At 43.7% G+C, this 56,411-nt stretch carries 65 protein-coding genes (1 of these 65 running past the window's edge); 18 read left to right on the forward strand and 47 right to left on the reverse strand.

Annotated features, from left to right (window positions below; translation table 11 throughout):
* Positions 1–355: 355 nt before the first annotated feature.
* The 14 genes from ACI35L_RS02315 to ACI35L_RS02380 all read right to left on the reverse strand — a co-directional run bounded on the left by ACI35L_RS02315 (position 356) and on the right by ACI35L_RS02380 (position 14,097).
* Positions 356–562: a hypothetical protein gene (locus ACI35L_RS02315; RefSeq protein ID WP_439802156.1), complete on the reverse strand. Its 207-nt coding sequence runs from the start codon at positions 560–562 to the stop codon at positions 356–358.
* A 154-nt stretch (positions 563–716) separates the two neighbouring features.
* The gene (locus ACI35L_RS02320; RefSeq protein ID WP_049669694.1) at positions 717–1,886 is read right to left on the reverse strand and encodes an ABC transporter substrate-binding protein; all 1,170 of its coding nucleotides are present in this window, start codon (positions 1,884–1,886) and stop codon (positions 717–719) included.
* A 29-nt stretch (positions 1,887–1,915) separates the two neighbouring features.
* Complete coding sequence (locus tag ACI35L_RS02325) at positions 1,916–2,623, reverse strand: ABC transporter ATP-binding protein (RefSeq protein WP_439802157.1); 708 nt, start codon at positions 2,621–2,623, stop codon at positions 1,916–1,918.
* Positions 2,616–3,380 (reverse strand): ABC transporter ATP-binding protein, encoded by a 765-nt coding sequence (locus ACI35L_RS02330; RefSeq protein ID WP_049669692.1) that lies wholly within the window; start codon positions 3,378–3,380, stop codon positions 2,616–2,618. The genes ACI35L_RS02325 and ACI35L_RS02330 overlap by 8 nt, the downstream gene beginning before the upstream one ends.
* Positions 3,381–3,393: 13 nt before the next feature.
* Positions 3,394–4,398, reverse strand: a complete 1,005-nt coding sequence (locus ACI35L_RS02335; protein WP_049669691.1) for a branched-chain amino acid ABC transporter permease — start codon at positions 4,396–4,398, stop codon at positions 3,394–3,396.
* Positions 4,398–5,264: a branched-chain amino acid ABC transporter permease gene (locus ACI35L_RS02340; protein WP_049669690.1), complete on the reverse strand. Its 867-nt coding sequence runs from the start codon at positions 5,262–5,264 to the stop codon at positions 4,398–4,400. The genes ACI35L_RS02335 and ACI35L_RS02340 overlap by 1 nt, the downstream gene beginning before the upstream one ends.
* A 64-nt stretch (positions 5,265–5,328) precedes the next feature.
* Positions 5,329–5,730: an acyl-CoA thioesterase gene (locus tag ACI35L_RS02345; RefSeq protein ID WP_197089897.1), complete on the reverse strand. Its 402-nt coding sequence runs from the start codon at positions 5,728–5,730 to the stop codon at positions 5,329–5,331.
* Positions 5,731–5,761: 31 nt separating this feature from the next.
* A complete protein-coding gene (locus tag ACI35L_RS02350) occupies positions 5,762–6,934 on the reverse strand; it encodes a thiolase family protein (protein ID WP_439802158.1) in 1,173 nt (390 codons plus the stop codon).
* Between the two features lie 35 nt (positions 6,935–6,969).
* Positions 6,970–7,734 carry a 3-oxoacyl-ACP reductase FabG gene (gene fabG, locus ACI35L_RS02355; protein ID WP_049669688.1) on the reverse strand — a complete coding sequence of 255 codons (765 nt, stop codon included), beginning with the start codon at positions 7,732–7,734 and terminating at the stop codon, positions 6,970–6,972.
* Positions 7,735–7,747: 13 nt separating this feature from the next.
* The gene (locus tag ACI35L_RS02360; protein ID WP_049669687.1) at positions 7,748–8,923 is read right to left on the reverse strand and encodes an acyl-CoA dehydrogenase family protein; all 1,176 of its coding nucleotides are present in this window, start codon (positions 8,921–8,923) and stop codon (positions 7,748–7,750) included.
* Between the two features lie 166 nt (positions 8,924–9,089).
* The gene (locus ACI35L_RS02365; RefSeq protein WP_049669686.1) at positions 9,090–9,860 is read right to left on the reverse strand and encodes an SDR family oxidoreductase; all 771 of its coding nucleotides are present in this window, start codon (positions 9,858–9,860) and stop codon (positions 9,090–9,092) included.
* Positions 9,857–11,476, reverse strand: coding sequence for a long-chain-fatty-acid--CoA ligase (locus ACI35L_RS02370; protein ID WP_049669685.1), 1,620 nt, complete (start codon positions 11,474–11,476; stop codon positions 9,857–9,859). The genes ACI35L_RS02365 and ACI35L_RS02370 overlap by 4 nt, the downstream gene beginning before the upstream one ends.
* Before the next feature lie 160 nt (positions 11,477–11,636).
* On the reverse strand, positions 11,637–13,277 hold the full coding sequence (locus ACI35L_RS02375) for a sigma-54 interaction domain-containing protein (protein WP_439802159.1): 1,641 nt from the start codon (positions 13,275–13,277) through the stop codon (positions 11,637–11,639).
* A 229-nt stretch (positions 13,278–13,506) separates the two neighbouring features.
* Positions 13,507–14,097 (reverse strand): peptidylprolyl isomerase, encoded by a 591-nt coding sequence (locus ACI35L_RS02380; protein WP_049672754.1) that lies wholly within the window; start codon positions 14,095–14,097, stop codon positions 13,507–13,509.
* A 280-nt stretch (positions 14,098–14,377) separates the two neighbouring features.
* Between ACI35L_RS02380 and ACI35L_RS02385 the strand changes: the two genes are divergently transcribed.
* Complete coding sequence (locus ACI35L_RS02385; RefSeq protein WP_049669683.1) at positions 14,378–14,761, forward strand: kinase-associated lipoprotein B; 384 nt, start codon at positions 14,378–14,380, stop codon at positions 14,759–14,761.
* A gap of 38 nt (positions 14,762–14,799) precedes the next feature.
* On the opposite strand, the gene kapD is transcribed toward ACI35L_RS02385, so the two are convergent.
* The gene (gene kapD, locus ACI35L_RS02390) at positions 14,800–15,417 is read right to left on the reverse strand and encodes a 3'-5' exonuclease KapD (protein WP_049669682.1); all 618 of its coding nucleotides are present in this window, start codon (positions 15,415–15,417) and stop codon (positions 14,800–14,802) included.
* Between the two features lie 871 nt (positions 15,418–16,288).
* Here kapD and ACI35L_RS02395 point away from each other — a divergent pair.
* From ACI35L_RS02395 to mnhG, 7 genes are read left to right on the forward strand one after another with little or no spacing between them, the layout of a single operon-like run.
* Entirely contained in the window at positions 16,289–18,694 is a 2,406-nt protein-coding gene (locus ACI35L_RS02395) for a Na+/H+ antiporter subunit A (RefSeq protein ID WP_049669681.1), read from the forward strand.
* A complete protein-coding gene (locus ACI35L_RS02400; protein WP_049669680.1) occupies positions 18,691–19,113 on the forward strand; it encodes a Na(+)/H(+) antiporter subunit B in 423 nt (140 codons plus the stop codon). Before ACI35L_RS02395 ends, ACI35L_RS02400 begins: the two co-directional genes overlap by 4 nt.
* Positions 19,113–19,454, forward strand: a complete 342-nt coding sequence (locus tag ACI35L_RS02405; RefSeq protein ID WP_049669679.1) for a Na(+)/H(+) antiporter subunit C — start codon at positions 19,113–19,115, stop codon at positions 19,452–19,454. The genes ACI35L_RS02400 and ACI35L_RS02405 overlap by 1 nt, the downstream gene beginning before the upstream one ends.
* The gene (locus ACI35L_RS02410; RefSeq protein WP_049669678.1) at positions 19,447–20,934 is read left to right on the forward strand and encodes a Na+/H+ antiporter subunit D; all 1,488 of its coding nucleotides are present in this window, start codon (positions 19,447–19,449) and stop codon (positions 20,932–20,934) included. The genes ACI35L_RS02405 and ACI35L_RS02410 overlap by 8 nt, the downstream gene beginning before the upstream one ends.
* A 7-nt stretch (positions 20,935–20,941) precedes the next feature.
* Positions 20,942–21,418: a Na+/H+ antiporter subunit E gene (locus tag ACI35L_RS02415; RefSeq protein ID WP_049669677.1), complete on the forward strand. Its 477-nt coding sequence runs from the start codon at positions 20,942–20,944 to the stop codon at positions 21,416–21,418.
* Complete coding sequence (locus ACI35L_RS02420; RefSeq protein WP_049669676.1) at positions 21,418–21,702, forward strand: Na(+)/H(+) antiporter subunit F1; 285 nt, start codon at positions 21,418–21,420, stop codon at positions 21,700–21,702. Before ACI35L_RS02415 ends, ACI35L_RS02420 begins: the two co-directional genes overlap by 1 nt.
* Complete coding sequence (mnhG, locus tag ACI35L_RS02425; RefSeq protein WP_049669675.1) at positions 21,686–22,045, forward strand: monovalent cation/H(+) antiporter subunit G; 360 nt, start codon at positions 21,686–21,688, stop codon at positions 22,043–22,045. The genes ACI35L_RS02420 and mnhG overlap by 17 nt, the downstream gene beginning before the upstream one ends.
* 97 nt (positions 22,046–22,142) lie before the next feature.
* Here mnhG and ACI35L_RS02430 read toward each other — a convergent pair whose 3' ends face one another.
* The 8 genes from ACI35L_RS02430 to ACI35L_RS02465 form a co-directional block, all read right to left on the reverse strand.
* Positions 22,143–22,532, reverse strand: a complete 390-nt coding sequence (locus tag ACI35L_RS02430; protein ID WP_049669674.1) for a hotdog fold thioesterase — start codon at positions 22,530–22,532, stop codon at positions 22,143–22,145.
* 125 nt (positions 22,533–22,657) lie between these two features.
* Entirely contained in the window at positions 22,658–22,852 is a 195-nt protein-coding gene (locus ACI35L_RS02435; protein ID WP_049669673.1) for a hypothetical protein, read from the reverse strand.
* 158 nt (positions 22,853–23,010) lie between these two features.
* The gene (locus ACI35L_RS02440; RefSeq protein WP_049669672.1) at positions 23,011–24,519 is read right to left on the reverse strand and encodes a leucyl aminopeptidase; all 1,509 of its coding nucleotides are present in this window, start codon (positions 24,517–24,519) and stop codon (positions 23,011–23,013) included.
* 131 nt (positions 24,520–24,650) lie between these two features.
* Complete coding sequence (locus tag ACI35L_RS02445; RefSeq protein ID WP_049669671.1) at positions 24,651–25,268, reverse strand: 3D domain-containing protein; 618 nt, start codon at positions 25,266–25,268, stop codon at positions 24,651–24,653.
* Between the two features lie 122 nt (positions 25,269–25,390).
* Entirely contained in the window at positions 25,391–25,714 is a 324-nt protein-coding gene (locus tag ACI35L_RS02450) for a YuiB family protein (protein ID WP_439802160.1), read from the reverse strand.
* A gap of 91 nt (positions 25,715–25,805) precedes the next feature.
* Positions 25,806–25,928, reverse strand: a complete 123-nt coding sequence (locus tag ACI35L_RS02455) for a YuiA family protein (protein ID WP_197089896.1) — start codon at positions 25,926–25,928, stop codon at positions 25,806–25,808.
* A 143-nt stretch (positions 25,929–26,071) separates the two neighbouring features.
* A complete protein-coding gene (locus ACI35L_RS02460) occupies positions 26,072–26,554 on the reverse strand; it encodes an NUDIX hydrolase (RefSeq protein ID WP_049669669.1) in 483 nt (160 codons plus the stop codon).
* A gap of 83 nt (positions 26,555–26,637) precedes the next feature.
* Entirely contained in the window at positions 26,638–27,864 is a 1,227-nt protein-coding gene (locus tag ACI35L_RS02465; protein ID WP_439802161.1) for an NAD(P)/FAD-dependent oxidoreductase, read from the reverse strand.
* Between the two features lie 304 nt (positions 27,865–28,168).
* On the opposite strand from ACI35L_RS02465, the gene ACI35L_RS02470 reads away from it, so the two are divergent.
* Positions 28,169–29,167: an NAD(P)/FAD-dependent oxidoreductase gene (locus ACI35L_RS02470; RefSeq protein WP_439802162.1), complete on the forward strand. Its 999-nt coding sequence runs from the start codon at positions 28,169–28,171 to the stop codon at positions 29,165–29,167.
* A gap of 266 nt (positions 29,168–29,433) precedes the next feature.
* Here ACI35L_RS02470 and ACI35L_RS02475 read toward each other — a convergent pair whose 3' ends face one another.
* Positions 29,434–29,799, reverse strand: coding sequence for a HesB/IscA family protein (locus tag ACI35L_RS02475; RefSeq protein WP_439802163.1), 366 nt, complete (start codon positions 29,797–29,799; stop codon positions 29,434–29,436).
* 186 nt (positions 29,800–29,985) lie between these two features.
* On the opposite strand from ACI35L_RS02475, the gene ACI35L_RS02480 reads away from it, so the two are divergent.
* Positions 29,986–30,771, forward strand: a complete 786-nt coding sequence (locus ACI35L_RS02480; protein ID WP_049669665.1) for a TraR/DksA C4-type zinc finger protein — start codon at positions 29,986–29,988, stop codon at positions 30,769–30,771.
* A 48-nt stretch (positions 30,772–30,819) separates the two neighbouring features.
* Here ACI35L_RS02480 and ACI35L_RS02485 read toward each other — a convergent pair whose 3' ends face one another.
* Entirely contained in the window at positions 30,820–31,056 is a 237-nt protein-coding gene (locus tag ACI35L_RS02485; RefSeq protein ID WP_049669664.1) for a YuzB family protein, read from the reverse strand.
* A gap of 341 nt (positions 31,057–31,397) precedes the next feature.
* Here ACI35L_RS02485 and ACI35L_RS02490 point away from each other — a divergent pair, with 341 nt between their 5' ends.
* Positions 31,398–32,465 carry an NAD(P)/FAD-dependent oxidoreductase gene (locus tag ACI35L_RS02490; RefSeq protein WP_049669663.1) on the forward strand — a complete coding sequence of 356 codons (1,068 nt, stop codon included), beginning with the start codon at positions 31,398–31,400 and terminating at the stop codon, positions 32,463–32,465.
* Positions 32,466–32,504: 39 nt separating this feature from the next.
* Here ACI35L_RS02490 and ACI35L_RS02495 read toward each other — a convergent pair whose 3' ends face one another.
* A complete protein-coding gene (locus ACI35L_RS02495) occupies positions 32,505–33,416 on the reverse strand; it encodes a class I SAM-dependent methyltransferase (protein WP_439802164.1) in 912 nt (303 codons plus the stop codon).
* Positions 33,417–33,556: 140 nt separating this feature from the next.
* On the opposite strand from ACI35L_RS02495, the gene ACI35L_RS02500 reads away from it, so the two are divergent.
* Positions 33,557–33,721, forward strand: coding sequence for a hypothetical protein (locus tag ACI35L_RS02500; RefSeq protein WP_156185541.1), 165 nt, complete (start codon positions 33,557–33,559; stop codon positions 33,719–33,721).
* A 27-nt stretch (positions 33,722–33,748) separates the two neighbouring features.
* On the opposite strand, the gene ACI35L_RS02505 is transcribed toward ACI35L_RS02500, so the two are convergent.
* The 5 genes from ACI35L_RS02505 to ACI35L_RS02525 form a co-directional block, all read right to left on the reverse strand.
* Positions 33,749–34,426, reverse strand: a complete 678-nt coding sequence (locus tag ACI35L_RS02505) for an ABC transporter permease (protein WP_049669661.1) — start codon at positions 34,424–34,426, stop codon at positions 33,749–33,751.
* Complete coding sequence (locus ACI35L_RS02510) at positions 34,419–35,342, reverse strand: ATP-binding cassette domain-containing protein (protein ID WP_049669660.1); 924 nt, start codon at positions 35,340–35,342, stop codon at positions 34,419–34,421. Before ACI35L_RS02510 ends, ACI35L_RS02505 begins: the two co-directional genes overlap by 8 nt.
* A gap of 133 nt (positions 35,343–35,475) precedes the next feature.
* Positions 35,476–36,414 (reverse strand): sensor histidine kinase, encoded by a 939-nt coding sequence (locus ACI35L_RS02515; protein ID WP_053103707.1) that lies wholly within the window; start codon positions 36,412–36,414, stop codon positions 35,476–35,478.
* Entirely contained in the window at positions 36,415–37,110 is a 696-nt protein-coding gene (locus tag ACI35L_RS02520; RefSeq protein WP_049669659.1) for a response regulator transcription factor, read from the reverse strand.
* A gap of 248 nt (positions 37,111–37,358) precedes the next feature.
* The gene (locus tag ACI35L_RS02525; protein WP_049669658.1) at positions 37,359–37,679 is read right to left on the reverse strand and encodes a YuzD family protein; all 321 of its coding nucleotides are present in this window, start codon (positions 37,677–37,679) and stop codon (positions 37,359–37,361) included.
* Between the two features lie 137 nt (positions 37,680–37,816).
* Between ACI35L_RS02525 and ACI35L_RS02530 the strand changes: the two genes are divergently transcribed.
* Positions 37,817–38,059: a NifU family protein gene (locus ACI35L_RS02530; protein ID WP_231589579.1), complete on the forward strand. Its 243-nt coding sequence runs from the start codon at positions 37,817–37,819 to the stop codon at positions 38,057–38,059.
* Positions 38,060–38,106: 47 nt separating this feature from the next.
* Here ACI35L_RS02530 and thrB read toward each other — a convergent pair whose 3' ends face one another.
* The 4 genes from thrB to yutH form a co-directional block, all read right to left on the reverse strand.
* The gene (gene thrB / locus ACI35L_RS02535) at positions 38,107–39,012 is read right to left on the reverse strand and encodes a homoserine kinase (RefSeq protein WP_049669656.1); all 906 of its coding nucleotides are present in this window, start codon (positions 39,010–39,012) and stop codon (positions 38,107–38,109) included.
* A complete protein-coding gene (gene thrC / locus ACI35L_RS02540) occupies positions 39,009–40,070 on the reverse strand; it encodes a threonine synthase (RefSeq protein ID WP_049669655.1) in 1,062 nt (353 codons plus the stop codon). The genes thrB and thrC overlap by 4 nt, the downstream gene beginning before the upstream one ends.
* Entirely contained in the window at positions 40,070–41,368 is a 1,299-nt protein-coding gene (locus ACI35L_RS02545; protein ID WP_049669654.1) for a homoserine dehydrogenase, read from the reverse strand. Before ACI35L_RS02545 ends, thrC begins: the two co-directional genes overlap by 1 nt.
* Positions 41,369–41,520: 152 nt before the next feature.
* Complete coding sequence (gene yutH, locus ACI35L_RS02550) at positions 41,521–42,534, reverse strand: spore coat putative kinase YutH (RefSeq protein ID WP_049669653.1); 1,014 nt, start codon at positions 42,532–42,534, stop codon at positions 41,521–41,523.
* Positions 42,535–42,705: 171 nt separating this feature from the next.
* On the opposite strand from yutH, the gene ACI35L_RS02555 reads away from it, so the two are divergent.
* The gene (locus ACI35L_RS02555; RefSeq protein ID WP_049672752.1) at positions 42,706–43,203 is read left to right on the forward strand and encodes a phosphatidylglycerophosphatase A family protein; all 498 of its coding nucleotides are present in this window, start codon (positions 42,706–42,708) and stop codon (positions 43,201–43,203) included.
* Positions 43,204–43,258: 55 nt separating this feature from the next.
* Here the strand turns inward: ACI35L_RS02555 and ACI35L_RS02560 are convergent, their stop codons facing one another.
* Together ACI35L_RS02560 and ACI35L_RS02565 are read right to left on the reverse strand one after the other, a co-directional pair.
* Complete coding sequence (locus ACI35L_RS02560) at positions 43,259–44,023, reverse strand: TIGR01457 family HAD-type hydrolase (protein ID WP_049672751.1); 765 nt, start codon at positions 44,021–44,023, stop codon at positions 43,259–43,261.
* A 151-nt stretch (positions 44,024–44,174) separates the two neighbouring features.
* Entirely contained in the window at positions 44,175–44,624 is a 450-nt protein-coding gene (locus ACI35L_RS02565; protein ID WP_049669652.1) for a DUF86 domain-containing protein, read from the reverse strand.
* Positions 44,625–44,877: 253 nt separating this feature from the next.
* Here ACI35L_RS02565 and ACI35L_RS02570 point away from each other — a divergent pair, with 253 nt between their 5' ends.
* Positions 44,878–45,144: a DUF3055 domain-containing protein gene (locus ACI35L_RS02570; protein WP_439802165.1), complete on the forward strand. Its 267-nt coding sequence runs from the start codon at positions 44,878–44,880 to the stop codon at positions 45,142–45,144.
* Positions 45,145–45,248: 104 nt separating this feature from the next.
* Here ACI35L_RS02570 and ACI35L_RS02575 read toward each other — a convergent pair whose 3' ends face one another.
* Positions 45,249–45,524, reverse strand: a complete 276-nt coding sequence (locus ACI35L_RS02575) for a YutD family protein (RefSeq protein ID WP_049669649.1) — start codon at positions 45,522–45,524, stop codon at positions 45,249–45,251.
* A 116-nt stretch (positions 45,525–45,640) separates the two neighbouring features.
* On the opposite strand from ACI35L_RS02575, the gene ACI35L_RS02580 reads away from it, so the two are divergent.
* Positions 45,641–46,210 (forward strand): YhcN/YlaJ family sporulation lipoprotein, encoded by a 570-nt coding sequence (locus ACI35L_RS02580; protein WP_439802166.1) that lies wholly within the window; start codon positions 45,641–45,643, stop codon positions 46,208–46,210.
* Between the two features lie 109 nt (positions 46,211–46,319).
* On the forward strand, positions 46,320–47,258 hold the full coding sequence (locus ACI35L_RS02585) for a M23 family metallopeptidase (RefSeq protein WP_439802175.1): 939 nt from the start codon (positions 46,320–46,322) through the stop codon (positions 47,256–47,258).
* A gap of 37 nt (positions 47,259–47,295) precedes the next feature.
* Here ACI35L_RS02585 and ACI35L_RS02590 read toward each other — a convergent pair whose 3' ends face one another.
* The 7 genes from ACI35L_RS02590 to ACI35L_RS02620 form a co-directional block, all read right to left on the reverse strand.
* Positions 47,296–47,403 carry a methionine/alanine import family NSS transporter small subunit gene (locus ACI35L_RS02590; RefSeq protein ID WP_082196995.1) on the reverse strand — a complete coding sequence of 36 codons (108 nt, stop codon included), beginning with the start codon at positions 47,401–47,403 and terminating at the stop codon, positions 47,296–47,298.
* A complete protein-coding gene (locus ACI35L_RS02595) occupies positions 47,400–48,929 on the reverse strand; it encodes a sodium-dependent transporter (protein WP_439802167.1) in 1,530 nt (509 codons plus the stop codon). Before ACI35L_RS02595 ends, ACI35L_RS02590 begins: the two co-directional genes overlap by 4 nt.
* A gap of 114 nt (positions 48,930–49,043) precedes the next feature.
* Positions 49,044–49,811, reverse strand: a complete 768-nt coding sequence (gene yunB / locus ACI35L_RS02600) for a sporulation protein YunB (protein ID WP_439802168.1) — start codon at positions 49,809–49,811, stop codon at positions 49,044–49,046.
* A gap of 65 nt (positions 49,812–49,876) precedes the next feature.
* Positions 49,877–50,182, reverse strand: coding sequence for a YunC family protein (locus tag ACI35L_RS02605; protein WP_439802169.1), 306 nt, complete (start codon positions 50,180–50,182; stop codon positions 49,877–49,879).
* Positions 50,183–50,252: 70 nt separating this feature from the next.
* The gene (locus ACI35L_RS02610) at positions 50,253–51,608 is read right to left on the reverse strand and encodes a bifunctional metallophosphatase/5'-nucleotidase (protein WP_439802170.1); all 1,356 of its coding nucleotides are present in this window, start codon (positions 51,606–51,608) and stop codon (positions 50,253–50,255) included.
* Positions 51,609–51,619: 11 nt separating this feature from the next.
* Complete coding sequence (locus tag ACI35L_RS02615) at positions 51,620–52,441, reverse strand: sulfite exporter TauE/SafE family protein (protein WP_049669643.1); 822 nt, start codon at positions 52,439–52,441, stop codon at positions 51,620–51,622.
* A gap of 43 nt (positions 52,442–52,484) precedes the next feature.
* Positions 52,485–53,330 (reverse strand): DUF72 domain-containing protein, encoded by an 846-nt coding sequence (locus tag ACI35L_RS02620; protein WP_049669642.1) that lies wholly within the window; start codon positions 53,328–53,330, stop codon positions 52,485–52,487.
* Between the two features lie 189 nt (positions 53,331–53,519).
* Between ACI35L_RS02620 and ACI35L_RS02625 the strand changes: the two genes are divergently transcribed.
* Entirely contained in the window at positions 53,520–54,020 is a 501-nt protein-coding gene (locus tag ACI35L_RS02625; protein ID WP_049669641.1) for an NAD(P)H-dependent oxidoreductase, read from the forward strand.
* 472 nt (positions 54,021–54,492) lie between these two features.
* On the opposite strand, the gene ACI35L_RS02630 is transcribed toward ACI35L_RS02625, so the two are convergent.
* Both ACI35L_RS02630 and ACI35L_RS02635 read right to left on the reverse strand, forming a co-directional pair.
* Entirely contained in the window at positions 54,493–55,386 is an 894-nt protein-coding gene (locus ACI35L_RS02630; RefSeq protein WP_049669640.1) for a hypothetical protein, read from the reverse strand.
* Positions 55,383–56,411 carry the 3' portion of a multicopper oxidase domain-containing protein gene (locus ACI35L_RS02635; protein ID WP_439802176.1) on the reverse strand. It continues 2,643 nt past the right edge of the window, so 1,029 of the gene's 3,672 nt are visible here — the last part of the coding sequence; its start codon lies off the right edge, out of view; it ends in the stop codon at positions 55,383–55,385. Before ACI35L_RS02635 ends, ACI35L_RS02630 begins: the two co-directional genes overlap by 4 nt.

Genomic DNA, 56,411 nt, shown 5'->3' on the forward strand with positions numbered 1-56,411 from the left:
AATCTCTTCAGCTTGTCATTTTTTCATGATGAGGCCATGGATAGGCCTTCCTTTTGAAGAGATTTATTTGAATTTCATGATTTATGGGCGAATTCTATCTGTTTAAGGGCGAAAACAATAGGTTTATGGGCGCTATTCTTCCGTTTAAGGGCGAACGCATGAAGTTAAGGGCGAAAAGTAAGCTATATGGGCGAACCTTTATGAGTATGAGCGCTTTAGCGAGTGTATGGGAGAAGAAATGTCCTAAGGGCGAATTCACAGGCTCCTTCCTTTTTCCATATCAAAAAGGCTGACCCAAAACTAGGCCAGCCTCCTTCTATCAAAAAAACTGCACAACTCTGTGCAGCTCATATTCTTAATCTATAATCTTTTTCTTTCTCAATTGTTCTTCCAATTCCTTCGCCTTCTGCACTTCCTTACGGTTATACAAAATGATGAACCTCATTGCCAAAATAGCAAATATAAAAAAGATTGCCATCGTTAAGCCGGCCGGAATATATTCACGCTTATCTTCAGGAAAATACAAAAACAAGCCCATAATAAATAAAACGGATTGCGGCATATTAGTTAATACCTCCTTATCCAAGGAAACATTTGTATAGTACACCACATTATAACATTTATTCTTATTGTTTTAACCATTTTCCTAAAGAAAAGGAGCCTGAAGGGGCAGGCTCCTTGTTATGCTCAACTGATGACGGTTTAAACCTATATTACTAGTTTTCTTCATATTCTTTGACTTCGCCGTCTTCTATAATAGTCAGCCTCCGATCGATTTCAAAAGAGCCTTCTTTCGTAATGCTTGGGATATTGTATACCTTCTCTTCATCTGTAACACTTTCTAATCCCTCCTGCATGGAGCTCCTGATTTTTTCTACATCATCCACTGTTCCCGCCGACTCCATCGCTCCGACAAAGGCATGTAAGGCGATATAATCAAGACCAGATTCCGAGCTTGGATCTACACCATCATATTTGTCATGGTATTTTTCCACAAATCCATCAGTCCCCGGGAAGTCTGAATAGATTAATGGCGTAACTCCAATAGAGTTGTTAAACGTATCATAGCTTCCCGTAATAGCCTTCATTTGATCAAATTTCGCTTGGTCCATAACAATGAACCCGCCTTTGAATCCTAGTTCTCTTGCCTGTTTAGCCACTTTAGCGGTTGCTTCAGATGCTCCCCCTATAAATAGGACATCCGGCTTTTTCTTAAGAGCATTTGTGATAATAGTGAAGAAATCTGTATCCTTCGCAAAGTCAATAGCCGATTCATAAACAATCTTACCGCCTTGTTTTTCCCATTCAGGCTGAAGGCTTTTCGCCCAATCCTTCCCATATTCAGTCGCTGGCGGAAGCATAGCCAGCTTCTTGCCCGATGTCTTCATCGCATAGGTTGTGAACGGCTCAATATAACCACTGTATTGCGGAGCAACCTGGACAGTCAGCTCGTTTCCTGATTCAACGACCCCCGGCTCACTTGTATAGGCGCCAATAATGAATTTATCCCGTTCATTAAATACTTGCAGTGCCTGAACTCCGCCGCTGTGAGGAGTGAAGATAATCGGTGCTTTATCCTCCTGCACAAGCCTCTTTGCATTGGCTGCTGCCTCATTTGGTAAATACTTATCATCTAGTGCCTTAATTTCGAGTTTATAGGTTTTTCCATCCACCTCAAAGCCGCCGGCATCATTGATTTCCTCTGCTGCCATCTCAAGCCCCTGCAGAGTACGTTCCCCGTAATAGGCTGCCGCACCGCTCAATGGACCCGTGAATCCGATTGTCACCGTATCCCCTTTACTCCCTCCAGCCGTATTATTAGATGAACAGCCGATTAATCCGAATAGCATCGCTCCCATTAAAGCAACCAACCCGACTTTTCTCATACACTTACCCCTCTCAATTTAGGATTCACTCAAGCACCTATATAGGCTTTCTTAACCTTCTCATTGGTGAACAGCTCTTCTGAAGTGCCGGATAATACAATCGATCCGCTCTCAAATACATAGCCTTTATCGGCAATTTTCAAGGCGGCATTTGCATTTTGTTCAGCAAGGAGAATGGTTGTTCCTTCCTTGTTAATCGTTTGGATAATATCAAACATCTGCTCCACAATGAGGGGAGCCAAACCGACAGATGGCTCATCAAGCATCATTAGTTTCGGTTTCGCCATAAGTGCTCGGCCAATGGCGAGCATTTGCTGTTGACCGCCGCTCAGGCTGCCTGCAGAATGCCCCTCTTTTTCCTTAAGGATGGGGAATAATTCAAATACATGTGCTAAAGTTTCTTTGATTTGCTCTTTCTTTCGTTTATGGACAAAGGCGCCAAGAATGAGGTTCTCGTGTACAGTCATTTGCGGAAACAGCTTGCGCCCTTCTGCGCATTGGACAATTCCCTTTCTGACAATTCGGTCTGCACTTAATGAATGGATAGGCTCATCAACGAAGTTGATAGAGCCCGAGGCAACCTTTTGAAGACCGCTGATTGCTCTAAACAGGGTGCTTTTCCCGGCGCCATTTGCTCCAAGCAACACGATGATTTCACCGCTTCCAACCTCAATTGTTGCCTCCTTGACAGCTGTATAATGACCATACTTCACATGTACCTGATTTAGTTTAAGCAATAGCCTCGCCTCCTAGATACGCCCTGATCACTTCCTCATTATTTTGAATTTGCTCAGGTGTTCCTTCCGCAATTTTCTCTCCATGATTCAGTACCATAATCTTATCCGCAAGCTTCATAATCATTTGCATTTTATGTTCAATCAAGCATACCGTAATGCCAGTTGAAGAGATCCGTTTAATCAAATCGGTCAAGCCCTCTGTCTCATCTGGATTAATTCCCGCAGCCGGCTCATCAAGAAAGAGAATGTCTGGGTCAGTAGCCAAGGAAAGCGCGAAGGCTGTTCGTTTTTTCTCTTCTTGAGAGATATTAGCTGTAATTCGGTCCGCTAAATGGGAAAGCCCCGTGAATTCCAATACCTCTAATGCCTTCTCCTTGCACTTCTCCTCCTCCCGCTTCAACCGGCGTGTTCGAAATATGGCATCTACAAGTGTAGATTTCGTCCGAAGACGATGGCCGACCATGACATTGTCAAAAACCGTCGATTGTTCAAATAAATGTGTCGTTTGGAAGGTTCTAGCGAAGCCTAAATTCGCAATCCTATGAGACGGCATACCTGTAATGTCTTCCCCCTTATACAGAATCTGTCCTTCAGACGGCGGATGAAAACCGCTGATTAAGTTGAAAAACGTTGATTTTCCCGCGCCGTTTGGCCCGATAATGGCATTAATCTTATTCTCTTCGACAGAGAAGTCTACCTGATTCACAGCAGTCAAGCCGCCAAACCGCTTCGTTAATCCTTCGATTTCCAAGAACATCTCCTCATCCCTCCTATACTTTGTTTTCCGCTTCCTGTCCTTGAACCCGTGCATGTTCCTTCTGGAGGGCTTTCTCTTTCTGCTTCTGTCTCCACTGAATGAAGGAGCCCGCAATTCCTTTCGGATAAAAAATAATCAAGAAGGTCAGGAGAGGCCCAAAGATCAGCATCCGGTAATCCTGCAGAAACTGCAGATTCTGAGATACCCAAACAACAAGAATCGTCCCGATAACTGGACCTGATAGCGTACCAATGCCACCGACGAGCAGGTAGATCAACATATCAAAAATAATATTTGTATAGCCAATGTCTGGTCCGATAAACCGAATCAACGAAGCGTATAAAGCGCCAGCCACCCCGGCATAAGCTGTGGATAAAACGAAAGCAGCAAGCTTATTCCTCATCGTTGAAATACCAATAGAAGCAGCTAATTCTTCACTGTTCCTGATGGCCTTATAGGTCCGTCCTGACAAGGAATGGACAATTCTGTACATGGCAATCATCCCAAGAATCAGAAAAACCAGGACTAAATAATACATGGGAATTGCCTCATCGAAATAGATAGAACCGATTGGGGGCGGCGAAGGAATACCAATGAATCCGCGTACACCTCCTGTCAGTTCCTCCCATTTGTAAATCACCAGGTAAATAATGTAGCCGACACATAAGGTATAGATGGCGAAATAATGTTCCTTTGTACGCAAGGCAATCAAGCCGATAAAGAAACCAATGATTGAGGTGATTAAGACCGAAAGAAGAAAAGCAAGCCAATAGTTCATTTCTGCCTTAACGGTCAAGAGGCTGATCGCATATGCGCCTATGGCAAAAAATCCAGCATGCGCAAGCGATAAATATCCAGTATAGCCAGCGATTAGATTTAGACCGTACACAGCAATAATCCAAATAAAGGCAAGCGTCATAATATGCAGATAGTATTCATTTTGTATAACGAGAGGAAAGAGCAGGGAAAGCAACAGTATGGCCGGCAGGAGGAATTTCTTTAAATAGGCTCCCTTCACTAGCTATGTCCCTCCTTCACAAATAATCCTTGGGGCTTAATGGATAAAATCAACACAAGCAGGACGAAGGCAATCAAATCTTTATAATCGTTAGAAATATAGGCAGCCCCAAGACTTTCACTGAAACCGAGGATGTATCCTCCGAGAATGGCTCCTGGAATGCTGCCCATCCCGCCTAAAATAATAATGACAAATGCTTTTAGAATAACGAGATGTCCCATGCCTGGAGAGACGAGATTGATAGGTGCCGCTAAGGATGCCGCAATCGCTGCAAGGGCTCCGGAAATTAAGAATGTGAGCATTGCCACCTTATTGGCATTAATTCCAACCAGAAATGCTCCGTCCCGATTTTGGGCCATTGCGATAATTGATGAGCCCGTCATTGTTTTGCGCAGGAAGAAATGCAGGCCAATCATGATGACGATGGCTGCCCCAACAATCAAAATTCGTTGGAGCGTGATGGTCAGACCACCTATTTCTACCACCTGTCCATAAGGAGTCGGCATCATCCGATATTCTGCTCCCCATATGAACTGAGCTAGAGCCTCCAAAAACAAGAGTATTCCAATGGCGGCAATCTTATCTTGCAATGGCGGGGCATCCTTAAGCGGGTGGAAAATCAGCCGCTCCATCAAAACAGCTATCAAACCTACCGCTAACATAGATAGAAGAATGGCTAGCCAATAGTGCAGGCCCAAGCTTGTCATCATCGTCAACGTTACATATCCCCCTAGCATATAAAGGGCTCCGTGTGCGAAATTAGGGATATGCAGGATTCCAAATACAAGGGTAAGTCCCAGTGCCACAAGACTGTAAACACTCCCGACTGTTAATCCATTAAAAAGCTGCTGCAAAAGAGTCTCCATTTAATCCCTCCTTATCTACGGAGGAAAGAGGCTTCAGAGAATGAATCTCTCGCACTCTTCTCTCCTAATCTTGCAGTCTCTCCAGATGATTCCTTAGACCGCCTGGAATCAAGACCGTTATCTGTTCGTCAAAATTAAAGCAGACAATCACTGCATTCCCTCTTGCTATGACAATGCCTGATTGGCTATTTGATATAACATGGGACAGATGAAAGCTTTTCTTCCCAACATGAGTAACCATGGTGGATACGGACAGATATTCTTTGACGCGCTCGTACCCTTCGTACTGACATTGGGCTGACGCTACGATGAAATTCACCTTCTCATCCTCGATATATCTTTGAAGGCTGTCAAAAAACTTTGTGCGCGCCTCCTCCATATAAGAGAAATAACTGATACTGCTTATATAGCCTGATGCATCTGAATCATTGAAGCGCGCATAGACGATTGTCTCTAGTAATTCCATGGCCATGTGCTTCACCTATCTTTCTATAGAATCATGATGGCCGTTCAATAATGACAGCAATTCCTTGGCCTCCGCCAATACAGGCCGTGACTAACGCATACTTGGCCTTGATTCTCCTTAATTCATACACAGCCTTTGTCAGTAAGATGGCCCCGGTGGCGCCGAGCGGATGTCCATGAGCAATTGCTCCGCCATTCACGTTGACCTTATCCGGATTCAGCTCAAGCTCCCGCTCACATGCGATAACCTGAGCGGCAAAGGCTTCATTGATTTCAACCAAGTCCATGTCATCCAACGTCAAACCAGCCTTCTGTAAGACCTTTTTCACAGCCGGGACTGGTCCAATTCCCATTAAATTAGGATCCACACCGGCAATGGCTTGTTCTCTGATGATGGCCAATGGTTCAAGATTCAGCTCGGATGCCTTGCTGCCGGACATGATCACAAGTGCTGCGGCGGCATCATTTAACCCAGAGCTGTTTCCTGCTGTTACTGACCCGTCTTCCTTGAAGGCTGGGGAAAGATTGCCCAATGCTTCCATAGTCGTTTGGGGCCGGGGATGCTCATCTGCTTTAAAAATGACTGGATTCCCTTTTCTCACCGGAATGGAGATTGGGACAATCTGCTCATCAAACCGTCCCTCTTCCATCGCAAATCTCATCTTTCTTTGACTGTTTGCTGCGAATTCATCCTGTTCCTCTCGACTGATGCGATACTTCTCAGCCAAATTCTCAGCAGTGATTCCCATTGGCGGGTCCCCTATTTCTTCCGGTGACAGCCTGGATTTTCTGAACCTTGGAAGTGCTGGGCTATACGGTTTATCAGCACGGTCGAGTAAATATGGCGCACGGCTCATGCTCTCTACCCCACCGGCAATATAAACATCCCCCTCCCCTGCTTTAATGGCTTGTGCAGCTAATGTGACTGCATTAATCCCAGACCCGCACTGCCGGTCTACCGTTAAACCCGGTAGCTCCAAGGCTAGATGGGTCTGCAAAGCTGTTAATCTAGCAATATTTCCACCGCCGCTTAATACATTGCCCATTAGGCAATCCTCAAGCACATCCGGTGTAATACCAGCCCTCTTCACGGCTTCCTTTATCACTTCTGCACCAAATACATGAGGAGGAACAGATGCTAATGCTCCTCCCTGCCTGCCGATTGCTGTTCTGACAGCAGACACAATGACCGCTTCCTTCCCCATAGCTTCATGCTCCTTTCCCATAAGAGGGATATTCATTAATTCCTAGGTCCCCCAGCCACATACAGCACCTGTCCGCTCACAAAGGAGGATTTCTCATCCGCAAAGAAAGCAACGGCATTGGCAATATCCTCTGGCTTTCCCGAACGGCCAACAGGGATTTTGCTGACGCTCGCTACAATCAGTTCATCAAAGGAAATGCCAATCCGTTCAGCTGTCGCCTTCGTCATATCTGTCTCAATAAAGCCTGGGGCAACAGAATTTGCCGTAATGCCATATTTCCCAAGCTCAATGGCAAGGGTTTTCGTAAATCCTTGCAGCCCTGCCTTGGCGGCTGAGTAATTCACCTGTCCTCGATTCCCTAAGGCAGATGTGGATGAAATGTTGATAATACGGCCATATTGGTTTTGCACCATATATTTCTGAGCTGCTCTTGTCACGAAGAATGTTCCCTTCAAATGGACATCCATGACCATTTGCCAATCCTCGTCCGTCATCTTAAAGAGCAGATTATCACGGATTACTCCGGCATTATTGACCAGAATATCAATGCTCCCGAATTGTTCAACCACCTCCGCCATCGCGCCCTCAACCTGCTCACGGTCAGTCACGCTTGCCACCTTTGCATAGACAGAGCATCCAGCCTCCTCAAAGGCTTGCTTTGTCTCCTCAATGGCTTCCTCATTTAAATCGATAATCGCGATATTAGCCCCTTCTTCTCCAAACCTCTCAGCTATCTTTCGGCCAATTCCGCGTGATCCGCCTGTAATGAAGGCTGTTCTGTTTTGAAAATGTTTTGCCATCACCTATTCCTCCTTAAATGAAATCCCCAACTTTGACATGGCCTTTTAATAGATTACGAGAAATAATCATGCGCTGAATCTCATCTGTCCCATCATAAATCCTCCATAATCTCGCCTCACGGTACCAGCGTTCAATCGGCAGCTCACGTGTATAGCCCATTCCGCCATGAATCTGGAGGACACGGTCCACGACTTTGTTCCCCATATTGGCCCCGTAGAGTTTGGCCATGGCAGCCAGGTGACGGTTATCCTCTCCTTGATCGAGGGTAAAGGCTGCATTGAGTGTCAGCCAGCGTGCCGCCTCAATTTCAACCGCTGAATCAGCGATTTGCCATTGAATCGCCTGACGGTCAGCGATCGGTTTCCCGAATGTAAAACGCTCCTTAGAATAATCAATCGCCATTTGAAGGAGACGCTCTGCTGTTCCGACCGCTCTTGCCCCGACGACCCAGCGCGCAAAGCCAATCCACTCAAGCCCCAGCTTATAACCTCCATGAAGCTCGCCTAATATATTTTCCTCTGGAACACGCACATTATCGAAGACCAAACCGGCCGGTCCCCACTCACCCATCGTGTGGATATATTCTGATTTCCAGCCCATATCGCGGTCCACGATAAAGCAGGTGACACCCTCTCTGCCCGTTCTGGTATGGGCTTCTTTATCCGTTATGGCTATGACCATGACAAAGTCGGCTTCATTTCCACCGGTGATGAAAGTTTTCTCTCCATTAATGACCCAGTCATTTCCATCCTTTACGGCGGTTGTTTTAATATTGCGTGTATCCGACCCGGCATCCGGTTCTGTCATCGCGAAGCAGGATTTCTTCTCTCCATTGATGGTTGGAATTAAATATTTCTCTTTCTGCTCCTCATTGCCGTAGTAGAGGATATTATCGGCTGAACCGCCAAATTTAAAGGGGACGAATGTTTTGGATACTTCCATCAGGACAATTGCCATCATCATCTGACCTAAATCTGCCCCTCCGTATTCCTCCGGAGTGTTAATTCCCCAGAAACCGAACTCCTTCGCTTTCAGTTGGAGTTCCTCAAGCTTTTCATCTGAGAGGCTTGGCCTGCCCTCCCGTTCATTTTTGAGCACTTCATTCTCTAGGGGAATCAATTCATTCTCCACAAACTTCCTGATTGTATTGCGCACCATTTTTTGTTCATCTGTTAACCGTAAATACATCTTTCTCCCACCCATTCCTTCTATTTTTTTGAAATCGCTTACAATTGTTTTTTGTTCAAACTTATTTAATGCAAGTATCATGCCAACCTAAAAGACGGATAAATACGCAAAAATCACAATTGAATCGATTCATCTTTGACGACTCATTCAAGAATGAATCATCCCCTTATAAGGAGCTTCCTCCATCAACCGCAATGATTTGCCCAGTAATATGATCACTAGCCCGGCTCGCCAGAAGCATGACCGCTCCCTTCAAGGAATCCGGGTCCCCAAGCCGTTTCATCGGATTCTTATGAATGATTTTCTCTTGGTTTTCACTCAGGACATGTCTTGTCATTTTTGACTCAAAGAATCCTGGGGCAATAGCGTTAACGTTGATACCGTATTCGCCCCACTTCCTTGCCAGATCCTTCGTGAAATGGTGGATACCTGCCTTGCTTGCGCTGTATCCAATGGCATTCAGCACATCAGGCGCTTCTGCTTTAATGCCGGCAACCGATCCAATATTAATGATTTTACCCTGTCGATTCTGAATCATCTGTCTCCCAACATATTTAGACATGAGGAACGTCCCGCCAAGATTGACATCCATGACCTTTTTCCAGGCTTCATAAGGCATTTCCTCCACTTTTTCTCCCCATGTCGTGCCGCTGTTGTTAATCAAGATATGAATGGGACCGAAATCCTCCGTAACACGCTGGACCACCTCAATGACCTCTTCTTCTACAGCCACATTGCATGAATAAGCCTTTGCCTTTCTGCCATATCGGGCAGTGATTAATTCGGCCGTTTCAAGTCCATGCGCGATATTTCGTGAGCAAACTGCCACCTCTGCCCCATACTCAGCCAACGTCTCTGCCATGATGCGCCCTAGTCCTGTTCCCCCTCCTGTTATTAATGCCGTACATCCGCTTAAATCAAATAGGGAAGACTTCATCCATCATTCCTCCTGCTCTTTTCAACTTGTTTATCCAATTCTTCCTTGATTAAGGTCCTCTTCAACAGCTTGCCGACAGTATTGCGCGGAAGCTCGCTTCGAATCTCAAATAAGGTTGGCACTTTATACGGTGTCAGCCTTGCATAGCAATAGCCTTTCACTTCCTCTAAATCAATGGTCGTCCCCTCCTTCGGAACAATGAAGGCTTTCACAATTTCCTCTGCCTCAGCCGTAGGAATACCCGCGACTGCAGCTTCCTTAATATCTGGATGTCCATAAAGTACATCCTCCACCTCCTGGGGGTAAATATTGAACCCCCCCACAATCACCATCTCTTTCTTCCGGCCGACAATATAGAAGTAGCCATCGCGGTCCTGCATAGCTAAGTCCCCTGTATAAAGCCACCCGCCTTTTAATGCGCGTGCGGTTTCTTGCTCATTATTCCAATATCCCTTCATAACCTGCGGTCCGCGGATAAGCAATTCGCCCACTTGGTTCTCTGACAGCGGCTGGTTATTCTCATCAATAATCAAGCAGTCGGTACCTGGAAGTGGAATACCGACACTGCCGACCTTCCGGATGCCGTTCGGCGGATTCCGATGTGTGGTAGGGGAAGCTTCCGATAATCCGAACCCCTCTCCAATAGAAGCACCCGTCAAACGCTCAAACTGGTTAAGAATCTCGATTGGAATTGGTGCTGAACCGGATGTGCACATTTTCAAGGAAGTCAGATCATAGCGGTCAATCTCCGAATATTGCGTGAGGGCCATATACATCTTTGGCACTCCCGGAAAGAAAGTTGGCTTGTGTCGTTCAATGCCCTCTAGGATAGCTTTGGTGTCAAAGCGTTTATACAGCAAGATTGCTGCTCCGAGATAAATGCTTAAATTCATGCCGCTTGTCATCGCATACACATGATACAAAGGAGTTGCCGTCAAGACGATTTCCCGTCCTTCTGTCATGATTTCCCCATACATCGCACGGCTTTGGACCACATTAGCCACTACATTGCAGTGTGTGAGCATCGCTCCCTTCATCTTGCCTGTCGTCCCGCCAGTATATTGAATAACAGCAATATCCTCCAGCGGATTGATCTTCTCAACTTTCTCCAGCAGGTCGTTATTCATCAGCTCTTGAACTGTTTTTTCTCGATTTTGTTTTGGACCTGCATAAATGGTCTGCTCAAATGGATAGATTAGTTGTGCTTCTTTCACTGCTCGTTCAGCTGTTCCGTCATAAATGATTGCCCGACAGCCACTGTCTGAGGCAATCTGCAGCAACTCTCTCGTTGTGTAGCGAGGATTAATCTGGACGACAATTAGTCCTAAACGGTGTGCAGCATAATAGCTGATTACATAAATGGGATCATTCTCAAGCATAAGCCCAATACGGTCACCTTTCTTTAATCCAAGCGTCTTCAAACCACCCGCAAGTTGATCTGTCTGCCGCTTTACAGATTCATAGCTCCATACTTCCCCTTCAAAAATGATGCACGGTTGCTCAGAATATTGTTTTGCCGACCGCTCCAGCAAATCATATAAACCCAGATTCGGAATATCCTGAAATGCGTCCTTTACGTACCATTGCTGCCAGGCCCGCCCAGTTATGTTTTCCATCTTGCACCTCCGAAACGTTTATCTCCTTATGTAGAAAGGACTCACCTTTTGTGATGCAAGATTTATGCCAATATGCCAGCACCAAAAAAATTCGGCAGTGGTAATCTGCTAGATTCCACTGCCGAATTCTCTACATCTATCCAGGTACGATGTGATAATGCTAACCTAATTCAATTTTATATTTCTTTAGCTTTCTGACGATTGTCGGCTGGCTTGTCTGCAAGGCTTCGGCCATTTCATAGGTGGAATGGTATTTCTCTGCCGCTAGGCTTAAAGCCTTCCTTTCAGCGAGCTCTGCTGCTTCCTTTAAGGAATGAACAGCTGTTTCCTTATGCAGCTCAATCGGTGCAGCAGGCTGATATTCAGCAGGCAGATGCTCTAGGCCAAGAACATCATCCATATGCAGAAGTGTTATCCGTTCAATTAGATTAGCCAGCTCACGAATATTGCCCGGCCATGAATATTGGTACAAAAAGGCCTTTAAATCTTTATTCAGCTGCTTATAGGTACCGTATTTCTCATTGCATTGCCGTAGACTCAGGTCTGCAAGCGGCAGAATCTCTTCTCTTCTTTCCCGAAGCGGAGGAATCGTAATTGGAACAACATTCAGCCTGTAGAATAAATCCTCCCGGAATTCCCCCTTGTCGACCATTTTCCGTAAATCCCGATTGGTCGCAGCGATTATACGAACATCTACCTTCTTCGCTACCGTCCCGCCTACCCGCTGAATTTCTTTATCTTGAAGGACACGGAGCAGTTTTACTTGAAGGGCCATTGACATTTCCCCTACCTCATCGAGGAACAGCACCCCTTTATCCGCCATCTCAAACAGGCCCTGCTTCCCGCTTTTGTTAGCTCCTGTGAAGGCACCGCCCGCATAGCCAAACAGCTCGGATTCAAGTAATTCTGAAGGAAGGGCACCACAATTGATTTTAATATATTTTCCTGATTTGCTTCGTTCACTCCGCTGGTATAAATATTTAGCGAGGACATCCTTTCCGACTCCTGTTTCCCCATAAAGAATGACAGTTGCATCTGCATTCGCAATTCTCGCAGCCATCTCATAGATCTTTATCATTCTATCTGCTTTGATAATTGTCCAATCTCCTAGCTGAGCCAAATGATCCCTTAAACGCTCAATCTCTTTACGATAATCCTGATTTAACTCATTGGCTTCCTGCAGTGCTTTATGCAATTGATTTAAATCAGATAAATCGCGGATATTTGTGACAACGCTTTCAATTTCACCTTCATCATTAAAGACGGGGTTCCCTGTCAGCAAGGTTTCACGGCCGAGGTAGTTCAGCTGCATCACCGAAACTGTCCGCTTTTTCTCCAGCACTTTTTTCGTGACTGAATCCTCCAAAATGCCCCTTTTCACTAAATCTTCCGTCCTCTTATTTATGTAATATTCCTTCGGGATATTGGTAATACGTTCAATCGCTGAATTTGTCCTCAAGGTAATTCCATTCTTATCTGTTATATAAATTCCGTCATACGAATTCTCAATAACAGCATCAAGATGGCGATTAAGCCGTTCCATCTCCCTCACCTTCATGGTGAGGCTATCCAGTTCCCCAGAGACAATTCCAGCGTAAGCATGGGTTCCATCTGTTTTCTTGGCCATCAAGAAAATCATTTCTATTCCATCGACAGCGGCAGAAATCATTGATTCTTCACAGACATTCCAGTGATCAAAGTAATCTTGAATCTTCAAGGACTTCTTCTTATCCCCCAACATTCTTCTCGCTTCCTCATTCATCGTGAGAATCTGCTGATTATCGAAAGTTTCTATATACATAAATGAACCTTCCTTCAATTCATCTCACCCCTTCGTCTATATGTTAAACTTTACCATAAAAATCTATTAGGGGATATTAGCCTGAAAGGATTTGGGTGAAATCACCCGCCCCCTCAGCATAAGGGCTCTAAGTTGTTTTCTACTAGATCATTTTGGAACGAACTCCCCGCTGCTCTAAATAAAAAATGGAGCTGAATGGGATTTACTCCACTCAGCTCCAGCTCAATTATTAGTTTAAGATATTAATTTTCTCAATAACAACATCATATACCGGCTTGTCGTTCGGGCCAACCTTTGTTCCGGCAATGTCATCGACAACATTCATGCCTTCGACAACTTGACCGAATACAGTGTGTCTGTGGTCAAGCCAAGGTGTTCCGCCGACTTCCATATATTTTTCGACTGCTTCAGCAGGATAGCCTGCTTGTTCCATTTGACCGCGCAAGTTGGATTCCACTTCATTCTTTTGAACGATGAAGAATTGGCTTCCGTTTGTGCCAGGACCAGCATTAGCCATGGACAATGCACCGCGGAAGTTGAAGAGATCCATTGTGAACTCATCTTCGAACGGCTGTCCCCAGATACTTTCTCCACCAGTTCCTGTTCCATTCGGGTCTCCGCCTTGGATCATGAAATCATTGATAACACGGTGGAAAATGAGGCCGTCATAATAGCCGTTCTCCGCATGTGTCAGGAAGTTTTCTACCGCTTTTGGCGCTTGTTCCGGGAATAATTTAATTTTGATATTCCCTTTATTCGTTACCATTTCCACGAGTCTTTCATTGCCTTGTACGTCTGTGAATTGAGGTAATACTGTCATTGTATCGTCGCCTTCTTTCTCTAAAATAGTCTGGTCAAGCTCCATCATGCTTTCCGCATGCTGTTGGTTTTCCACATTTTTGCTGAAATAATACCAAGCAGCTCCACCAAGGAGGATCATTGCAAGCATTATTAGTCGTATTTTCATCTTTACCTGCCTCCAAGTTCTCACTTTACACGATTTTCTATGAAAAAGCACCTCTCACGTTGAGACTTTTTCATGTATGTGAACCAGGTAAAAAGGTATGATGAGGAGAGTACATAATTTTGGAGGGATGGATATGAGTGAATTACAAATCGGGGATTATGTAACAGCCTTTTATAAGACAGGGAAATATGCCGGGGAGATTACCCAAATACGCCCTAATGGCTATATCGTCGTCAAGACACTCGCTGTTCTAAAGCACCCAATGCAGGGTGACCTTCATAATCCTAAGCAGGCGGATGTGGATTTCTTTCATGAAAGAAAGGCACTCGCTCATCTGGAGCAGACAAATGTGCCGGCAAATATGGTAAAGCCATTTGAAGGTGAGCTTCCGCCCTATAAGGACTCCTTAGCTGAAGCCCTTTCCGTCTTAAGGAGGGATTTGCGTGAAGATCCTTCTGATTGGGCAGCACGCAGTCTCGAATGCCTTGAAAGGCTTGAATCAGAATACAATCTATAAAACAAAAAACCAAATCTTCATAAAAGGAGATTTGGTTTTTATTTCAGTTCATTAAGCAGTGTGGAAAAATCAATGATATCCCCAATTGTCGTTGATTCATGGTTATCCAGATAACGCTTATCTTGTTCAACAAGCCGGAAAATATGATAAGTATTAATGGCATCATCCAAGGCGCGGTGCTGCTTGCCATTTCCCGAATTTCCATATTGCTGCACAGCCTTCCATAAGCCTGTCTGATTTTTGTCGCCAAAGAAGCGTTTGTACTCATTGGATAGGTCAATCTGCTTACCCGTTAACGGCATCTTAAAACCGCGGTTTCGGCAATTTTGCGAGAGCACCTTCATATCATTATTTCCCCATGTGACAATGGCAGGCTTCTCGCTGTTCACTTTCTTCAATAAGACAACCAGCTCCTCAAATGAGATTCCCCGGCTTACATGTTCATCCGTAATATTAAGGAATTTCTTACATCTTGAAGTTAACCTCGGAAATGCTTCTGGCTTCACATAGGACGTGTATTGATCAATGATTTCATCCTCCTTAACGAGGATCCAGCCGACTTCGATAATTTCCGGATAGAAGCCAAAGGGATTATTCTTTCCTTCAGGCATCGTAAACTCAAAGTCTATGAATAAATGAGCACCTCTCTCATACATGTGCATCCCCCTCTCCCTTCACATTTCTGCCCCTCCCGCTCATGTTCCCTCTTTATCCAAAGGGAGCTGAGCTAATGAGGATCAAGAAATAACTGATTGGCTTTTTAACTATTTTACTATTCATCCCAATAATATACATCCCATTTTCCTTAACTTTCGAAGAATTCCTTCCTACAAATGAACCCGCCTATTGGTAATTCGGCACTGGGCTGGTAAGAAGAAAGCCATGAATCCTCAGGACCAGTGCTGTTATTAATCATACTACTCATGAGCTTGTCTTTTGATTGGGGTAAAATCATATACGGATTCATCATTTCCATCTATGAGACAAAAATAAGATAGCCTCACTCATATGCTGCCGGGAGGATGCTCTTTTCCACGAAGAGTTGAAAACATAAAAATAAGGAGAAAGACTAATAATAATCACACTAATCATTTTCTCCTGAATTGAGATGGTGGATGACAAATTGTCGTGTAAAATCCGCTTAAATGTATGGGTGTTTTCGAACCTCAGGAAAATATTTTTTCATTTTCCCTACATATATTAACCACTTTACAAACGAGGTATGGCAGTCTTTTCAAGTACAGGATAATATAATTTTACGGTATAATTTGCTATGCTAAGATTAGCTAAAAGTACATTTTGATGTATTTTTTCATTAACCGGCCATTCCGCTCTCCATCAAAATCTGAGAAGCGGTGCGGGAGATTGCCTACAGGCGCCCGATTGGTTTAACGTACAATCAGTGGATAAAGACACACCGCTGATTGAAGTTTCACCTTATGTTGGAACTTTGCAGTCCTTTGCATAATAGGTGCAGTAAGGATGTTTAACAGAGTTATATAAAAATACTTGATTGGGAGGTATCCTATGTCTATGCTTCATTGGAGTATATTACTGCCCTTTATAGCGGCATTTTGTATTCCGCTTACAGGCAAGATTACTCGAAAAATACATACAGGCTGGTTTGTGCTGATAATTCCGGTTATCATTTTCACCTATCTTTGCACATTGCTGCCGACAATCAAGGAGCACGCAACCATCATGGAGAGCGTATCCTGGATTCCATCGCTTGATATATCCTTTGATGCGTATGTCGATGGATTGGGCCTGCTCTTTGCTATGCTCATCACAGGGATTGGTGCCCTGGTCATTCTTTATTCCGTCTTCTATATGAATAAAGAGAAAGAGAATCTTGTTAATTTCTATGTGTTTTTGCTCCTGTTCATGGGTGCAATGCTTGGGGTTGTCCTATCTGACAACTTGATTGTTCTTTATACCTTCTGGGAGTTCACGAGCCTTTCCTCCTTCTTGCTGATCGGCTACTGGAATGACCGAAAAGCATCAAGGTATGGAGCACAGAAATCGTTATTGATCACCTTCTTAGGCGGTCTGTCCATGCTTGGAGGTTTCATCGCTTTATATGTGATGGGAGATACCTTCAGTATACGTGAGTTGATTTCAATGGCTCCGGAGTTAATCCAACATCCGCTGTTTTATTTCTCCATGGTTCTAGTCCTTCTTGGTGCATTTACAAAATCTGCCCAATTCCCATTCCATATTTGGTTACCAGATGCCATGGAAGCGCCGACACCTGTAAGTGCTTATCTACACTCGGCTACAATGGTCAAAGCCGGCATTTATTTGGTTGCTCGATTAAGCCCAATCTTTGCCCTGTCTGCTGAATGGGTTTGGATTGTTGGGCTCATTGGTATTATCACCTTATTTTGGGGCTCCTTCAATGCTATCCGACAGCATGACCTGAAAGGAATTCTCGCCTTCTCCACTGTCAGCCAGCTCGGGATGATTATGTCCATGCTGGGGATGGGTGCTGCGGCACTCCATTACACTGGGAATGGCTCCAATGTATACATGGCCGCAACAGCAGCTGCCATCTTCCATTTAATTAACCATGCGACCTTCAAGGGATCGCTCTTCATGGTTGTCGGAATCATTGACCATGAAACAGGGACAAGAGACATTCGTAAGCTTGGCGGTCTGATGACATTCATGCCAATTACGTTTACCATTGCCGCGATTGGGTCATTCTCTATGGCTGGCCTGCCGCCGTTCAATGGATTCCTGAGTAAGGAAATGTTCTTCAAAAGCACCCTGACGATTGCGAATGCTGATTTCCTTTCATTAGAAACATGGGGAATTCTCTTCCCGGTTATTGCCTGGGTTGCAAGTGTCTTTACATTCGTATACTGTATGATTTTGTTCTTTAAGACCTTTACTGGTAAAGCGAAGCTTGACCAGCTGCCGAAGAAGCCTCATGAGGCACCGATTGGTATGCTTATCTCGCCGATTGTTTTAGTATCATTGGTCATTATTTGGGGACTTTTCCCGAATATGCTTGCTGAAACCATCATTGAACCTGCTGTAGCGGCGATTCAGCCAGTCCTCTATGCAGCGGACCCGTACCATGTGCATATTTCCATGTGGCACGGCTTAAGCGGTGAGCTATGGATGACCATCGGTGTTATAGCCCTTGGTATCATTCTTTATAAAACCTATCCTGCCTGGACAGGCATTTACAAATGGATGCCAAAACGCTACACCTTAAACTCTGCCTATAATAAAGGCTTATCTTGGGCTGACTTCGGCTCCAACCGATTAACACGAGGGTACATGAATGGCAATATCCATGATTATTTAGTCTATATCTTTGGATTTACCTTTATCATCCTGCTTTACATGATGTGGAGACTTGATGCTTTCACTATTAATACGACCTCCGTTACACCAATCGGGGTCTATGAGGTAATTCTCGCTTTCATTCTTGTAACAGCATCCATCATGATTCTGTTTGCCAAGTCAAGACTTACATCAATCATCTTGCTTGGTACAGTTGGCTATACCGTTTCCTTGCTCTTTGTGTTATTCAGAGCACCAGACCTTGCGTTAACGCAATTTGTCATCGAAACAGTATCCACTTCATTATTCTTGCTCTGCTTCTATCATTTGCCGAAATATAAACCAAAAGAGAAAAGAATGAGATTCAAGGTAACCAATATGGTAATTGCTCTTGGTGTCGGTCTGACGATGACTCTTCTGGCACTTACTTCACATAGTACAAAATTATTTGAATCCATCTCTGAGTATTATAAGAAAGTTACGTATACAGAAGCAGGCGGGGAAAACATGGTCAACGTCATCCTCGTCGATTTCCGCGGCTTGGATACGATGTTTGAGATTACCGTATTGGCGATTGCAGCCATTGGTATCTATACGATGATCAAGCTTCGTCTTGAAAGAAGAGGAGGGACAGAATGAAGACGAATGATTTAATCCTGCAAACCGTCACAAAGGTAGCCACATTTGTGATTGTCCTATTCTCGATTCATATCTTCTTTGCCGGTCACTATACTCCTGGCGGAGGGTTTATCGGGGGATTGATGACATCATCGGCCATCATTTTGCTGCTCTTGGCCTTTGATTTAAAAACCGTTAAAGCCATTCTGCCTGTAAACTATTTATTGCTTGTGGCAGTGGGACTTGTATTTGCCGTCGGTACAGGAACAGGGGCATTATTCTTTGATGCTCCATTCCTGACACACGCCTATCACTATTTCGATTTGCCGCTGTTTGGCCACACATCCCTTCACACAGCTGTCCTGTTTGATACAGGGGTTTACTTAGTTGTAATCGGCGTAACAATGACCATTATCCAGACAATTGGGGAGAGTGAATAATGGAAATTTTAATGTCTATCGTTGTCGGAATTCTTTTCACCATTGCTACTTACTTGGTGTTATCGAAAAGCTTATTGCGCATCATTGTCGGAACTGGGATTTTAAGTCATGCCGCACATTTGCTTATCTTAACCATGGGCGGATTAAAGCAAGGTGCTGTCCCAATCTTAAGTGAGAATGCCAAGTCATATGTCGACCCGCTTCCACAGGCATTGATCCTTACAGCTATTGTTATCAGCTTCGGGGTCACTTCCTTCTTCCTTGTATTGGCCTATCGTTCGTACCAGGAGCTTGGAACCGATAATATGGATCAGTTGAGAGGAAATAAGTCTTATGAATAATTTTGTCATATTACCAATATTGCTTCCCTTGCTGACGGGAATCTTCTTGATTTTCCTCGCACGCAAGGTCAATGCACAAAGGGTTGTCTCCCTGGTATCGGCCATCATTTCTATCGTGATTGCCATCTCCCTTGTCATTGAAGTAAAAACAAACGGAATACAAGTAATGCAAGCAAGCAGCTGGGATGCACCATTCGGCATCAGCATTGTCGCTGATATGCTGTCTTCCTTGCTCGTACTCGTTACATCGATCATTGTCTTTTCCGTTTTAATATATTCGTTTAAACACATCGATGAAGGGCGGGAGAGATTTTTCTACTACCCTCTCGTTCAATTCCTGATTGTCGGAGTTAATGGAGCCTTCTTAACAGGAGATATCTTCAACTTATTCGTTTTCTTCGAAGTTATGCTGATGTCTTCTTATGTGCTCCTTGTTATAGGCGGAACGAAGATTCAATTAAGGGAAACCATTAAATATTTGCTCGTAAATGTTATTGCATCTGCCTTGTTCGTTGTTGCGGTCGCCTTACTATATTCTGTTGTCGGCACATTGAATATTGCAGATATATCACAAAGAATTGCAGAGATTGACCAGCCAGCAATTATTACGGTCATCGCTATCCTATTCTTGGTCGTATTCGGCTTAAAAGGGGCCATCTTCCCGCTTTATGTATGGATGCCGGGCTCCTACTATGCACCGCCTATTCCAATACTGGCATTATTCGGTGCCTTATTGACGAAGGTCGGGATTTACTCCATTCTTCGTACATTCACGACTCTTTTCTACCATCATCCTGAATACACCCATTCCATCATGCTGTACTTGGCCATTTTGACCATTATCTTCGGCTGCATCGGTGTCTTGGCTTATATGGATGTTAAGAAAATCATTATCTACAATATTGTCGTTGCAATTGGGGTTATCCTTTTCGGTATCTCTATTATGAATACAGAATCCCTCGCTGGTTCAGTGATGTACACCTTACATGACATGCTGATCAAATCAGCCCTCTTCCTGCTCATTGGCATGATGATTGCCAAAACGGGAACAAGCAATATGAAACGAATGGGCGGTCTTATGCATCAATATCCATTCCTTGGCTGGCTATTCTTCATTGCAGCCATCTCTCTAGCCGGTGTTCCGCCTTTCAGCGGCTTTGCCGGGAAACTGATGATCATTCAAGGAGCCTTTAAAGCTGGTCATTATGCAGGAGGACTTATCGTTCTCTTCTCAAGCTTAATTGTCCTATACTCCGTCATGAGAATCTTCATCTATGCCTTTTGGGGAGAGAAAAAAGAATATGAGCTCGCCCCGGAACAGAAAAAGGACACTCGCTTCTTATTGCTGCCAATCAGCATTCTGATTGCTGTCTCCATTGCATATGGCATTGGTTCTGAGGCTGTCTACACATATGTTTCAGATGCTGTTCAAGTGTTAACGAACCCTTCAGACTATATTCAAGCCGTGCTTAAGGAGTGATGACGATATGTCCTATCAAATTATATTAAACATGATTCTAGCATTAACCTGGATGTTCCTTACCACGTCTGCGACGGGTTCATCCTTTATTATCGGATACTTATTAGGGGCCATCATTCTTTACTTGTTCAGGAGATTCTTTGATACCCCCTTTTACTTGCGGAAGGTTGTCGCTGTTATACAGCTCCTATTGATTTTTATTAAAGAGCTGTTCATTGCGAACTTTGATGTCTTTAAGACCATTCTTCGTCCTAAGCTCGAATTGACACCTGGAATCTTCACCTATGAAACAAGTTTAAAGAAGGATTGGCAAATCACCCTTCTGGCGAACATGATTACCTTAACACCAGGAACATTGGTCATGGATATTTCACCAGATAATAAGACCCTATACATTCATGCACTGAATGTCGGGGAAATCGATGAAATGACGGATGGAATTCGTAACTCCTTCGAACGAGTCATCAAGGAGGTGAGTGAATAATGCTAAATTTCATGCTGCAATTAGCATTATTATGCATTACCATCTCGATGGGCATGCTCGTCTACCGGGTGATTAAAGGACCAAGCATTCCTGACCGTGTCATCGCACTTGATGCCATCGGAACCAATTTAATCTGTATGATTGCTGTCCTGTCCATTCTTCTGGACACATCCATGTTCCTTGAGGTTATCTTACTGATTGGTATTCTCTCCTTCACTGGAACGGTCGCTTTTTCTAAATTCCTGGAGAAGGGAGAAATCATCGAAAATGAACGAGATCTATAGTTATTTGTTTATCGGCATCGTCGTAATCGGTTCCTTGCTTGCGGTTATTTCCGCTTTAGGGATTTTGCGCTTGCCTGATGTGTACACAAGAAGCCATGCTGCTTCCAAGACTTCCACATTGGCTGTTTCCTTTGTCTTGATTGGAACTTTTCTGTACTTCTGGGTGGTTAAAGGACATTTTAACTCCCGAATTCTCTTAGCTGTTATCTTTATTTTCATGACAGCCCCTGTTGCCGGACACTTAATTAGCCGGGCAGCGTATAACACTGGCGTCAAGCTTTCCAAGATGACCGTTCGTGATGATTATAAAAAAACTAGACAAGTATCTGAGAATAAGAAATAAGAAAAGAACCTGGGATTGCCCCGGTTCTTTTCTTTGTATGAAGAAATGCTATTTTTTCATTGATATTCTTCCAGGATAAAGAAATGCAATTTCACTCTCATTTCTTTACCTGTATCACAGCAAGCGTACAGCGGCTGATGCAGATTAATTCATCCTCTTCATCCGTGATGCGTATTTCCCAAATTTGCGTTTTTCTTCCTTTGTGCTGAATCGTGCCCGTGGCAGTGACGATTCCTTCACGCTTGCTCTTAATATGATTGGCGTTTATTTCGAGTCCGACTACTGCCTCATGATCAGGATCAACGAGTAAGAATCCTCCCATGCTTGCAACAGTTTCAGCTAAGGCCACTGATGCGCCGCCGTGGAGCAGGCCCATTGGCTGATGAGTCCGCTCGTCCACCGGCATCGTCGCAACCACTTTCCCTTCTCCTGCCTCAATAATGTCAATTCCGAGAGTGCCCATTAATGTATTTTCATAATCCTTCATGCAACCATACCCTTCTATCCATAATCCTTGCTATTCTACTATTTCTTCATGTATTCACTTTGTTCCTGCCATCCATATGTATGAATTGAAAAAACCAGCAGGGACACTGCTGGCTTTTATTTATTCTACCAGAAGAAACCGCCGGCGAATGGACCGTAGAAGAGTGGCGCAGCCAGTGCTCCTCCTAGCAATCCACCTGCCAATCCCGCACCAAAGCCCCCAAATGGACCTCCGAAATAAGGGCCTCCCCATGGTCTGCCCCATGGTCTCCCCCACGGTCTTCCCCATTGTCTGCTCATCATCATCATGTCTGGATTCATCTTAAGAATACCTCCTGTATGTTTAATGCCTACACTATTATGTATGCATAAACGCATGAGCTTGTAAGGGCGTATAACCATTTCGGGCGGTAAGTTTTACGGTCCAAAGGAAAGAAGGCACCGCTCTTAGCGGAGCCCTCCTCCCAATCAACATACGATTAATCCGTTTCCTCAAGGCCGAAGCGCTCAACAAGTGTCGCAAGCGTTCTTGCCATCACGCCAGTCGCTCCTGCTGGTCCAAGCTCATAGGAACGATTTCTTGTAGAGGTGCCGGCAATATCTAGATGCACCCATGGGGTTTCTTCCGCAAACTCTCCAACGAACGCTCCACCCATAATGGCATGTCCCTCAGAGCCTGGAGAGTTATTAAGGTCGGCAATTTGGCTGCCGCGGACACGCGCCTTGTCCTTCTCTGTGATTGGAAGTCTCCACATTGGTTCACCCGCTTCTTCGGATGCTAAAAGGACTTCCTCAAACCAGTGTTCATCATTCGTCATGGCCCCAGTCATTTCCACGCCGAGCGCTGTAATGACACCGCCTGTCAAAGTAGCTACATCGACAAGATAATTCGCACCATGATGCTTCGCATAGGTCACTGCGTCAGCCAAGACGAGTCTTCCTTCCGCATCTGTATTCAATACCTCAATGGTTTTGCCGCTCATGGAGACAATCACATCATCCGGCTTAAAGGCATTGCCGGAGATCATATTATCAGTTGATGGAATGACAGCAACGACATTCTGCTCAGGCTTTAATTCACCGATGATTTCCATTGCGCCCAGCACGGCTGCTGCTCCGCCCATATCTGTCTTCATGCCGACAATACCGGCCTTCGTTTTGATGGAGTAGCCGCCCGTATCAAAGGTAATTCCCTTGCCGACAAGGCCTATTACATCTGTCCACTCATCTTTTCCTTGGTATTTAAGGACAATCATCTTCGGCGGTTCCTCAGACCCTTGGTTGACCGCCAGCAAGGCACCCATTCCGAGCTCTTCCATTTCGCTCTTCTCTAGGATTTCACATTCAAAATGATATTTCTCAGCAAGTCCCTGAGCGTAATTAGCCATATCAGTCGCTGTTAGCATATTGCCTGGCAAATTAACCAGATTGCGGGCAGAGTTTGTCCCCTTCCCATACGTATGGCCGACAAAGAGGGCAGATTCAATCACCGCATGATCATGCTCAGTGTATACGGTGATTTCCTCAATTTGACGAGGCTGTTCATTCTTCTTCTTCTTATAGCCTTCAAATTGATAGGTTGATAAAGCAAATGCCTCACTTAAGGCAAATGCGGCTTCCTCCGGCGTAATGGTTTCAGTGACAAAAGACTCTAGGTCCACCGCAATGCGGGTCCAGCCTCTCTTCTCCATGTCTTGGAAAAGGGCGCCGAATGCCTCCTTCAGGCTTTCAAATGAAAGCTCCTTCTGTTTGCCTAGGCCGACAAACACAAGACGCTCGGGCTTCATCAAGCCTAATGTATGTAAATAGGAAATCTGCTTCTTCTTCGCGGAAACATCACCTGATTTGGCTAGTTCTTGCAGCTTGCCATTCAAGAGCTTATCTCCGTCAGAGAGGTTCGCAGACAATGTGACAGGATGGCCAAACACTCCTGTCACCAGTACAGGAATCGAGACTACAGATGGATCTTCATTTTTGACGATAAACATTTGCATTCCTCCTCTTCCTATATTATAGGCTAAGTTTCAAAAAATGTTGATATAGAACTCCTCCCCTAAAAAACTCAAAAAAATAAGCAAGTGAACCTTTTGGTAAAGGTTCACTTGCATAGAGAATAAATTTATTTTTTCCTGTTGATTTGGTTTCTGAACACTTGCAAGCTTTCCGTATCATTTAAGGCGGTCAGCTCTGCTTCCGTTAGATTGCCCTTGCCCATACTGATAACATAAACCTCCAGCTTCTTTTTGCCCCATTCCTGATAGACATCCTGCACCGTATCATAATAAAGGTCAATCTTATTTCCTTTAATGGCTGAACCAGTATCTGCTACAACTCCATATCCATAATGCGGGATAAAAAGAATTGTTCCAATTGGAAAGACCGTCGTATCAGCAGCAATGGTTGAGTAAAGATCCCGTTTAACTTTTACACCGGAATACGTGATTCCATAACCCGGATGACCGGGTTTTTTCCCAGTTGATTCATAGCCTGCCGTATAGCCTGTTGCAATCACTTCATAGGAACGGTACTGGCTCCAGTCCTTTGATTCCTCCAAGGTCGCGGCAGAGACGCGATCAATATGAACCGGTTCCATGTATCCGAATAGATTTGTCAGGAAGGACTGGTTTATATAATCACGAATAGGCAGACCAGTGAAATGTGACCAGGTCACCCATACCGCGCTGATGAACAAAAGACATATCCCCGCTTTCTTGCATAGGGATAGAAATAGATTCATGTTCGATACACTCCTCTCACATAAACCAGTCTTCCCAAGTTAACTATTCCTATCCCTTCTTCGAAATCAATCAATAATGAAAAAAAAGCCATTAATGCGAGGCAATCGCACGAATGACTTCCTTAAAACATCCTATACCCTCTAACTCTCAGTATTCGAATGACCCATCCTGACACAATTGAACCGGCAAAACCGCTAAGCAGAATGACAGCATCAGCTACAGCAAGACTTTGCACTCTCTCCCAGAGAAAACTCATGCTCGATGAGAAGTTTGTGACATATTCGCTTACTCTCAAGTCCCCGGTAATATATAAAGCAATGATTGGATAAACCACTGCCATAATCCACGTTTTTCTAAAGAGCATATTGAGGATAAACCCCAATCCAAAAAACAAAATAAAGAAAAGCACAATCGAAATCACCATTAACGGAATCGACATCCCCATTCATTCCCCTCTCTTATCTCATACATGAGTAAGTGTATAAGAAGGAAGAATTTTCGTCAATTAGGATATCATTCCAAATGAATATCTTTCATTATTTCCGTTCCGACATTTTACCGCTCCCGCTGCAGCAGGAGCATGTCTCTGATCCGCCCAGCAACAATTGAAAATAACCGGCACCTGCACAATACGGGCATGGATGATTGGCTTTTTTCATCGGTTAAAACCCCCTGTTAAAATATTTGAATTTTCTGATAATATAACAGGTAAAGAGGGAATTGAAAAGGTTTCCAATCCCCCATTCTGTCCCATGTAAACGCATACATCATACTCTTACATTTAAATGCTTCGGATTTCTCACTAAATGAACAATTTATAGGATGTATATTGAAAGATGTCCCCGGGATTCTTCCCTTGCAGCGGTTTCTTATGTAAAGATGTATGTTTCTCATTTAATTCCGTAAGAAGAACGGAACTGTCAGGATCTCTCTTGATCTCCATCTCATCCATAAAGACAGCCTCTGACAGCTCTGAAAGCTGGACATTTATAGAATGAGAGGTCGGCTTCAACAAAAACATCAGCATATTATCGCTAATTTGATCCTTGATTACCCCAGTGCGCAGTCCAAATAGGCCAATTACTTCCGTATCAATGCCCGTTTCCTCCTTCACTTCACGGACAACCGCTTCATCAGCAGTCTCTCCGGGCTGAACAAATCCAGCTGGCAATGACCATTTCCCCTTCAGCCCGCCATATGTCTTCTTCACGACAAGCCATTTCCCATCTTCCGCAATTACAACCCCGCATACACCAAGCCATACATGCTTGCTTCTCTCTCCCATAGTTCCTCCCTTATTTCTTGTTTTGTCTCCATTATATAAAAAAAACTGTCCTCCACATAGAAGGACAGTTTCTGTTCTTTTCATTACAAGAATTTAAATTTCCCTTTTTTCAGCATCAAGGATAGGCCGCCAGCCATGAAGAGCGCACGGTTATCAATGACTTTCTTCATAATGGATGCGCTTGTGCCTTTGAGCTTCTTACCGAATACAACACCAATTGCATCGTCATCTCCAAGGGAGCATACAGTCCCTTTTGGTTTATATTCGAAGTCCTCCAATTGGCCGCCGCGAACAAGGGCAACGATATTCTTCGCACAAACCTCCGCTTGCTGCATAGAAATTTGGGCAGTTGGAGGATATGGACGGTTGATTTCTTCATTGATGACCAATGAGCAATCTCCGATCACAAATACATCCTCATGTCCTGGAGCTAGCAATGTAGGCTCAACTTTGACACGGCCGCGCATGTTTTCGAATCCGGATTTATCAATGATACTGCTTCCTCTTACCCCTGCAGCCCATACGACAGTACCTGCCGGAATCATTTCTGTTTCTTCCTCGCCTTTGCCGACAATGATGCCTTCTTCTGTACAGCCCTTGATTGGTGTGCCAATCATGAATTCGACACCCTTCTTCTCAAGTCTTGCGACCGCATAAGAAACAAGTTCCGGGTCAAATCCTGGAAGAGCAGACGGCGCCGCTTCTACACAGATAATACGAACTTTTTTCTGGTCAATATCATATTCCTTGCAAAGACCAGGCACACGGTTTGCCAATTCACCAATGAATTCAATGCCTGTAAAGCCGGCTCCGCCCACGACGATTGTCAAACGCTCTTCTTTCTTATCTTGAGCATATAAAGCAAATTGATGTTCAATATGATCGCGAATGTGACGCGCTTTATTCACACTTGAGATGCTGAATGCATACTCTTTCAATCCTTCAATGCCAAATGTCTCGGATTCGGCACCAAGGGCGATGACAAGATAGTCATATGGAATTTCCTTGTTGTTCTCGCAAACAACGGTTTTGGCTTCCTTGTTCACTTCAACCACTGTATCCTCAACAAGCTTCACTTTACTCTTATCTATTACACTAGGAATCTCATAGCGTACTCGATCATGATGAAGAGTTCCTGCGGATGCTTCATGCAGCCAAGTTGTTTCATAATGATAATTATGCTTGTTGATGAGTGTAATCTCCGCTTCATTCACATTTAATTTCTTTTGTAGACGAACCGCTGTTACAAGCCCGCCGTATCCAGCACCTAAAATGACGATTTGAGGCTTTTTCAATTCAATCACTTCCACCTTTTCGTTTTCATTTATGATATATCACTAATTAAGGCATTGTGATATTGTTCACTAACATTTACATGAATGTCACAAAACCTTAACATTTTTCTATAAACTTACTATATTCCCTTTTGGCTTATTTTTCAAGCAACATGTCTGATGACTTACTATTTCAGCCTATTGATTTATTGTCTGAATTTTATTAATATTAAATTTTATCATAGTCATATAGGTACTTGCTTCCTTTAAAGAAGCGTAGAATGTTCCATTTGTGTTACTATTAGTAAAGATTCATTCTTAATCAATGGGAGGTTTTCATGTGAAAGAAGATCAAAATATCTATGATGTGACCATAATAGGAGGGGGACCTGTTGGGTTATTCACGGCTTTCTACGGCGGAATGCGCCAAGCATCCGTGAAAATTATTGAGAGCCTGCCGCAGCTAGGCGGTCAGCTGTCAGCCCTTTATCCTGAAAAATATATTTATGATGTTGCAGGATTCCCTAAAGTTCTCGCACAGGACTTAGTGGATAATTTGAAAGAACAAACCGCTAAGTTTGATCCGACCATTTGCTTAGAGCAAGCAGTCGAAAAAGTGGAAAAACAAGCTGACGGGGTCTTTAAGCTGACAACCGATAAAGAAATCCATTATTCCAAAACAATTATCATCACAGCAGGAAATGGTGCTTTCCAACCTCGCCGTCTTGAGCTTGAACAGGCATCACAATATGAAGGCAAAAACCTCCATTATTTCGTTGATGATTTAAATAAATTCGCCGGCAAGAAAGTAATTGTCTGCGGCGGCGGAGATTCAGCCGTTGACTGGGCATTAATGCTTGAGCCAATCGCAAAAGAAGTAACCCTTGTACACAGACGTGATAAATTCCGCGCACACGAGCACAGCGTTGAAAATCTCAAGAAATCCAATGTGACCATTAAAACGCCGTACATACCTTGCGACATGGTTGGTGATGAGGAAGCAATTAGACAAATCATCCTGCAGGAAGCCAATGGCGAGAATAAAGAAATTATTGATGTCGACGATGTACTTGTCACTTATGGATTTGTCTCTTCCTTGGGACCAATTAAGGAATGGGGTCTTGAAATCGAGAAGAATTCCATCGTTGTAAATAGCCGAATGGAAACAAATATACCAGGCATCTATGCTGCAGGTGACATTTGTACCTATGATGGGAAAGTTAAACTGATTGCCAGCGGATTTGGCGAAGCTCCAACGGCTATCAATAATGCAAAAGCCTATATGGATCCAAAAGCACGCGTGCAGCCGCTGCACAGCACTAGCATGTTTAAGGATTGATTAGAATAAAACAGGTCATGAATTGATTTCATGGCCTGTTTCTTTTTGCGTTCATTCAATCGATCAAAATGATAGTCTGTTTTCGTTAGGAAAGCTGCTAGTGATCAATTAATGCTTCCCTCTACCTCTTAGAATCAAAGACATTCTCCGGTAAACAGCTGCCGGCACCTACAATAAGAAAAAAAACCTCTTCAGATTTGCTCTGCTTCTATTGCACAGCTGCCTGAAGAGGTCTTCTTTTGTCTTTTTCTTGATGAAGAAAATCTTTAGCATTCCTCCGGTGTACCGGCGTTTGTCTTCGTTCTGAAGGAGGAGCCGCAGCCACATGAGGCAATCGCATTAGGATTATCAATTGTGAATCCGCCGCCTAGCATCGATTGCTTATAGTCAATTCGCGTTCCATTCAGAATAGCCGCATCGTTCTTGGCAACGATAAAGCTAATGCCATGCTGAATCGTTTCGATATCGTCTTCCTTCTTCTCTTGTTCGAAATTCATGCCATAGGAGAGACCGCTGCATCCGCCGCCATGTACGGCGACACGCAAATAGGACTGCTCTTCCCCGCTCTCCTTGATCATTTCATTTATTTGAATAGCTGCTGCTTCTGTTACGATAATCACTTCTGCTGACATTTATTCTTCCCCCTTTTGTCAAAGTATAGAAGGAAATCAAAAATCCTCTAGATTTAGTATATACATAAACCTCGGTACTCTCAACCGAAAGACACATCTGCCTAAACCCATAATATGGAGACACATAAAGCGCTCGGGAATGACGGACAATAAAGAGACAGAATACCTAAAAAGGAGTGTCCGCATTTGCTTTCATCTGAACAGCTTTCCGCCTTAAAGAACAAACTAACGGAACGGAAAAAGGAAGTCGAAGAGCATATATCCTTAAATGACCATTTTGGCTTGCATAAGGATGAGAACTTTTATAATTATGTCGGAGAGATCTCCGTGTATGATAACCATCCCGCCGATACTGGGACAGAATTATATGAACGCGAGAAGGATATTGCCCTGAATGAACTCTTTGAAGAGGAACATAAGAATATTACAGAAGCCCTTAAAGCCATCGAGAAAGGGGAATATGGAAAATGCATAGTCTGCGGCAAGGATATTCCCTTTGAACGGCTTGAGGCGGTTCCGTTCACCGAGTATTGTGTCGAGCATACCCCTGATCAGGTCGTCTCACATACCCGTCCTGTCGAAGAGGAGGTTTTGCATCCTCTCTATAGTAAAAAACATCCAACAGAAACAATCGGATTCGATGAAGAGGATTCCTGGCAGGCCGTATCAGAATGGGGAACCTCTGACTCCCCTTCAGATTATTACGACCCGAAGGAGCACTATGACCAAGTGTATTTAAATTCTGATGAGCATATCGGCTATGTGGAGGATATCGAGAATTTTGCTGGAAATGATATGGACGGAAAGAATGTCCAAATCTATCCGACAGCAGAGCTCGAACAGCTGAAGGATATCCTTGATGAGGAAGGAATTATGACGACATTCGGTGATTTGAAGCCGTATGAAGAGGATCCTTACACAGAGGAATATGCAAAAGCTCATAAGGATGAAGAAGATTTCGATGTTTATTAAGAAAGGGAGGCAGCGCTTAGCAAGCACTGCCTCCCTTTATTTTATGTCTTAAAACATTGGATTTTCTTCAATATACTGATAAATATTATCTACTAGCTCTTCCGGTGTATCCCCGGTCACCACATCACCGTTCACCAGGGCATACATGCTCGCTGAACAAATGCCGCAATAACTGAGACAGCCATATTCAATGACATCCAAGTTCGGATCACGGTCGAGAATTTCCATCGCAGGCTGTGCCCCGCTGGCAAGATTACTTATACAAAACTCGATGATTGGCTTCATGAACTCTCACCCCTTATTTCAACTCTACATCCTACTCTCTTTTGCATGAATAGTCAATTAGTTGAGACCTGATCAACTGACTGGATACTGAGATACTTTTCAATAATTGGACACTTTTGGTTGTTATTTTCGCGGTAATTCGATATACTTTTGGAGGGAATTTTAGAATATTATTAATTAATTTAAAAAACTAAATATTATTTTGACAGCGCTTAACCTTCTCGTTGATGTTTCGTCTGAATATTTTGGTAAGATAGAGAAGGAAGAACCTAAAACCACAAACAAGACAATAATCGCAGCATGAAAACGAACCTGTATAACCCAGCAAAGGAGTCATAGCCATGAAAAACTTAGTCATCCTCGGTGGTGGATATGGTGGGATGAGACTGCTCAACAAATTGACCGATAATCAATTTCCAGATGATATACATGTCACACTTGTTGACCGCGTCCCTTACCATTGCTTAAAAACGGAATTCTACGCCCTTGCCGCCGGCTCCATATCTGACCATGCCATCCGTGTTTCATTCCCGAAGCATGAACGCATTTCATACAAATACGGCGAAGTCGGCTCAATCGATTTAGAAAAAAAGAGAATCCTCTTCACACAGGATGAACCCCTTGCCTATGATGAATTAATCATCGGTCTCGGCTGCGAGGATAATCATCATAATATCCCTGGAGCAGCTGATTACACGTACAGCATCCAATCGATTGACAAATCAAGAAGCACCTATCAGGCATTGAATAATTTAGGGCATGGAAAAGTGGTTGCGATTATTGGAGGTGGACTGAGCGGTATCGAGCTGGCAAGCGAATTGATTGAAGGCCGGCCAGATTTGGATATCCGCCTTTATGACCGGAACGACAAGATTCTCTCCACCTTCCCGGCGAAGCTAAGTAACTATGTCGAAAGCTGGTTTGTTGAACATAATGTCACCTTGGTCCATAACAGCAACATCACAAGGATTGAACCGAATATTCTTTATAACCATGATGAGGTTGTCCACTGTGATGCCATCGTCTGGACTGCCGGAATCCAGCCTGTTGAACCAGTTCGGAATATGCCGGTCGAGAAGGATAAAGGAAACAAAATCATCCTGACGCCGCAGCACACCATTCCAGGATACCCGGACGTATTTGTGGTCGGTGACTGCGCATCCCTCGGACATGCGCCAAGCGCCCAGCTTGCTGAAGGCCAAGCCGAGCAAATCTATCAAGTTCTCTTGAAGAAATGGGCCAATGAGCCGCTTCCAGAATCGTTCCCGCCAATCAAGCTTAAGGGTATTCTTGGGTCCTTAGGAAAGAAGCACGGCTTCGGGCTCATGGCGGAGCGCCCAATTACTGGCAGGATGGCCAGAGTGTTAAAATCCGGTGTTCTGTGGATGTACAAATATCATAATGGATGAGAAGAAGGCAGGTTATTGCAACCTGCCTTTCCTGTTATCCTATTTCTTGACCGCATGAATGAAATGAATCGTTTCAAACGCGGATAAATAATCATCCCGCTCACCGAAGAACTGCTCGTCAATCATCTCCGGAGTCAAGTGCTCATAAACAAGCAGACCTGCCTCTTCTACTAGCCTCTCGATTGTTCTATACGTATAGCAGGATTTAATTGGCTCACCGCTCGCTTGTGCCAGCTGCACGAATTTCTCTACACGATTTGCAACGCCATGTCCATCCCATGTATTCGCATCAGCATAATCAAACACAATTGAGCTTCCCTCAGGTACGAGTGAAAACAGTTCAATGAGCAGCTCTTTTAAGGCATCTTCAGTTAAATAATAAGAGACACCTAACAGGCTGAAGAAGGTCTTCACCTTTTTAAAGCCCTCTTGAATAAGACCCTCAGGGGAGAATTCATTTTCAAAATCCATCGGGATAAAATGAAGATGAGACGGAACTGGCAAATTCGCCTTATCCAGCCTGTCCCTTTTCAGCTCCTGAACTGCCGGCCGATCAACCTCAAAGATATCAATGGGCTGCGCTTCCCTTTCACGAATGCTGAATGTATCAAAGCCTGCCCCAAGAATGACATATTGAGAGGCCCCGAGCATACACTCATGCTTTAATACCTTCTCACAATAAGCTGAACGAGACAGGGTCGTTGGAGCCAGCTGAACCTGTGTAATATACTTCAGCAATTCATCCGGCTGTCCATTATATTTAGCAGCAATCTCAGGGTTAAAATAGCGGATGCCCTGCACCATTTGCTCGCTTATTGCCTCATATTCCTCATCCGTTATAAGTTTCCCGGCCAAGCTATCATTAAAGATAACTGGCGTATCATACTTACTGTGGTAAGCACGGGCAAAGGCGGAAATCAACAAGGGTAAATTTGCTTTCGTTTGGCTCATGATTGATATCCCTCCACAAAAAAAAATGAGATTCCCCTCTATGGGGAATCTCATTATAACACAATTTTAATAATATTAAATTTTAGCACAATTAGCCTTATTTGTCAAGTGTTTTGAATTCTCTAAAAGGAGTGAAAAACATGAAAATAAGACCATTGCTTAATGAGGACGTCAACCAATTCCGCAAGCTTCGGCTAGAGGCTCTCCAGAACAGCCCTGAATCATTCAGTTCCAGCTATGAGGAAGAAAGCAGCTACCCATTGCAAAAATTCGAAACCCGCCTTCGTAGAAAGGCGGGTTTTTGACATTAATAATGACGTTGCTAATCCCGGCTAAAGTTCACCTGCACTTTCGGCTGTTTTGATGGAAAGAAAGATGCTTAGGGCACCTAGCAGGCACAGCACGAGAAGAATAAGGTCCTGGTTAAGATGTAAGAATGTCGAGAAATTAGGTAAATTCATACATACTATAGAGCATATTACGGTTGGGATTGTTCCTCTTGTCAAAATACCAAAGATAAAGAGAGGGATGAAACTAATCAGGGGAATCATGAGTGATCCAGCTATCATACTTTTAAAAAAAGCAAATATATCCGTATTTGTTGGCTGGCCGTTAATAATAGGAGTTATCAGATCAAGCAAATAAGTTGTTAATCCTGTAAAAACATACGATCCAACGGCAGCAAGAAAGACGAAGATGTAGATAAACAATACTTTTGCCGTAAACAACTTTTTCCGACTAATCGGATACCCGAAGGAGAGAGAGATTGTTTTATTTTTATATTCTTCAATAAAAACCTGGCTGATCAAGGAGCCCCCAAGCAATATGAGTCCCATTTGTATAAACGAATTCAGTTCAATGGCTGCCGCATAGCTTTCACCCATGAAGGGCATCACAATCTTAATGAAAAATACGGGCATAAACATAAGAATGAGCCAGTAGATCATCACTTCAGAAATGACAGAAAGGCGTTTTAGCTTTTTCCATTCTAATCGCATTAGATTAAACAACTTTATCTCCCCCATTAATTTGATCATAGAAATAATCTTCCAAGTTACTCGTATGTTTTTGGATTTCTTCAATGCCAATATCATGGTGAACCAATAATTTGGCAATATCACTTTGAGAATGCGTCAAATCATAAATCCGGATTTTATTCCCTTGAAGCAATTTCATATTTGAAATATGAAGTTCCTGTTCAAGCAGATAAAGTGCTTTTTGTACATTTGTCGGCATTAGCTCAATGTAATCCGTTCGTTGCTTTCTTATCTCTTCTAAAGATACCTCATTTAACAGTCTCCCATTATCGATGACGCCAATTCTGTCTACAACCTGCTCCATTTCGCCTAGAATATGACTCGACAGGATGAAGGTTATACCGTATTCCCTGTTAAGCATTAAAATCAAGTCCCTCGTATCCTTAATCCCAATGGGATCAAGACCATTTGTCGGCTCATCAAGAATAATCAGTTCAGGCTTAGTAATAATCGCTCTAGCAATTCCAAGCCTTTGCTTCATCCCTAAAGAGAATTCCTTTACCCGCTTATCCTCAATCCCCTTTAGTTGCACCATATTCAATGCTTGCTTGATTCCTTGCTCATCATAATAGCCTAGATATTCGCAATGGAGCTTCAAATTCTCAATCGCCGTTAAGTGCTCAAAAAAAACTGGATACTCAATAATACTTCCGACGCGCTTCAACATAAACTTGGAACGTTCATTAAGTCTCTGTCCGAATAATTCAATCTCTCCGCCTGTTGGGCTTGTTATTCCTGTAAGCATTTTCAGAATTGTTGTTTTACCAGCTCCATTTTGGCCAAGGAGCCCGTATATTTCCCCTTTATGAATATGAAGGTCAATATTGCTTACCAAGTCTTTTCCTTTTTTCTTTTTCGTTAATCCTGCCGTTCTCACCACACTGTTCATTTTGTTCTCTCCTTCCCTTTATCTACTTACATCATAAGCAGTAAACATATCTTTTTTCTTTCTCAATCCTTACAAGTTCCTTAAGTTTCTTATGGATAGAAAAAAGAGGCTGTTCTGCTTGAACACCTCTCCTTTAATACTTGATTCGATGGAACTTACATGTGAAGATCGTCTTCTCATATGGTTGGCTGCTTAAGTGAATGTCACCCTTCATGGCTTCTACTAGGTGTTTCGTTATGCTTAATCCAAGTCCGCTTCCTTGAAATTCCGGATTTCTCGCATCATCGAGCGTGAATAATCGTTCAAACACCTGCTCTTGATGAACTTTAGCAATTCCTTTTCCTTTATCCCATACATCAATCGCAATATACTCACCCTCTTCTCTAACAGCCAGCCCAAAAAAACCTCCATCACTTCCATACCGAATGGCATTGTGAATGAGATTGCTCAAGATCCGATTTAAGGCCTCCTCATTCCCAAGAATATAATAATGATGTTCCGGAATATCAACTTCCACCTGAAAATGATTCGATTGCATCAAATCATAAAAATCAAGTATATTCCTCCGGCAAACCTCATTAATTGAAATCCGATTAAGCGGAATGGAATAGTCCCCCGAATCAAGTTTAACAAGATCAAAAAATTGATTGAGCATGGCTGCCATATTTAGTGTTTTCTGATGAAGTCGGCCTAGTGTCTTGTTCCGTTCTTCTACACTTATATTCTTCTCGTCAGCTAACTTTTCCACATAGCCTAAAATGACCGTTAATGGGGTCTTTAAATCATGAGACATATTCGCTAATAACTTTCTTAAACTTTCTTTCGTTTTAACATAGTCCGCAATGACTTGCTGATTGTAATCCAGGAGCCGATTAATTTGGATGAGAAATTGTTTAACGGTTTTCTGATCGGTCTGGATTAATACCTTTTCAGCCGTCCTATGTTCAATCACATCAGAAAGCTGCCTTCGTATATTGGTCAGGTCCCTGGCCATTTTCCACGAAAGGTAAGACTGAAGGCTAATGATGACAAGCAAGACGACGATAAATATTCCTGTTACAATGGTTGTCATTCACTCACCTAATCTGTATCCAATCCCCCAAATCGTCCGGATATATTGAGGGTTTGACGGATTGGCTTCTATTTTTTCTCGAAGTCTTCTAATATGGACATTGATTACATTCTCATTTCCATAATAGTCATCCTCCCAAATGAGGCTATAAATTTGCTCCTTTGTAAAAACTCTGTTCTGATTCGTCATAAATAGCTTTAAAAGATGAAATTCCTTTGAGGTTAGCTGTATGCTCTTTCCCTTAACGATGACTGAAAAAGTTGTCAGGTCAAGGGATAGCTCTTTAAAATGAAGGATTGTTTGGGCAGGTAATTTTATTGGAGTATGGTACTGTGTTGACCGGCGAATGGCGGCATGTACCCGGGCAGTTAGCTCTACCATTGAAAAAGGCTTGCTGATATAGTCATCAGCACCGAAACCTAGTCCTAACGCTTTATCTAAATCACTCCCTTTAGCCGAGATAATCAAGACTGGAACAACATTTATTGTCCTAACTTCCTTCAGAAAGTCCATCCCGCCGAGCTTTGGTAGCATTAAATCAAGTAAGATTAAATCTACTTCATACTTCTGAAAAAGGGCTAAACCCTCCTCTCCATCAAAGGCAGTATATACCGTGAAATTCTCCTGTTCCAAGTGGCTTTTGACTAAACGATTAATATCTCGGTCATCCTCTACAAGCAAAATACTTCTTTGCATAGGCTCACTTCCATTCTTTCTGCGTCTTAGCCAAATTCTAAACACTCTGACCTAAATCTTTAACCCTTAAAAGACATGTTCGAGGCCATTTCAGAAATTCCTTCTATTAAGCAAAAAGCTGTCTGAAATCTGTAACGGCTATTGGCCAAATATATTCTTCATAGCTTTCGTCCTTGAAAATCCACTCTATAATTTATGATTCTCTCCCACAAAAAAATACGCCAAAGCATATGCCTTAGCGTCTTTCCTTATTTCCCCTTATAACCATAAGCCTCTAATGCTTCATAAATTGATTTTAAGCGGGGATTTCCTTCCCCAAGAACATTACCGTCCATGACAACCAACGGGTAAAAATACTCATCATTTTGAACCTTTTCAGCAATCTCGCGCACGGTCGGATCATCAGGCGGACTTTCGATATCAATATACGTAAACTTGATTGGCTGCTCAGGAAACTTCCTAGAAAGCGCTGCCTCCAGCCATTCATATGTCTCTTTCGATGACGGCATTCCCACACAGCTGGCGCAAATCTGCTCTGCCCCGTAAACAAAGATCTCTGCCATTTTCATGCGTATTCCCCCTGTTCATTTCTTCTCTCCTCATCTTACCTAATTTAGAATTCGGTAACAAATTTTAATGAATCTGCAAGGAATGTGGATAGCTTTTTCATGGCAAAATCATTATAATATGATTAGGAAAGGAGTCGATAGCCTTGGCAGAACAAGAGTTATTTGATCAAGTACAAGACGTTCTTGATAAGTTGCGTCCATTTCTTCTTCGCGATGGCGGCGACTGTGAACTGGTTGATGTGGATGAAGGTATCGTGAAGCTGCGTCTTTTAGGAGCATGCGGAAGCTGCCCTAGTTCCACTATCACGCTGAAAGCAGGCATCGAGCGTGCCCTACTTGAAGAAGTTCCTGGCGTTGTAGAAGTAGAACAAGTATTCTAATGACCAAAACGATAAACAGCGGTCCCTCAATGGGAACCGCTGTTTTTTTATTTAATGGTCCTTACGACAGGACCATGATTCACCAACTGCACCTGATGAACGGACATATCCGGGAAAGAGGCTTGAAGCGCATCATAGATAGCAGGAACCTTTTCTAAGTTGGCAATGGACAAAATGGTTGGTCCCGCTCCACTGACAGCGGTCCCATATGCCCCATATTCTTTGGCGATTCTCCGGACATCAGCGAAATATGGCATTAGTTTAGCGCGGTAAGGCTCATGAAACTGATCCATCTCCATCATCTGGCCAGCAAGCGCCCAGTTGCCTGCACAGACAGCAGCAACAAATGTATTCGACGCAGCACTCGCTGAAACAGCTTGTCCAAAGGCAAGCTCTGATGGGAGGACGGACCTCGACTGCTCTGTCTTTAACTCAAATGCTGGAATCACCACAACAGCCGCAACCCCGACAACTGGCAAGGAGACAACTTCAGCACCATTCTCTCCCTGAATACCAACTGCCAATCCGCCATAAATGGCCGCTCCGACATTATCCGGATGACCCTCCTCTATGGCGGCAAAACGCATCTTTTCCTCCTCATCCAACTTAAGAGAGCAAAAGGCGTTGGCGAGCTCAATCCCAGCCACAATGGCAGAAGCACTGCTGCCGAGTCCCCTTGCCAACGGGATGTCACTTTTAACCTTTAATCGGCACGGAGGCATCTCTGCTCCATAGAATGCTGCCGCTTTTTGCGCCATCCGAACGAGATAATTCGATTCATCTGCCGGCAGCCCTTGAAGCTCTTTGCAGTCTATGATAACCTCCCATCTGTCTGATTGAGAGGCCTCAATCGTCAAGTAAAGGCCAAGCGCCATTCCAAGCGAGTCAAACCCAGGTCCAAGATTAGCCGTACTGGCTGGAATTTGAATGCGCAGCATGGGAGGCTGGTTCATGATGAAACCACACTCCCGAAATGCCGTACCAGCTCCTCCTCATCATTTTCAATGACGACAGGAGTGATATGCCCGTATTCGACTGCTGTATTCGGATCCTTCAGCCCATTGCCTGTCAAAACAGCCACTACTGTCTGCCCTTTCTTCATCTGACCATTCTGTAATTGTTTAATTACACCGGCGATAGAAGCACAGGAGGCCGGTTCTGCGAACACACCTTCCTTGCGTGCCAACAGCTTATAGGCATGAATGATTTCCTCATCAGATACTTCATCTATCTGCCCGTTCGATTCCTCTGCAGCGGCAACAGCAAATTCCCAGCTTGCTGGGTTACCGATACGAATAGCCGTGGCCAGCGTCTCCGGTTCCTCGAATACACGATTATGAACAATGGCCGCTGCCCCTTCTGCTTCAAACCCTCTCATTTCAGGAAGTCCTGATTGATGGTATTCATCATATTCCTTGAAGCCTTTCCAATAAGCCGTAATATTACCGGCATTCCCTACTGGAATCGCAAGAATATCAGGAGCCTTTCCTATATCGCGGCAAACCTCGAAAGCTGCTGTTTTCTGCCCTTCAATACGATATGGATTTACTGAATTCACCAGGGTGATAGGATATTTTGTGCTAATGGAACGGACCATCGCAAGCGCTTGGTCAAAGTTGCCCTTGATGGCATAAATCTCAGCCCCGTACATGACAGCCTGTGCGAGTTTTCCCATCGCGATTTTGCCGTCAGGAATAACGACGATACAGCGCAAGCCTGCTCGGGCAGCATAGGCTGCAGCCGCCGCAGATGTATTGCCAGTAGAGGCGCAAATGATTGTATCACTGCCCTCTTCCATTGCTTTGGCGACTGCCATAACCATACCCCTGTCCTTAAAGGAGCCCGTTGGATTCGCTCCCTCATATTTGACATACAGCTCGATTCCTAATTCCTCTGATAGATTCCGGCAATGAATTAACGGTGTATTTCCCTCATGCAGACTTAAAGCAGGAGTGCCTTCGCTCACTGGCAAGAACTCCGAGAATTCCTGGATTAACCCTTTCCATCCCATTAGACAAGACCTCCTTCAACCTTATACGTACTTTTAATTTCTTCAACCTTCTCATATGTTTCAAGCTTCTCAAGTACTCGCTCAAAATTAGCAAGCGGAGCATCATGAGAGATCAAGACAATCTCTGATGCCTGCTCCTCCTTGATTGGCAGCTGCATGATTTTCTCAAAGCTGATTCCGTCTTCTGCGAATATCGATGTGATTTGGGCAAAGACACCAATCTCATCCTTCACACGCAAGCGGAGAAAATGCTTGCCCCGAATCTCTTCATCTGTTTTCAACTTCTTCGGAAATTGCGGAAGTACAGCACTGCTTCCATTGACACCGAGACGCATATTCTTCATGACAGCGACTAAATCGCTGACAACAGCTGTTGCGGTCGGAAGGCTCCCAGCCCCAGGCCCATAAAACATCGTTTCTCCTACCGCTTCACCATACACATAGACAGCATTATATTCATCATTCACCATCGCCAGCGGATGATCGACCGGAAGCAGGGTCGGCTCAACGCTGACCTCCACTTTATCCTCCTCGCATCTCTGAGCAAGACCAATCAGCTTCATTGTATATCCAAGCTTTTGGCTGAAGGTCAAGTCCTCATCTGATACACCCGTAATCCCCTGCACCTTTACGTCATCCAAATCGATGGTCATGGAGAACCCAAGAGTCGCTAGAATCGCCATCTTCCGTGCAGCATCCAGTCCGCCGACATCTGCAGTTGGATCAGTTTCCGCAAAGCCAAGCTCCTGTGCTTTCTTCAGCGCATCTTCATAGGAGAGCTTCTCCTTGCACATCTTTGTCAAGATGTAATTCGTTGTTCCATTCACTATACCCATCATCTTCGTAATCCGGTCAGAGGCGAGCCCGTCCACCAGCCCGCGCAGGATAGGAATGCCGCCGGCTACACTAGCCTCGTAAAAGAGGTCACAGCCATTATTGGATGCTACATTTAAAAGCTCTGGTCCATAAACAGCCATCAAGTCCTTATTTGCTGTAACAACATGTTTTTTGTTCTCCAAAGCTTGAAGAAGCAGATCCCGTGTCTCCTCCACACCGCCAATCACTTCAATGATGACATCTATTTCTGGATCATGGATAATCTCATCGCTCGAAGTCGTCAGCATTCCGCTTGGAAGCATGATCTCTCGCTCTTTTACAAGATCTTTTACAAGGATTTTTTTGATTTCCACAGGGCATCCAACCTGATGCATCAGTTTATCCTGATGATTGGTAATGATTTTCACAACCCCTGTTCCTACTGTACCAAGCCCTAATAATCCTATTGAAATCGGCTTCACCCATACTCCCCCTCACGATGTCCACATATTACGGACATTTGTTTACCTATAATGGACATTATAGATGATTTCTACCAATGTGCCAACCTAAATCTTTATTGGAATAAAATCAATCTTACCTCTTTATTCTAATTTGTTCAAATATTCAAATATTATTTTTGTTTACTCTGAATCCATTCTGGTACAGACATCCTGCTGTTTCCTTTAGGAATCCCCGCCATTTCATACCACTCATGAAGCATCCGTTCATATAGGCTTGATTGCTTTGTGTACTGACCCAGCCGCTCCTCAAGCTTTGCTTTCTCTCCTTCCGAACGGATGAAATAATACGTTTCAATCGTCTCGAAATAATGAATCGGGAGAAGTAATCTTGCATAGGTCATTTTAGCTGTAAAGGTTGAGAATGGAGCGATTGATTGGTATTGCCGCAAAAAACGAATGACTCCTTGATGATACGTATTTGGCTGATCGAGGAAACACATACGGACATACTCAGCTATATCTCTCGCCCCATGGTCAAAAACCCAATCCTTCGGCACCTTTCCAACCGTGTTCTTCCCCCATGTTTCCGGTGTGTAACGCGTGTGGCAAATCGTCCCGCCGTCCATCAATTCAGGGTCATCATCAAGCTCGGTGTCGACTAAATATTGAATAGCATTTTCTGTAAGACCTGCATAATATGGATAGGAATCTATAAATAATTTCTCGAAATCATTCTGGGGCTTGCTCAAGAGCTTATCTCTCCACACCTTTTCCAATTGGTCAATTCGGGTCTCCCACATTTGCTTCCATTTGCCCATGCGGCTGGACTGGTCCATGCGCGTCTGAATAGTACGGCCTCTATAATGGAAAATGGCGAGAGCTTTACCTGGTTCGTAAATATCAGGAAGGACAGAGCCCAGCATACAAACAATATACGGTTGCTGATCAGGGCCAGCTGTTAATATACTTTGCTCGCGATTCATGATTGGCAGCCAAACCCCTGGCTCACCCTGTTCATTTAAATGGTGTGCCATATAATATTGTTCATCCATTTCTCGTTCATCGCCTGTTGCCGCATAATACAAGAACGACTGCATTCCACTCTTAAATAAATGAACGGAACCGGCTTTGACCTCATTTTCTACCGACAAGCCGTAATGAGTATAAATCGAATCATGATCCATCTTCTTATCTCCTTTCCAATACTAACGGTGCATCTCTAATTCACTATATGATTCGACAAAGAGATATATGGTAAATGACGGTCTTTCGGGCAGAATAGATTGTATACGTACAGCTATTAGGTAAAGGATTGCATAAAAACAATTCATAATATGATGGAAGACGGTGGAAAGATGAAAGGAAAGCCTATCGAAATGACGGAAAAAACAGCTCGGCAGTGGCTAAGCGATCGCGGTGTCAGCGTGAAGGAAATCGGCGAATTAGTCATGTATCTGCAGCATAAATATCATTCTAACTTACAGCTGGATGAGTGCATTGCTAATGTGGAACGGGTATTGTCAAAACGAGAGGTCCAAAATGCCATTTTGACAGGAATTCAGCTGGATTTACTCTCTGAAAAGGGATTGCTTGAAGAACCGCTGCAATCCATCATTAAGACAGATGAAGGGCTATATGGGGTTGATGAAATCCTCGCCTTCTCAATCGTCAATGTATATGGGTCTATTGGATTTACTAATTACGGATTTATCGATAAACAAAAGCCCGGCATTCTACAGCGACTGAATGATAAGACAAGCGGGGAGTGCCACACCTTCCTTGATGATATTGTTGGAGCGATTGCCGCAGCAGCTTCAAGCAGACTCGCACACCGGGCGGAAAACCTGGACTAAGCGGATCTATAAAGAAAACGCACGAAAGCTTAGGCTCTCGTGCGTTTTTATTACCTTAAATCTTCCACTCATCAAGTGAATCAATCGCATAGGTCGGCTTCTTCTCATGAATCTCCATATGCTGTCTTGTCGTAACGCCTGTGTGGACAAGTAATGTATCAACACCGGCATTGATTCCAGCCATGATGTCCGTGTCATAATTATCCCCGACCATCAAGGTTTCTTCTTTAGAAACACCAAGCACCTTCATCGCCTGCTCCATAATAATGGATTCCGGCTTACCGATGAAGATTGGCTCCGTTTTCGTTGATACGGTTACAACAGATGTGATGGATCCATTTCCTGGCAGCAGTCCGCGTTCAGTTGGAATGGCGATATCTCCATTCGTGGAAATAAAGGTTGCTCCATTTCTGACTGCCAGGCAAGCTACAGAAAGCTTCTCATAGTTTACGCTGCGGTCAAGCCCGACAATAACAAAGTCAGCATCTTCCTTTTTGAACGCAAAGCCTTTATTCCTGCAAGCCTCAATGATGCCGTCTTCCCCAATGATATAGACTGATGCATCTGGCTTCTTCTCTTCAATATAATTGGCTGTCGCCATGCTCGTCGTGAACACTTGCTCAGCTGTTGCCGGGATTTCAAATTCACGCAGTTTTTCCGCTACCTGCTCCGGTGTGCGTGAAGAGTTATTCGTAACAAATAAATAAGGGATACCCTTCTTTTGAAGGTTTTGCACAAAATGAACCGCTTCTAGAATCCGTTCAGTCCCTTTATACATCGTTCCATCTAAATCAATTAAGTAGCCTTTGTATTCTTTCATACGCAGATTTCTCTCCAGACGTAATAGTTTCTCCATTACTTTATCACAATGCTCTCCAAAGTGTAAGCCTCCCTCTATTTGGAGACTATGATTCCAGACTAAAAAGAGCCACTTCCTAAGAAATGACTCTCCACCCAGTATTCATAAAAGCTTATGATTCCCGCGGGATAAAAGCGGTTACAACTCCGAGCTCTTTCTCTAAATAAGCACTAATCTTTTCCGGATAGGCCTTAAAGGCTGAAAGATTCTCTCTGACAGCAGCCAGCAATTCGCCATGTTCGGTATGTGTATAATCCTGTACAAGGATCTTTCTGAACGGCAGCATGGCCTTAAATGGCGTCTCCATATCTGTATCAATCACTTGCTCATCAACTAAAATATCAATAATGTCCTCATAGCTGCCCGGGTCTCTCATGATAAACCCATCAATCATGGCATTGCCTATATCTAAGACTGCATCAATCATTGTATGTGCGAGGCGCTCTAAAATCAATTGATCGTATTCTGATTGATCAAAGCTTCCCTTTTCCTCAAATAAGTCTATTTGTCTCACCAAGTAATGCAATTTATCCTCAATCGCTTCCCGATCGACGAAATACATGTTGATACTCCTCCTTTGGCTGCGCTGTCTTGTCTTAAGCTTAATGAATTCAATACAAAAGTTCAAGAAGTTGGGGCTGTCATGGCCAAACGATTACTGCTCCTAAAGCCTGCATCCTCCCGTCTCATTATACCTTGTTCCCAAAATTATTGGCAGAAAAATGATAAAAACTAGAATTATCTAAACAAATCACTCGATTATTTTGGTATGATTCAATCAATCACATCATTTGGGAGAGGAGGAACAAACATTCATGCAAGAACGTTTCTTTCTATATGATGATACTTATGATACGAAAACACGTTTTGTCAGCTTCATGGGGGAAAGCGCCCGCATTGACCTGGCGCTGCTTAGAACAGATCGGTTCTACGGAAAGACGCTTGTCCTTGATATGCAGGGAAATCGCTTCGCTATCATTGGATCTGATGATCTTGAAGAACCCGGCTATTTAGAGCATGCCTTCAGACTTTCTGAAGAGGAAGCGGCAGAATGGAAGGATTTCTTATATGAAGTCATTTAGCGGGATAAGCATTAACTACCAACACATGAATACATAAAAAAAACTGCAGACAAAAACCATCCGGTTAAGCCTGCAGTCTGTAAGCTGCCTCTTTTCGGCAGCTTTTACTTTTTCGTTTTGCGAAGGATGAAGTAGGAGCATCCGAAGTTACAGTATTCATATAAATATTCCTTGATGGTGCTGATTTTGTTGTCATAAGAGGCTTTTTGATTTTGGTCATCAAAAAATCCTTTTAGGCGGAGCTGTCCATAGCCCCAATCCCCTAAGATATAATCATAACGGTTCAATATTTCACTGAAACGGCTTTTGAAGGCTTCCTCATTAAATCCCTCACCGCGCTCCTCTAGAATTTCATATTGAGAATTATTAATGCTGATCATTTGTTCACCTCTTACTCTTAGCATACCTGTTCCTTTATTATAACATTCTCCACATATAACCATGAAGTATTTTTAACATCTGGGTCAAACTACGATAAAAGGAGGTGCATTTATCCATGAATTGGCCGATTGTTAGCTGCTTATTTACTTTCTTCCTTCTTTCCGCCTGCGAAAGTTCCGATATCGGGCAACATCACCCAATAAATCATACCGAACAAATTAATACAGATTATGTGTCCTATGACCAAGACATGTTCAGTGATTCCGGGATTGATTCAAGTGCAAATGACAACAAATACGGCTATGAACGCCAGCAGCGTTCCGCTTATTATGCCAACCGGGAGGATAAACCTGTTCCTGCCATTAAACGGGATGATTTAGCTACCATCGTGACGACACTATGCGTGCAAATCCCCGGAGTCAAGGATGCCAGCACACTTGTCACGGATGAAGAAATATTGCTTGCTTACCATCCCGAAGGAACTCGTCCTGATTTGATACGGCGAAATATCCGGGAAAACATCAGCCATATCGCACCTGATTATTATCAAATATATATCACAGATGACCCTAGCTTCATTGATGTACTTGAGAATATGTCCAGCTACTCTTCTGCCAACGGGTCTGATGCGGAAAATAAAGAAAAAATCATTAAGAAGATGGAGCATATTACGGCATTTGATTAAGAATAACATCTATCAAGAACAATCAGCGAAAGGAGTGACACAGGTGATCTATCGCTTACTGTCCCTTCTCCTCTTATCTATATGTGCAGCTGCAGCCTGCCCGGATTCCATGCTGGCTGCACAAGCAAATAATGAGGAGCAGGAATTGATTAAGCAGCGGATGGACTTATATAAACGAGTTGAAGCATCCACCCAGCTGCCCTGGTACTACATAGCCGCCTTTGACCAATATGAGCGCAGTGTACGCCTTGCAAGGAACGATTTGCCCGACCCAACCGGAACACTCAGCATCATGATTCCCCCAAATAAATGGAGCGGTCTTGCCAATCCCAATCAAGAAGATACAGACCCCCTATCCATCACCTTCTTCGAGGGTATGGGCAAGGATGGAGACCAGGATGGGAAAGCGGACATTAAGAATGAATATGACCAACTGGCCGCGATTACCCACTATATCATGTCCTACGGCGCTGATAAGGATAACTTCAGAATCGGGGTATGGGAATATTATAAACGGGACCGGGCTGTCAGCATCATCATGAGCAATGCTGAACTATTCAAGAAACACCAAACCATTGATCTGCAGAGGAAGATATTCCCCCTCCCGATGGGAAGCCATTACACCTATAACAGCACTTGGGGTGTCGCAAGAGGCTGGGGCGGACGACGGACACATGAAGGAACAGATATCTTTGCTGGATATGGCGTGCCTGTTCGCTCGACCTGTTACGGCATCATCGAGTTAAAGGGCTGGAATAAATTCGGAGGCTGGCGAATCGGCATCCGAGACATTAATAATACGTACCATTATTTCGCACACCTGAACGGATTCGCAAAGGATGTGAAGGTTGGCCAGCTGGTCGAACCAGGAACCATGCTAGGCGGTGTTGGCAGTTCTGGATACGGTCCACCAGGAACAGCCGGCAAATTTCCTCCACACCTCCATTATGGTATGTACAAGGAAAATGGACGAACGGAATGGTCCTTTGACCCTTATCCATATCTCCGTGTATGGGAACGGAAAGAAAAAGCCGCATTACGCCATTAAATAAAAGGAGCCGATGATCGTATCGGCTCCTTATTTCTTACGCTTTTTTTCGCGATTTGATAACAGCATTCGTAATAGAGGCAACAAGACCTCCCCAAATGATCACCATTCCGATAACCATCATGGTAATGGCGCTCCCTGTCATTTCGCCACCCCCTTAGATGATTTCTCATACGTTGTATTTGTATCTATTCCCTTCCATTTGTACCTTGTGAAGAGAATACCAATCAAGATAGCAGCAACAGATACACCCCAGCCAGCTGTCATAATCAGACTTGTCGGATACCCTTCATAATTATTCTGAATATCCGCTGTAAATGTTTGAATCATCATAAATCCAAGGACAATAGGAGTAATCAAGCCAAGACATACCTTCCACCATACTCCAAGGCGAATGTCTGACATGCTGTTCGCGTGATTCTGAAGATTGGACAATTCTCTCGCAATCCAGGCAATGAATACAATCTCAACGAGACCGGCAAGTGCCACACCATATTGGTTAATAAAGTGGTCAACTGTATCAAAGATATACAGTCCGCCCTGAGTCGCGTATAGAACCGAAATGACTGCTGCCCCTCCAGCACCGAAGGCAACCGCCTTATTACGCGTAATGCCAAACTTCTCCTGAACGGCTGAGATAAATACTTCTGCAATCGATATCAAGGATGTCATCCCTGCCAAGAATAGGCTCGCAAAGAATAAGAAGCCAAAAAGATTCGGCCATGTCGGGATCTCATTAATAATTTGCGGGAAGACAACAAAGGCCAGACCAATACCGCCGCTTACAACCTCATTAACCGGTACGCCAATCTGCCCGGCCATAAAGCCTAGAGTCGCAAATACCCCGATTCCAGCGAGGAGCTCAAAGCTGGAATTCGCAAAGCCGGTGATGAAGGCATTATTCGTAATATCTGTTTTCTTTGGCAAATAACTCGCATACGTGATCATGATTCCAAAGGCAATGGATAAGGAAAAGAAGATTTGTGAATAGGCAGCGACCCATACCTTCCCGTTTGTCAGCTGGGACCAATTGGGTTCAAAGAAAGCCTGTAAACCGGCAGTTGCATTATCAAGTGTGACAGCACGAACAACGATAATCCCGAACATGAGAACCAATAAAGGGATAAAGACGCGATTTGCCCTTTCAATCCCCTTCTTAACGCCAGCAAACAAAATGATAAGGGCAAGTACCCAGATGATCAGAAGCGGGAAGAATACATTTGGAACAATTGAACCAAACGCTCCAGCATTCTCTCCAGGCAGAACCTTTAGGAATGAATTGAATAAATAGCCTTCCGTATCATCCCCCCATGTGCTCTTAAGGGAGAAATACGCATAGGATAGTGACCATGCGAGGATAACAGCATAATAGGTTGCAATAATAAAGGCTACAATAACTTGCCACCAGCCCAGCCATTCTGCACCTTTACGAATCTTAAAGAAGCTGAGCGGTGCCGAACTTCTCAGTTTCTGCCCAATTGTAAACTCCATGATTAGCAGCGGTATACCCGCCGTCAATAATGCAAATAAGTATGGAAGAAAGAAGGCTCCTCCTCCATTTTCATAAGCAACAGACGGAAAACGCCAAATATTCCCAAGACCGATAGCAGACCCTACAGCCGCAAAAATAAAACCTGCCCTAGTTCCCCATTGCGCTCTCTGTTTATCCATTAAGATAATCCCCCCACGATATGTGTAAATTTTCTGATAATTCTGCAATAGGTAAATAATATACTATATATGGGGGGAATGTCAATTTATCACACAATGTTCAAGACCTTTGGCCTATTTTGTCGGAAGCTGTATCGCCGGCCCTGCACCATTTCCGCTTCCATTATAATAGGATGGAACTTGACCTGACGTCGTTCTCATGGCAATCGGTACATCTGTCGTAATCTTAGTCGGCTTAGAAGCAAAAGGAACGACAACCTGCGCATTGACCTCCACGAAAAGAACAACCTTAATGAGTGCGTTATTAATACCATATGGCTCAAGTGTTGTCTTCACATCGCTTTGCACATCACTGACCGCATGAATCTCCACAGGAATATCCGGTCCCATATTACCAAGCAAGGCATTATTCGTCACTTTACCAAGAGGCACCTCATGGATTATCCCATCTCCGTTCTTTCCATCCTTACTCGTACTCAAATAATCGACAGAGGATAAATCACCAGCCTCAATCTCTCTTAACGCCTCTTGGATCCGCATCGTCGTATCCGCACGGAAACGATTGATAATTTCCGTATTAAAACGAATCCCTTCCACTGAAATTTCCTCACCTTCCTTTGGAATTTCAGTAATCACATCATTCAAATCTTTATTTTTCGCTATAGATTCCTCAATTGCCTTATTAATGACAACGCTGGCCATCTTCTTCGTTTCCGATTCCGCATATTTCATCAATGTAGGCTCAATCGCCTTATTCACAATCCAAATCGCCAAAATGGTCGATACGATAAAAAAGCCGAGAGAAATAAGCAGGACATATTTCGTTGGTAAGGGGCCGCTCGGCAATAAGCTCTGTCGTTTAAATGCCCTTTTTTTGAACAAAAAAATCCCTCCTATACAAGTAATACCTATGCTTGTAAAGAAGGGTTTAGTCGCTTAATTTTGGATCAAGCCTGAAATAAGATAAGGGCATCCTTCCCAGTCATACCGGGAATGATTCCTCTTTTTCTCGCTTCATCGGTAACAGACTCAAGGGGAGCATTCAACAGCTCCTCCAAGGTCTTTACTCCCACTGCTCTTCCAGCAATGATTTGCCGGTCAGAAAGACGTTCATTCAATAATCCAACATCCAGCGCCCCGCACATAATATAGCCTATATCATTGGAGATGACCAAAAGGGTCGTCTTCGGAAGCTGAACCGAAATACCGGTATACAGCTTTCCCCCAATCTCATAAGGGATGACTTCAATCATGGCATTTCCCTCCATCACTTTAAAACTACTGCTCTTAAAGTATATGGATGACAGCCTGGCAGATTGCTGCCTACCGATCAGATTGGGCTAATTTCCATGCCAATAAATCGCGCAGGAACTCCGGCATCAAATATCGTTTCTGTTCCACATCCCGCACCTCAGGGAATAAATAGCCGAATGTAAACATATCTGGAACAGCCATTGTATATTCGGCCTTTTGATGGATTTGCTCCCCATTAATCAGCCACTCGCCATTTATCTTCTCCAATCCGGCATAAACAAACATTCCCATGACAGAACCGCGGAACCCAAGCCCCTTCACCTGGAAATGAGGCCATTTCGGATTCTCCGTCTGCCTTAATATACCGGTCAGCTCACTTCCAGAAAGGGTGAGCACACATGGATTAATCGGGTGTGGACAAATCTTATGAAGATCATATCTTGTCACTGGACCTTCTTTTAATCCATCCAGGAGCAATCCCGCATTGATAAAAGCACAATCTGTTTTGCACCAATCTCTTAATGCCTCGCATAAAACATCCGGCATTTCTGAAGGGACAAACCAATCCGTTGACATCGGCTTCTCAAGCTCAAGCAAAACCTCCCCAAGACTTGTCTTTCCTTTTTCAACTAAACGGTCAGCTACTTCCTTCTCCTGCTTCGTATACCCTTCATCAGTCATATTCTCTAATCTGGATACAGCCTTAATTCCTTTGTCATCCAGCGTAATCTCTACATGACCGACATACATTCCATACTTCCCTGCACCGCAGATAAGTGTATGGCCATATACCTTTCCATGGTGAAGAATATGATGCGTATGACCGCCAAGAATCACATGGATTTCAGGAAAGTTCGCCGCAACCAATTCATCTGCCGGAAGCCCTAAGTGAGATAGAAGTACAATTAAATCTGCTTTCCCCTCCAGCTCCTTAAGCACTGATGCAATTTCCTCATAAGGGTCGGTCAGCTTCCAGCCCAATAGATGATACAGCTCCGTAAATGGCGCAGTCACACCAAAGAAGGCAATTCTTCTGCCTAATGGTGTTGTGCGTATGAAGTAAGGAAGCGCCCACTTCGGCCGCTTGCCATTCTCATCATATAGATTAGCGACTGTTACCGGGAAACGGGCTTCATCGTACAAATGATTAAGCCCCTCATGAGGCAAGGTAATTCCTTCATTATTCCCGATGGTCACCCCGTCCATCCCAGCAGCATTCAGCAGCTCTATATTTCCTTTCCCCATCGTCCCTTCGGTAAAGGGGTGGAAACGATCGACATGATCTCCGATGTCGAGCCTATACACAACATCGCCAGCACTTTCATATAATTCCTGCTGCTCATCCATATAGCGGACAATTCTTTCCCAATGCTCAAAATGGCTATGCAGATCATTAATATGTAATAAATGAATCGTTTCCTTCATGATACTCACCTCTATAATAAGGCTTGCGCCCCATCCCAAATCAATTTAACACCTACAACAATTAACATAATACGCAACGCCATGACAAGCGTAGCGCTCTTCATCCGCGTATTCACATACGCTCCAAACTTAGCACCAAACCAACCGCCCGGAATAAGCGCCAGTGCATAAATCCAAACGACATGTCCTGCCGCAATATGGGTCACCGAACCAATGATGGCGGAAAGACAAATCAGCAGCATCGATGTACCAACGGCCAGATGCGGCGGAAAATGAAAGATAAGAAGCATAACCGGAACCATCAAGGAACCTCCGCCAATACCAAATAAGGAAGAAAGGAATCCGACAATAAAGGAAATAAAAATGGCAAACGCAACGCTATAACCGTATGTATGCTCTTTCCCCTCCTGATCGATATAAGTCCGTTCTATCCCTTTCGACTTCCTCTTCTTCGGCTTCAAGTTCCCTCTGATCATCAATAAAAAGGAGAGAAATACCATCAAAATCCCAAACAGGATATTAAATGCCTCCACATCCATGAACTTATTGGCCCAGCCTCCAACCAAGCTTCCTGGAGCAATCCCGATTAAAAATAAAAAAGCGCTCCGATAATCAACTGTCCGCTGCTTCAAATAAGCAAGAGCAGAAGAAAGCCCAGTAAACACTAATGTGAATAAAGACGTCCCGACAGCCATTTGCGGAGAAATTACCCCGAGCAGCCCTCCAGACAGAAACAGCAGCATTGGCACAATGATAATTCCCCCGCCTAAGCCAACCAAAGCTCCCAAAAATCCGGCTGCCAGCCCAACAAGTACAAGCAACAAAAATTCCATATAAATAAGTCCCGCCTTTCCAATCAATCACAATAAAGAACACTCAAAATAGACCTAGCTGTTTCGAACCCAAGCCTTCATAATCAATTCCAAGCAAGGCCTGGAAATCCTTCGCATTACCGGCCGCATCCCCTCCGGAATTATTATTGAATAAAACAATAATATCCTTCGTATGCTTTGCCAATTCCTGAATTCTCATTCTCCATTCCAACAGCTCTTCCTTATTGTACTTATATAAATAGCGGACTTCACGCCAATTCGCATCATTCGGTTTATTCCATCCATGCACATTTCTTCCATGCAATCGAACCAAGGTCAAATTCTCATCTGTCACAACCGGCACCGTCGGAATTGAACCCTCACCAGCCTGCGGCTCATCAACGATGGAATGAATCCATCCCTCCTTCTTCATAAACCCGAGCGTCCCTTCCCTGAAGGAATCACTGAACCAAGACTGATGCCGAAATTCAAGTGCTGACTGAATATCTCCCATCTGCTCCCGGCAATAGCGAAGATACTCCACATTCTCCTTCTTGCAATCAAACCATGGCGGAAACTGAAAAAGAGCCATCGAAAACTTGCCCGCCCCCATATAAGGCTTCAAAGACTCCCGAAAGGCCGCAAACATCTCACCCCTTGAAGCAAACGGAATATCCCCTCGCTGATGTCCCGTCATCCCCTGATAAGCCTTCACAACAAACTTGAAGCTCTCCGGCGTTTCACGCACCCACTTTTCAGCATTACGGGCTGGCTGAATCGCATAAAAGGACGCATCCACCTCGACCACCGGAAAATGCGCACTATACTCGGCAAGCTTATCCTTAGGCTTGATAGCTGGCGGATAAAGAGAATCATGATCTCCCCATCCGGTTACACCGATATAAATCATCCGAATATCCTCCTCTAAACCTATCATAGCACACCACCCGCTCCCTAATTATCCAGCAAGCTCCAGTAATCAGACGATAATCTGACATCAACGGCACTAATTGTCTTTTACACAAAAATCACCATTCAGTAAACTCAAAAGGAGGGGAACATAACACCACAAACAACTTCAGGAAGGAATGATATCATCATGAATACATTAGTCATCCTAGCACACCCAAACATGGCACAATCCAGCCTAAACAAACAAGTTATTGATGAATTAAACAAACAGCCGGAACAATTCACCATCCACAATCTCTATGAAACCTATCCCGACGAACAAATCAATATCGAAGCCGAACAAAGGTTAATCGAAGAACACGATTCAATCATTCTCCAATTCCCTATCTATTGGTACAGCTGCCCATCCCTCTTAAAGAAATGGATTGACGAAACCTTCGCCTTCAACTGGGCATACGGACCGGAAGGCCATGCCTTAGAAAATAAGCCCTTCGCCCTCCTCGTCACAACAGGAGCTGACGCAACTCAATACGAAGCACCAGGCGAAACAATAGAAGACATTCTACTGCCCTTTAAAATGACCTTCCACTATACGAACGCTGACTACAAAGGCTTCTATACCATTTATGGCCCAACCACCACAAAGGAAGCGGTCGAATCAGCCGCTCGGTTTGCGGGCAGGATTTGATTGTTTGATGATGGCTATACTTTGGCCAGCTTTTGCCCACCAAAACCTCATACCCCTTGTATGAGGTTTTGGTGGGCTTTCTCCGGCCTTACCATACACCTGCCAATTCATCACAATCAAGTAGGAGGGAGTGTTCCCGAACAACCCCTCACACCATCGGGTATATGCGGTTCAAAGATATCTAACGAAAAATTCCCGTGAAGACCTTGTAGATTATTGAGCCCTTGAGTTGTTCTTAATTCTTCTACGAAAAGATGTGAAGAAGTCTCAACATAACCTGACTTCTCCCATTGCCTTCAAGCTCAGGACCTTCAACCCTACCTAGACAAATAAAGAATCTGACTCCGTTAGTCTACCAGAATCAGATTCTTTGCGATTAAGTGCGGCACAGCCTAGACAAACCTTTCTACATCGTGGTGTCTAGTTAACAGTTGAATGAGCTATGCTCTTTATATAATTGAACAGAAATTCCTTATCGTTCTACTTCTAGAAAACAAATTTCGTTCCAACTTATTTCTTTCGATTTATCCTTATTTTTGACCTTTACTTTTTCAGATTCTACTTTAACTAATGTTCCTTCCATCATCCTATGGTCATTGGTTTTCACTTTAATATCCTTACCCAAATAATGTTTCAGATGCATATGAAGTGAAAGCCCAAAGAATAAATTGACTAATTCAGGGTTCTTTGAAACAAAGTCCCCAAAGTTCAGGACCATTTCTCTTCTCGTAGTCCGATCTGCATGAAGAAACTCTTGTTCATCATGTTTATGGTGTTTCGTTATTTTGACTCGTGAGGACGGGAAAAACCATCTAAGACAATCTCGAAAGAACCGTTTGAATTTCCGAAAATATTTTCTAAATCTCGAGATCTTTACTCCTCTAGTATTTCGATTCTCATCCAACTTTTCCTTAGCATGATGTTTAGATTCTTCCTTTGAAATTGATATAAGCCTCTCATACAAAATAAATACATCATTCCCTAGTACGTTTAGTTGGATAAAATTCCTGCCTGCTGTAACGAATGTTCCCGTTATCTCTACTCCAACTTCTCCTAAACAAGATTCTTTATCTTCAGATTTGCTATCTCCACATTTCAATTTTACTTTTATACATACGCCCTCAAGCTGAAGGAAATGCAGTTGCAGCTGCCTCGTATTATCCGGATTACTCTCATTCCCTAGAGAACGAAGCAAATCATTTGCTGCTTCAATGCAACGTTGCAGCACTTCTAGTTCATCAGGTGGAAGCGGACTATTGGGAGAAGTAAATCGTTTAGTTGGAATTTTTTTGGGACAATCACATGGGCATTCAGCATAATCAACACAAGGACAGTTTATACTTTGACAATTAGGACATTTGTTCATTTCAAATCATCCTTATCAACCTTACCAGTTTTTAGTTGAAGCGGCTTCAATAGTTCGGTTTTATCCTTTAGAACCCGCATGATACCCCACATCCCTAATTCAATATCCCATCTGATTAGACCTGAACGATATAAATAATCTCCTGCTTCCCGTAATAAACCGCCAGCGCCGTAGAGTAATTCAAAATTATCGTTCGAACCTACTGTGTTGAAACCATCAGCAGATATAATAGAAGAATTCATATCCTCCCGGCTTCTGAAGAATTTATGGCCATGGATGGTAAAAGTATGCGTCCTAGGCTTATCAGAAGGAAATACAAACCGAAACGTCACTGGATCCCCAGGATAGGCTAAAAATAAAGGTGTAGCCGGATCTCCATTCTCTTTTCTTGAACTGAATACTTTATACACTTCGTTAGGATGATCTATACGATGATGGAACCTCTCTGTACGATAGTTGAACCCTCTTGAACCTTGATCTTCAGGATCCGCTAATTCTTCTTCTGGCTCAACAAAAAGCGGTTCCGGATCAATGATTAGTTTTCCCTTCTTATCAACAAGTCTTACCCCATCATGCATTAAGAGAGCAAACTCTCTAAATTCATATAATAAAGGATTTGAAATAACAACTTGGCTGCCTGTATATACTTCCTCTCTCGTCATTGGGTCTAGATAATTCGATCCCCTAGGCTCTGCAATCAGCATGCCAAAAGCTCCATGATGGCGATGATTTCGAACATCTGCCATATCCCAAAGATTGGCTGATCCAAAGTCGCGGTCGATATACCAGTGATAGGTTATACTTTGCCCTGGAGCGATGGTCTGGTCATGATTAAACCCAACCGTTGCACCATCCGAATACCTTACATCGTATATCACATGTTGAGCATGCAGGGATATACGCTTTGATGGAGGAGATGGAGCATTTACGGGCACAAACGGATATCCATGTCTTTTCTCATGATGGAAGTGGTCTTCCAATCGATTATGAAGGGTTATTTCTACCCATTCACCGGTATTAGCCCG

Source organism: Pradoshia sp. (assembly GCF_051873915.1).
Classification (GTDB): Bacteria; Bacillota; Bacilli; order Bacillales; family Pradoshiaceae; genus Pradoshia.

What these genes read in the sequence shown, in the direction of transcription:
- ACI35L_RS02620 (WP_049669642.1), bottom strand. Translation starts at nt 53,330, where the DNA reads ATGATTTATATCGGTGTAACCGGATGGGGAGATCATGATTCTCTTTAT.
- ACI35L_RS02420 (WP_049669676.1), top strand. Translation starts at nt 21,418, where the DNA reads ATGCTAAATTTCATGCTGCAATTAGCATTATTATGCATTACCATCTCG.
- ACI35L_RS02450 (WP_439802160.1), bottom strand. Translation starts at nt 25,714, where the DNA reads ATGGGGATGTCGATTCCGTTAATGGTGATTTCGATTGTGCTTTTCTTT.
- ACI35L_RS02435 (WP_049669673.1), bottom strand. Translation starts at nt 22,852, where the DNA reads ATGAATCCAGACATGATGATGATGAGCAGACAATGGGGAAGACCGTGG.
- ACI35L_RS02585 (WP_439802175.1), top strand. Translation starts at nt 46,320, where the DNA reads ATGCTGGCTGCACAAGCAAATAATGAGGAGCAGGAATTGATTAAGCAG.
- ACI35L_RS02580 (WP_439802166.1), top strand. Translation starts at nt 45,641, where the DNA reads ATGAATTGGCCGATTGTTAGCTGCTTATTTACTTTCTTCCTTCTTTCC.
- ACI35L_RS02380 (WP_049672754.1), bottom strand. Translation starts at nt 14,097, where the DNA reads ATGACAGTATTACCTCAATTCACAGACGTACAAGGCAATGAAAGACTC.
- ACI35L_RS02315 (WP_439802156.1), bottom strand. Translation starts at nt 562, where the DNA reads ATGCCGCAATCCGTTTTATTTATTATGGGCTTGTTTTTGTATTTTCCT.
- ACI35L_RS02460 (WP_049669669.1), bottom strand. Translation starts at nt 26,554, where the DNA reads ATGGGAGAGAGAAGCAAGCATGTATGGCTTGGTGTATGCGGGGTTGTA.
- ACI35L_RS02455 (WP_197089896.1), bottom strand. Translation starts at nt 25,928, where the DNA reads ATGAAAAAAGCCAATCATCCATGCCCGTATTGTGCAGGTGCCGGTTAT.
- ACI35L_RS02555 (WP_049672752.1), top strand. Translation starts at nt 42,706, where the DNA reads ATGAAAGGAAAGCCTATCGAAATGACGGAAAAAACAGCTCGGCAGTGG.
- ACI35L_RS02485 (WP_049669664.1), bottom strand. Translation starts at nt 31,056, where the DNA reads ATGAAGCCAATCATCGAGTTTTGTATAAGTAATCTTGCCAGCGGGGCA.
- ACI35L_RS02510 (WP_049669660.1), bottom strand. Translation starts at nt 35,342, where the DNA reads ATGAACAGTGTGGTGAGAACGGCAGGATTAACGAAAAAGAAAAAAGGA.
- ACI35L_RS02405 (WP_049669679.1), top strand. Translation starts at nt 19,113, where the DNA reads ATGGAAATTTTAATGTCTATCGTTGTCGGAATTCTTTTCACCATTGCT.
- fabG (WP_049669688.1), bottom strand. Translation starts at nt 7,734, where the DNA reads ATGGCAAAACATTTTCAAAACAGAACAGCCTTCATTACAGGCGGATCA.
- ACI35L_RS02365 (WP_049669686.1), bottom strand. Translation starts at nt 9,860, where the DNA reads ATGAAGTCTTCCCTATTTGATTTAAGCGGATGTACGGCATTAATAACA.
- ACI35L_RS02320 (WP_049669694.1), bottom strand. Translation starts at nt 1,886, where the DNA reads ATGAGAAAAGTCGGGTTGGTTGCTTTAATGGGAGCGATGCTATTCGGA.
- kapD (WP_049669682.1), bottom strand. Translation starts at nt 15,417, where the DNA reads ATGTATGAGAGAGGTGCTCATTTATTCATAGACTTTGAGTTTACGATG.
- ACI35L_RS02490 (WP_049669663.1), top strand. Translation starts at nt 31,398, where the DNA reads ATGAAAAACTTAGTCATCCTCGGTGGTGGATATGGTGGGATGAGACTG.
- ACI35L_RS02350 (WP_439802158.1), bottom strand. Translation starts at nt 6,934, where the DNA reads ATGGGGAAGGAAGCGGTCATTGTGTCTGCTGTCAGAACAGCAATCGGC.
- ACI35L_RS02525 (WP_049669658.1), bottom strand. Translation starts at nt 37,679, where the DNA reads ATGAAAATGGCAGAGATCTTTGTTTACGGGGCAGAGCAGATTTGCGCC.
- ACI35L_RS02340 (WP_049669690.1), bottom strand. Translation starts at nt 5,264, where the DNA reads ATGGAGACTCTTTTGCAGCAGCTTTTTAATGGATTAACAGTCGGGAGT.
- ACI35L_RS02560 (WP_049672751.1), bottom strand. Translation starts at nt 44,023, where the DNA reads ATGAAAGAATACAAAGGCTACTTAATTGATTTAGATGGAACGATGTAT.
- ACI35L_RS02385 (WP_049669683.1), top strand. Translation starts at nt 14,378, where the DNA reads ATGAGTGAATTACAAATCGGGGATTATGTAACAGCCTTTTATAAGACA.
- ACI35L_RS02360 (WP_049669687.1), bottom strand. Translation starts at nt 8,923, where the DNA reads ATGTATTTACGGTTAACAGATGAACAAAAAATGGTGCGCAATACAATC.
- ACI35L_RS02345 (WP_197089897.1), bottom strand. Translation starts at nt 5,730, where the DNA reads ATGGAATTACTAGAGACAATCGTCTATGCGCGCTTCAATGATTCAGAT.
- ACI35L_RS02330 (WP_049669692.1), bottom strand. Translation starts at nt 3,380, where the DNA reads ATGTTCTTGGAAATCGAAGGATTAACGAAGCGGTTTGGCGGCTTGACT.
- ACI35L_RS02520 (WP_049669659.1), bottom strand. Translation starts at nt 37,110, where the DNA reads ATGCAAAGAAGTATTTTGCTTGTAGAGGATGACCGAGATATTAATCGT.
- ACI35L_RS02615 (WP_049669643.1), bottom strand. Translation starts at nt 52,441, where the DNA reads ATGGAATTTTTGTTGCTTGTACTTGTTGGGCTGGCAGCCGGATTTTTG.
- ACI35L_RS02570 (WP_439802165.1), top strand. Translation starts at nt 44,878, where the DNA reads ATGCAAGAACGTTTCTTTCTATATGATGATACTTATGATACGAAAACA.
- ACI35L_RS02575 (WP_049669649.1), bottom strand. Translation starts at nt 45,524, where the DNA reads ATGATCAGCATTAATAATTCTCAATATGAAATTCTAGAGGAGCGCGGT.
- ACI35L_RS02500 (WP_156185541.1), top strand. Translation starts at nt 33,557, where the DNA reads ATGAAAATAAGACCATTGCTTAATGAGGACGTCAACCAATTCCGCAAG.
- ACI35L_RS02400 (WP_049669680.1), top strand. Translation starts at nt 18,691, where the DNA reads ATGAAGACGAATGATTTAATCCTGCAAACCGTCACAAAGGTAGCCACA.
- ACI35L_RS02415 (WP_049669677.1), top strand. Translation starts at nt 20,942, where the DNA reads ATGTCCTATCAAATTATATTAAACATGATTCTAGCATTAACCTGGATG.
- ACI35L_RS02610 (WP_439802170.1), bottom strand. Translation starts at nt 51,608, where the DNA reads ATGAAGGAAACGATTCATTTATTACATATTAATGATCTGCATAGCCAT.
- ACI35L_RS02590 (WP_082196995.1), bottom strand. Translation starts at nt 47,403, where the DNA reads ATGACAGGGAGCGCCATTACCATGATGGTTATCGGAATGGTGATCATT.
- ACI35L_RS02430 (WP_049669674.1), bottom strand. Translation starts at nt 22,532, where the DNA reads ATGAAGGATTATGAAAATACATTAATGGGCACTCTCGGAATTGACATT.
- mnhG (WP_049669675.1), top strand. Translation starts at nt 21,686, where the DNA reads ATGAACGAGATCTATAGTTATTTGTTTATCGGCATCGTCGTAATCGGT.
- ACI35L_RS02515 (WP_053103707.1), bottom strand. Translation starts at nt 36,414, where the DNA reads ATGACAACCATTGTAACAGGAATATTTATCGTCGTCTTGCTTGTCATC.
- ACI35L_RS02605 (WP_439802169.1), bottom strand. Translation starts at nt 50,182, where the DNA reads ATGATTGAAGTCATCCCTTATGAGATTGGGGGAAAGCTGTATACCGGT.
- ACI35L_RS02375 (WP_439802159.1), bottom strand. Translation starts at nt 13,277, where the DNA reads ATGTATATAGAAACTTTCGATAATCAGCAGATTCTCACGATGAATGAG.
- ACI35L_RS02410 (WP_049669678.1), top strand. Translation starts at nt 19,447, where the DNA reads ATGAATAATTTTGTCATATTACCAATATTGCTTCCCTTGCTGACGGGA.
- ACI35L_RS02445 (WP_049669671.1), bottom strand. Translation starts at nt 25,268, where the DNA reads ATGAATCTATTTCTATCCCTATGCAAGAAAGCGGGGATATGTCTTTTG.
- ACI35L_RS02495 (WP_439802164.1), bottom strand. Translation starts at nt 33,416, where the DNA reads ATGAGCCAAACGAAAGCAAATTTACCCTTGTTGATTTCCGCCTTTGCC.
- ACI35L_RS02595 (WP_439802167.1), bottom strand. Translation starts at nt 48,929, where the DNA reads ATGGATAAACAGAGAGCGCAATGGGGAACTAGGGCAGGTTTTATTTTT.
- yutH (WP_049669653.1), bottom strand. Translation starts at nt 42,534, where the DNA reads ATGGATCATGATTCGATTTATACTCATTACGGCTTGTCGGTAGAAAAT.
- thrB (WP_049669656.1), bottom strand. Translation starts at nt 39,012, where the DNA reads ATGAACCAGCCTCCCATGCTGCGCATTCAAATTCCAGCCAGTACGGCT.
- ACI35L_RS02370 (WP_049669685.1), bottom strand. Translation starts at nt 11,476, where the DNA reads ATGGAAAACATAACTGGGCGGGCCTGGCAGCAATGGTACGTAAAGGAC.
- ACI35L_RS02440 (WP_049669672.1), bottom strand. Translation starts at nt 24,519, where the DNA reads ATGTTTATCGTCAAAAATGAAGATCCATCTGTAGTCTCGATTCCTGTA.
- ACI35L_RS02625 (WP_049669641.1), top strand. Translation starts at nt 53,520, where the DNA reads ATGAATACATTAGTCATCCTAGCACACCCAAACATGGCACAATCCAGC.
- ACI35L_RS02395 (WP_049669681.1), top strand. Translation starts at nt 16,289, where the DNA reads ATGTCTATGCTTCATTGGAGTATATTACTGCCCTTTATAGCGGCATTT.
- ACI35L_RS02475 (WP_439802163.1), bottom strand. Translation starts at nt 29,799, where the DNA reads ATGTCAGCAGAAGTGATTATCGTAACAGAAGCAGCAGCTATTCAAATA.
- ACI35L_RS02630 (WP_049669640.1), bottom strand. Translation starts at nt 55,386, where the DNA reads ATGAACAAATGTCCTAATTGTCAAAGTATAAACTGTCCTTGTGTTGAT.
- ACI35L_RS02565 (WP_049669652.1), bottom strand. Translation starts at nt 44,624, where the DNA reads ATGTATTTCGTCGATCGGGAAGCGATTGAGGATAAATTGCATTACTTG.
- thrC (WP_049669655.1), bottom strand. Translation starts at nt 40,070, where the DNA reads ATGGGATGGAAAGGGTTAATCCAGGAATTCTCGGAGTTCTTGCCAGTG.